This window comes from Pseudarthrobacter enclensis (assembly GCF_030811655.1).
GTDB classification, from domain to species: domain Bacteria; phylum Actinomycetota; class Actinomycetes; order Actinomycetales; family Micrococcaceae; genus Arthrobacter; species Arthrobacter enclensis_A.
Genome location: NZ_JAUSRE010000001.1, coordinates 1 through 56,098, shown reverse-complemented (window position 1 = coordinate 56,098; position 56,098 = coordinate 1). Strand labels below are relative to the sequence as shown.

57 protein-coding genes and 1 tRNA gene (1 of these 58 cut by a window edge) are annotated in these 56,098 nt (G+C 65.8%); 12 read left to right on the top strand and 46 right to left on the bottom strand.

Going from position 1 to position 56,098, the window contains the following annotated elements; genetic code table 11:
• Nucleotides 1–177: the start of an NUDIX hydrolase gene (locus J2X98_RS00290; RefSeq protein WP_141940586.1), read on the bottom strand. It extends 294 nt beyond the left edge of the window; 177 of the gene's 471 nt are visible here — the first part of the coding sequence; its start codon is at nt 175–177; its stop codon lies beyond the left edge, outside the window.
• 52 nt (nt 178–229) lie between these two features.
• Nucleotides 230–775 (bottom strand): prepilin peptidase, encoded by a 546-nt coding sequence (locus J2X98_RS00285; protein ID WP_141940585.1) that lies wholly within the window; start codon nt 773–775, stop codon nt 230–232.
• Between the two features lie 60 nt (nt 776–835).
• Here J2X98_RS00285 and J2X98_RS00280 point away from each other — a divergent pair, with 60 nt between their 5' ends.
• Nucleotides 836–1,627 (top strand): hypothetical protein, encoded by a 792-nt coding sequence (locus tag J2X98_RS00280; protein WP_307303319.1) that lies wholly within the window; start codon nt 836–838, stop codon nt 1,625–1,627.
• 41 nt (nt 1,628–1,668) lie between these two features.
• Complete coding sequence (locus J2X98_RS00275) at nt 1,669–2,316, top strand: GNAT family N-acetyltransferase (RefSeq protein WP_307303317.1); 648 nt, start codon at nt 1,669–1,671, stop codon at nt 2,314–2,316.
• 229 nt (nt 2,317–2,545) lie between these two features.
• Here J2X98_RS00275 and J2X98_RS00270 read toward each other — a convergent pair whose 3' ends face one another.
• Nucleotides 2,546–3,964: a PhoH family protein gene (locus J2X98_RS00270; protein ID WP_307303315.1), complete on the bottom strand. Its 1,419-nt coding sequence runs from the start codon at nt 3,962–3,964 to the stop codon at nt 2,546–2,548.
• 239 nt (nt 3,965–4,203) lie between these two features.
• Nucleotides 4,204–4,965, bottom strand: coding sequence for an isoprenyl transferase (locus J2X98_RS00265; protein WP_307303694.1), 762 nt, complete (start codon nt 4,963–4,965; stop codon nt 4,204–4,206).
• Nucleotides 4,966–5,111: 146 nt separating this feature from the next.
• Between J2X98_RS00265 and trhA the strand changes: the two genes are divergently transcribed.
• Nucleotides 5,112–5,855, top strand: a complete 744-nt coding sequence (gene trhA / locus J2X98_RS00260) for a PAQR family membrane homeostasis protein TrhA (protein WP_373460808.1) — start codon at nt 5,112–5,114, stop codon at nt 5,853–5,855.
• 38 nt (nt 5,856–5,893) lie between these two features.
• On the opposite strand, the gene J2X98_RS00255 is transcribed toward trhA, so the two are convergent.
• Together J2X98_RS00255 and mca are read right to left on the bottom strand one after the other, a co-directional pair.
• Entirely contained in the window at nt 5,894–6,244 is a 351-nt protein-coding gene (locus J2X98_RS00255; protein ID WP_307303313.1) for a hypothetical protein, read from the bottom strand.
• Nucleotides 6,245–6,337: 93 nt separating this feature from the next.
• Nucleotides 6,338–7,243 carry a mycothiol conjugate amidase Mca gene (gene mca, locus J2X98_RS00250; protein ID WP_307303312.1) on the bottom strand — a complete coding sequence of 302 codons (906 nt, stop codon included), beginning with the start codon at nt 7,241–7,243 and terminating at the stop codon, nt 6,338–6,340.
• Between the two features lie 127 nt (nt 7,244–7,370).
• Between mca and J2X98_RS00245 the strand changes: the two genes are divergently transcribed.
• Nucleotides 7,371–7,829: a DUF4307 domain-containing protein gene (locus J2X98_RS00245; RefSeq protein WP_141940579.1), complete on the top strand. Its 459-nt coding sequence runs from the start codon at nt 7,371–7,373 to the stop codon at nt 7,827–7,829.
• Nucleotides 7,830–7,980: 151 nt separating this feature from the next.
• Complete coding sequence (gene greA / locus J2X98_RS00240; protein WP_141940578.1) at nt 7,981–8,475, top strand: transcription elongation factor GreA; 495 nt, start codon at nt 7,981–7,983, stop codon at nt 8,473–8,475.
• Nucleotides 8,476–8,581: 106 nt separating this feature from the next.
• On the opposite strand, the gene J2X98_RS00235 is transcribed toward greA, so the two are convergent.
• The 4 genes from J2X98_RS00235 to J2X98_RS00220 are packed head-to-tail and all read right to left on the bottom strand — an operon-like array spanning nt 8,582 to nt 12,803.
• A complete protein-coding gene (locus J2X98_RS00235; protein WP_307303311.1) occupies nt 8,582–9,211 on the bottom strand; it encodes a rhomboid family intramembrane serine protease in 630 nt (209 codons plus the stop codon).
• Between the two features lie 8 nt (nt 9,212–9,219).
• Nucleotides 9,220–10,458: a threonine ammonia-lyase gene (gene ilvA, locus J2X98_RS00230; RefSeq protein WP_141940576.1), complete on the bottom strand. Its 1,239-nt coding sequence runs from the start codon at nt 10,456–10,458 to the stop codon at nt 9,220–9,222.
• A 3-nt stretch (nt 10,459–10,461) separates the two neighbouring features.
• Nucleotides 10,462–11,805, bottom strand: coding sequence for an AI-2E family transporter (locus tag J2X98_RS00225; protein ID WP_307303310.1), 1,344 nt, complete (start codon nt 11,803–11,805; stop codon nt 10,462–10,464).
• Nucleotides 11,806–11,840: 35 nt separating this feature from the next.
• Nucleotides 11,841–12,803, bottom strand: coding sequence for an aldose 1-epimerase family protein (locus J2X98_RS00220; RefSeq protein WP_307303309.1), 963 nt, complete (start codon nt 12,801–12,803; stop codon nt 11,841–11,843).
• A gap of 100 nt (nt 12,804–12,903) precedes the next feature.
• Between J2X98_RS00220 and galT the strand changes: the two genes are divergently transcribed.
• Both galT and galK read left to right on the top strand, forming a co-directional pair.
• Entirely contained in the window at nt 12,904–14,061 is a 1,158-nt protein-coding gene (gene galT / locus J2X98_RS00215; RefSeq protein WP_307303308.1) for a galactose-1-phosphate uridylyltransferase, read from the top strand.
• Complete coding sequence (gene galK, locus J2X98_RS00210; RefSeq protein WP_307303307.1) at nt 14,058–15,245, top strand: galactokinase; 1,188 nt, start codon at nt 14,058–14,060, stop codon at nt 15,243–15,245. Before galT ends, galK begins: the two co-directional genes overlap by 4 nt.
• Before the next feature lie 105 nt (nt 15,246–15,350).
• Here the strand turns inward: galK and J2X98_RS00205 are convergent, their stop codons facing one another.
• The 28 genes from J2X98_RS00205 to J2X98_RS00070 all read right to left on the bottom strand — a co-directional run bounded on the left by J2X98_RS00205 (nt 15,351) and on the right by J2X98_RS00070 (nt 44,595).
• The gene (locus J2X98_RS00205; RefSeq protein WP_307303305.1) at nt 15,351–16,295 is read right to left on the bottom strand and encodes a Bax inhibitor-1/YccA family protein; all 945 of its coding nucleotides are present in this window, start codon (nt 16,293–16,295) and stop codon (nt 15,351–15,353) included.
• A gap of 151 nt (nt 16,296–16,446) precedes the next feature.
• Nucleotides 16,447–17,160 (bottom strand): ABC transporter ATP-binding protein, encoded by a 714-nt coding sequence (locus J2X98_RS00200; protein ID WP_141940571.1) that lies wholly within the window; start codon nt 17,158–17,160, stop codon nt 16,447–16,449.
• Nucleotides 17,147–18,112: an ABC transporter ATP-binding protein gene (locus J2X98_RS00195; RefSeq protein ID WP_307303302.1), complete on the bottom strand. Its 966-nt coding sequence runs from the start codon at nt 18,110–18,112 to the stop codon at nt 17,147–17,149. Before J2X98_RS00195 ends, J2X98_RS00200 begins: the two co-directional genes overlap by 14 nt.
• Nucleotides 18,109–19,356, bottom strand: a complete 1,248-nt coding sequence (locus J2X98_RS00190; protein ID WP_141940569.1) for a branched-chain amino acid ABC transporter permease — start codon at nt 19,354–19,356, stop codon at nt 18,109–18,111. The genes J2X98_RS00195 and J2X98_RS00190 overlap by 4 nt, the downstream gene beginning before the upstream one ends.
• On the bottom strand, nt 19,353–20,360 hold the full coding sequence (locus J2X98_RS00185; RefSeq protein ID WP_141940568.1) for a branched-chain amino acid ABC transporter permease: 1,008 nt from the start codon (nt 20,358–20,360) through the stop codon (nt 19,353–19,355). The genes J2X98_RS00190 and J2X98_RS00185 overlap by 4 nt, the downstream gene beginning before the upstream one ends.
• A 169-nt stretch (nt 20,361–20,529) precedes the next feature.
• Nucleotides 20,530–21,762, bottom strand: a complete 1,233-nt coding sequence (locus J2X98_RS00180) for a branched-chain amino acid ABC transporter substrate-binding protein (RefSeq protein WP_141940567.1) — start codon at nt 21,760–21,762, stop codon at nt 20,530–20,532.
• Nucleotides 21,763–22,005: 243 nt separating this feature from the next.
• Nucleotides 22,006–22,079 (bottom strand) — tRNA-Leu (locus tag J2X98_RS00175).
• 111 nt (nt 22,080–22,190) lie between these two features.
• A complete protein-coding gene (locus tag J2X98_RS00170; protein ID WP_307303300.1) occupies nt 22,191–23,657 on the bottom strand; it encodes an NAD(P)/FAD-dependent oxidoreductase in 1,467 nt (488 codons plus the stop codon).
• A gap of 34 nt (nt 23,658–23,691) precedes the next feature.
• Nucleotides 23,692–25,095 carry a S8 family serine peptidase gene (locus tag J2X98_RS00165; protein ID WP_141940565.1) on the bottom strand — a complete coding sequence of 468 codons (1,404 nt, stop codon included), beginning with the start codon at nt 25,093–25,095 and terminating at the stop codon, nt 23,692–23,694.
• Nucleotides 25,096–25,099: 4 nt separating this feature from the next.
• Entirely contained in the window at nt 25,100–26,047 is a 948-nt protein-coding gene (locus J2X98_RS00160; protein WP_141940564.1) for a Ppx/GppA phosphatase family protein, read from the bottom strand.
• Nucleotides 26,044–26,715, bottom strand: a complete 672-nt coding sequence (locus J2X98_RS00155; protein ID WP_141940563.1) for a DUF501 domain-containing protein — start codon at nt 26,713–26,715, stop codon at nt 26,044–26,046. The genes J2X98_RS00160 and J2X98_RS00155 overlap by 4 nt, the downstream gene beginning before the upstream one ends.
• Before the next feature lie 27 nt (nt 26,716–26,742).
• Nucleotides 26,743–27,441, bottom strand: a complete 699-nt coding sequence (locus J2X98_RS00150; protein WP_141940562.1) for an FtsB family cell division protein — start codon at nt 27,439–27,441, stop codon at nt 26,743–26,745.
• Between the two features lie 102 nt (nt 27,442–27,543).
• Nucleotides 27,544–28,824 carry a phosphopyruvate hydratase gene (eno, locus tag J2X98_RS00145; protein WP_307303297.1) on the bottom strand — a complete coding sequence of 427 codons (1,281 nt, stop codon included), beginning with the start codon at nt 28,822–28,824 and terminating at the stop codon, nt 27,544–27,546.
• A gap of 118 nt (nt 28,825–28,942) precedes the next feature.
• A complete protein-coding gene (locus J2X98_RS00140; protein WP_307303691.1) occupies nt 28,943–29,533 on the bottom strand; it encodes a MazG nucleotide pyrophosphohydrolase domain-containing protein in 591 nt (196 codons plus the stop codon).
• 79 nt (nt 29,534–29,612) lie between these two features.
• Nucleotides 29,613–30,749 carry an adenosine deaminase gene (locus J2X98_RS00135; RefSeq protein ID WP_307303295.1) on the bottom strand — a complete coding sequence of 379 codons (1,137 nt, stop codon included), beginning with the start codon at nt 30,747–30,749 and terminating at the stop codon, nt 29,613–29,615.
• A gap of 53 nt (nt 30,750–30,802) precedes the next feature.
• Entirely contained in the window at nt 30,803–31,534 is a 732-nt protein-coding gene (locus tag J2X98_RS00130; RefSeq protein WP_141940559.1) for a DedA family protein, read from the bottom strand.
• Nucleotides 31,535–31,668: 134 nt separating this feature from the next.
• Nucleotides 31,669–32,298 (bottom strand): DedA family protein, encoded by a 630-nt coding sequence (locus J2X98_RS00125; RefSeq protein ID WP_141940558.1) that lies wholly within the window; start codon nt 32,296–32,298, stop codon nt 31,669–31,671.
• Between the two features lie 6 nt (nt 32,299–32,304).
• Nucleotides 32,305–33,621 (bottom strand): thymidine phosphorylase, encoded by a 1,317-nt coding sequence (locus J2X98_RS00120; RefSeq protein WP_307303294.1) that lies wholly within the window; start codon nt 33,619–33,621, stop codon nt 32,305–32,307.
• Nucleotides 33,618–34,025 (bottom strand): cytidine deaminase, encoded by a 408-nt coding sequence (locus J2X98_RS00115; RefSeq protein WP_141946176.1) that lies wholly within the window; start codon nt 34,023–34,025, stop codon nt 33,618–33,620. Before J2X98_RS00115 ends, J2X98_RS00120 begins: the two co-directional genes overlap by 4 nt.
• 5 nt (nt 34,026–34,030) lie before the next feature.
• On the bottom strand, nt 34,031–35,551 hold the full coding sequence (locus J2X98_RS00110) for an ABC transporter permease (RefSeq protein ID WP_307303292.1): 1,521 nt from the start codon (nt 35,549–35,551) through the stop codon (nt 34,031–34,033).
• Nucleotides 35,548–36,945: an ABC transporter permease gene (locus J2X98_RS00105; RefSeq protein ID WP_307303290.1), complete on the bottom strand. Its 1,398-nt coding sequence runs from the start codon at nt 36,943–36,945 to the stop codon at nt 35,548–35,550. The genes J2X98_RS00110 and J2X98_RS00105 overlap by 4 nt, the downstream gene beginning before the upstream one ends.
• The gene (locus tag J2X98_RS00100; RefSeq protein ID WP_141940554.1) at nt 36,938–38,533 is read right to left on the bottom strand and encodes an ABC transporter ATP-binding protein; all 1,596 of its coding nucleotides are present in this window, start codon (nt 38,531–38,533) and stop codon (nt 36,938–36,940) included. Before J2X98_RS00100 ends, J2X98_RS00105 begins: the two co-directional genes overlap by 8 nt.
• A 226-nt stretch (nt 38,534–38,759) precedes the next feature.
• A complete protein-coding gene (locus J2X98_RS00095) occupies nt 38,760–39,872 on the bottom strand; it encodes a BMP family lipoprotein (protein WP_141940553.1) in 1,113 nt (370 codons plus the stop codon).
• A gap of 255 nt (nt 39,873–40,127) precedes the next feature.
• Nucleotides 40,128–41,144, bottom strand: a complete 1,017-nt coding sequence (locus tag J2X98_RS00090) for an NADP-dependent oxidoreductase (protein ID WP_307303287.1) — start codon at nt 41,142–41,144, stop codon at nt 40,128–40,130.
• On the bottom strand, nt 41,141–41,572 hold the full coding sequence (locus J2X98_RS00085) for an organic hydroperoxide resistance protein (protein ID WP_307303285.1): 432 nt from the start codon (nt 41,570–41,572) through the stop codon (nt 41,141–41,143). Before J2X98_RS00085 ends, J2X98_RS00090 begins: the two co-directional genes overlap by 4 nt.
• 28 nt (nt 41,573–41,600) lie before the next feature.
• Complete coding sequence (locus tag J2X98_RS00080) at nt 41,601–42,035, bottom strand: MarR family winged helix-turn-helix transcriptional regulator (RefSeq protein ID WP_307303284.1); 435 nt, start codon at nt 42,033–42,035, stop codon at nt 41,601–41,603.
• A gap of 109 nt (nt 42,036–42,144) precedes the next feature.
• Nucleotides 42,145–43,362, bottom strand: a complete 1,218-nt coding sequence (locus J2X98_RS00075; protein WP_307303282.1) for an amidohydrolase — start codon at nt 43,360–43,362, stop codon at nt 42,145–42,147.
• Nucleotides 43,363–43,461: 99 nt separating this feature from the next.
• Nucleotides 43,462–44,595, bottom strand: coding sequence for a mannose-1-phosphate guanylyltransferase (locus J2X98_RS00070; RefSeq protein WP_141940548.1), 1,134 nt, complete (start codon nt 44,593–44,595; stop codon nt 43,462–43,464).
• 291 nt (nt 44,596–44,886) lie between these two features.
• Between J2X98_RS00070 and sdhC the strand changes: the two genes are divergently transcribed.
• The 5 genes from sdhC (at nt 44,887) to J2X98_RS00045 (ending at nt 49,293) form a co-directional block, all read left to right on the top strand.
• Nucleotides 44,887–45,267 carry a succinate dehydrogenase, cytochrome b556 subunit gene (sdhC, locus tag J2X98_RS00065; RefSeq protein WP_081620212.1) on the top strand — a complete coding sequence of 127 codons (381 nt, stop codon included), beginning with the start codon at nt 44,887–44,889 and terminating at the stop codon, nt 45,265–45,267.
• Nucleotides 45,268–45,270: 3 nt separating this feature from the next.
• Nucleotides 45,271–45,732: a succinate dehydrogenase hydrophobic membrane anchor subunit gene (locus tag J2X98_RS00060; RefSeq protein ID WP_307303280.1), complete on the top strand. Its 462-nt coding sequence runs from the start codon at nt 45,271–45,273 to the stop codon at nt 45,730–45,732.
• 108 nt (nt 45,733–45,840) lie between these two features.
• The gene (gene sdhA / locus J2X98_RS00055) at nt 45,841–47,640 is read left to right on the top strand and encodes a succinate dehydrogenase flavoprotein subunit (protein ID WP_141940546.1); all 1,800 of its coding nucleotides are present in this window, start codon (nt 45,841–45,843) and stop codon (nt 47,638–47,640) included.
• Between the two features lies 1 nt (nt 47,641).
• Entirely contained in the window at nt 47,642–48,424 is a 783-nt protein-coding gene (locus J2X98_RS00050; RefSeq protein ID WP_141940545.1) for a succinate dehydrogenase iron-sulfur subunit, read from the top strand.
• A 92-nt stretch (nt 48,425–48,516) separates the two neighbouring features.
• Nucleotides 48,517–49,293 carry an alpha/beta hydrolase family protein gene (locus tag J2X98_RS00045; RefSeq protein ID WP_141940544.1) on the top strand — a complete coding sequence of 259 codons (777 nt, stop codon included), beginning with the start codon at nt 48,517–48,519 and terminating at the stop codon, nt 49,291–49,293.
• Between the two features lie 27 nt (nt 49,294–49,320).
• Here J2X98_RS00045 and J2X98_RS00040 read toward each other — a convergent pair whose 3' ends face one another.
• From J2X98_RS00040 to J2X98_RS00005, 8 genes are all read right to left on the bottom strand, one after another.
• Complete coding sequence (locus J2X98_RS00040) at nt 49,321–50,292, bottom strand: YihY/virulence factor BrkB family protein (protein ID WP_307303690.1); 972 nt, start codon at nt 50,290–50,292, stop codon at nt 49,321–49,323.
• 58 nt (nt 50,293–50,350) lie between these two features.
• Nucleotides 50,351–51,055 carry a 2'-5' RNA ligase family protein gene (locus J2X98_RS00035; RefSeq protein ID WP_141940542.1) on the bottom strand — a complete coding sequence of 235 codons (705 nt, stop codon included), beginning with the start codon at nt 51,053–51,055 and terminating at the stop codon, nt 50,351–50,353.
• Between the two features lie 4 nt (nt 51,056–51,059).
• Entirely contained in the window at nt 51,060–52,103 is a 1,044-nt protein-coding gene (gene trpS, locus J2X98_RS00030; RefSeq protein ID WP_141940541.1) for a tryptophan--tRNA ligase, read from the bottom strand.
• A 16-nt stretch (nt 52,104–52,119) separates the two neighbouring features.
• Complete coding sequence (locus J2X98_RS00025; protein ID WP_307303273.1) at nt 52,120–52,953, bottom strand: exodeoxyribonuclease III; 834 nt, start codon at nt 52,951–52,953, stop codon at nt 52,120–52,122.
• A 10-nt stretch (nt 52,954–52,963) separates the two neighbouring features.
• The gene (locus J2X98_RS00020) at nt 52,964–53,527 is read right to left on the bottom strand and encodes a hypothetical protein (protein ID WP_141940539.1); all 564 of its coding nucleotides are present in this window, start codon (nt 53,525–53,527) and stop codon (nt 52,964–52,966) included.
• A 74-nt stretch (nt 53,528–53,601) separates the two neighbouring features.
• On the bottom strand, nt 53,602–53,919 hold the full coding sequence (locus J2X98_RS00015; protein ID WP_307303270.1) for an SHOCT domain-containing protein: 318 nt from the start codon (nt 53,917–53,919) through the stop codon (nt 53,602–53,604).
• Nucleotides 53,920–54,069: 150 nt separating this feature from the next.
• Nucleotides 54,070–54,735, bottom strand: a complete 666-nt coding sequence (locus J2X98_RS00010; protein WP_141940537.1) for a response regulator — start codon at nt 54,733–54,735, stop codon at nt 54,070–54,072.
• Nucleotides 54,732–55,868: a sensor histidine kinase gene (locus J2X98_RS00005; RefSeq protein ID WP_307303267.1), complete on the bottom strand. Its 1,137-nt coding sequence runs from the start codon at nt 55,866–55,868 to the stop codon at nt 54,732–54,734. The genes J2X98_RS00010 and J2X98_RS00005 overlap by 4 nt, the downstream gene beginning before the upstream one ends.
• Between the last annotated feature and the right edge of the window lie 230 nt (nt 55,869–56,098).

Genomic DNA, 56,098 nt, shown 5'->3' with positions numbered 1-56,098 from the left:
GGGCTGCTCCCCCGGATCCAGCATGCCGCTGATGAGCGCCCACTGCCGGTTGTCCGCGCGCTGGGCCAGGAGGATCCGGCCGGCGTCGTCGACCACCACGCCCCGTACCCCCGGGACCCAGAGGGGATCGTTGCCGATCTTCTTGCGCAGCTTCAGGACGTATTCGGGTGCAGGCATACTGCCAGCCTACCGAAGAGCCGCTGACTTCCGCGGGCGCCCCGGGAGTGGTTCACGCAGGCAGCAGCATGGCGGCAGCGGCGCCGGCGAGCATGAACGGACCGAACGGTATGGCGGACTTCAGGGTCCCCCGCCGTGTCACCAGGATTGCCAGGGACCACAGCCCGCCCAGCAGGAAAGCCAGGAAGGTACCGGCGAACAGGTGCCCCCAGCTGAGGTAGCCAAGGTACATACCCAGCACGCCGGCGAGCTTGACGTCCCCGAATCCCATGCCCGGCGGGTAAACGAAGCGCAAAATGAAGTAGAAAAGCCAGAGGATGGCAGCGCCGGCAATCACGCGGACCAAAGGCGTGGCCAGAACCGCGCTGAGCGTCCCCCGGGCCGGATCGGGGCCGGTCCAGGCCACAGCGGCCGCCAGCAGGAGAAGCGCACCGGCCACGGCATAGGACGGGAAAACGATCCTGTTGGGCAGGAGGTGGTGCCGGACATCGATAATGGTGAGCCTGACGGCCATCACGGCAAAGTAGAGGCACGCCGCGAGTACCAGCCAAAAGGCAAGCGGTGTGTGCTGCCAGAGTTCGCCGAGTCGTCCGATCACCCCTCGGATGCTACTGGATCCACCCATTCCGGCCGTAGCACCGCCGCGTAAAATGTGGATATGTCCACCTGGGACTCCCGGCGTCGCCCGGCTCCGGATACTCCTGCCCCTGCGGACCTGGCTGCCATGTTCCGGAACCTGTGCCGCTCTTCGCCATGGAAATGGCAGTCCCTGCGGTTTGAGTACTGGGACCAGCCGTTTGCCTCTGCGCCTGCCCCCGGAGCTCCCTTCGTCCGCGCCTGGCTTCGCCGTCCGGGGGCCCTGCGGCTGGAAAGTCCGGAGGGACTGGTCCTGCACAGCACCACCGGAATCAACGATTCCAGGGACGTCTTCTACGTGAGCGCCACCCGCAAGTCCTGGCTCCTCCCTCCGCACCTGGTCACCCCCGTCTACGACGACGCAGGCCTGGTGCGCCGCAGGCCCGAGGCCGCCTACGGCGAGCCGGGCTTCGGCAACGGCCGTTTCTCCGCCGCGCTTGACCCGGTGGAGCTCGCGGGCAACGCACCGGTACCCATCGAGTTTCCCGGCAGCAACGCCCTGGACATCCAGGATCTCCGGTACGCGGCCCATGAAGGCCGCCCTGTCCTCGAGGCGGAGGTGGTACCGAACGCTGCCTACCGGCCCGCCGATCCGTCAGCACCGCTCTGCCTTCCCGGCAGGTCCCGACTCCGCGTGGACGTGGGTACAGGAATCTGCGTGTCCAGCCGGTCCCTGCAGCCCGACAAGGACGAATATGGACATTGGATCCGCATTATCGCCGTGGACGAGTACATGCTCGATGACCTCTTCCTGGCCGAGTCCATGAACCTGACCGACGTCCGCCGGCACATCAGCTGGGACGTGCCCGCCTGAGGGTGGCAGATCCCGGGCGTGCCATCGGCTAGGCTTCGCGGATGACGACGATGAGCTCCATCTGGCCCCTGTTCGACCTCAAGCTGAGGACGCCGCGCCTGGAGCTCCGCCCCATCACCGACCAGGACATCCCGGCAGCCGTCGATGCCGCCCGCAGCGGCATCCATGAACCGGGCAGGAATCCCTTCAGCACGCCCTGGTCCGAGCTGCCGGACGATGAACTCGGTCCCAACATGGCCCGCTGGTACTGGCGGTGCAGGGCTGAGTGCACACCGGAGAACTGGACTCTGCTCCTGGGCATCTGGCACGAGGGCCAGTTCGTCGGATGCCAGGACGTCGGCGCCAAGGAGTTGGCGGCGCTCAAGACCGTCAGCACCGGATCGTGGCTCAAGCAGTCCGTGCAGGGCGTTGGCCTCGGCAAGGAGATGCGCGCCGCCGTCGTCCTCTGGGCCTTTGACTGGCTAGGCGCCGAAGTTGCCGAATCCGAGGCCGCCCAGTGGAACACCGCTTCCCTCGGCGTCTCCCGCTCCCTCGGCTACGAACCCAACGGCATTACCCGCAAGGCCTGGGGCAGCAAGGTCCAAACAGTCCAGCACGTCCGCGTCACCCCGGACACGTTCAAACGCCCCGAGTGGTCCCTGCAGGTCCAAGGGCACGAGGCAGCGGCCAAGTTCCTCAGCGTGCGTTGATTGCCTGTCCGTGGCTGGGTACGCCGGGCCACGGTCCTTCTCCGTCGCTTAGACACTGCGCATAGGGCCACCTTCGGTCGCTGGGCGACCTACGGCGGCCGATGCGCCGCGATGCGCTCCTACGAGGAGGCCCGTAACCCGGCTTGGGCGTGGGGCAGCCTTCCGGCAGCGTGCGTCAAAGGCGAGGAACGAGCCAGCACGCAGAGGAAGGGTGCCCCACGCACCCCCGTCAGCCTTCCAGGAGCTCTGTCACCAGGGCGGCGATGGGAGAGCGTTCGGAGCGGGTGAGGGTGACGTGGCCGAAGAGCGGGTGTCCTTTCAGGGTTTCGACGACGGCTGCGATACCGTCGTGGCGGCCGACGCGGAGGTTGTCCCGCTGGGCGACGTCGTGGGTGAGCACGATCTTGGAGTTCTGGCCCATGCGGCTCATGACGGTGAGGAGGACGTTCTTTTCGAGCGACTGGGCCTCATCGACGATAACGAAGGCATCGTGAAGGGAACGTCCGCGGATGTGGGTGAGGGGCATGACCTCGAGCATGCCCCTGTCCATGACTTCCTCGACGACTTCCTGGCTCACCAACGCGCCGAGGGTGTCGAAGACTGCCTGCGCCCAAGGGTTCATCTTCTCGGACTCGGATCCGGGCAGGTAGCCAAGTTCCTGGCCGCCCACGGCATAGAGCGGCCGGAAGACGATGACCTTGCGGTGTTCGCGGCGTTCCAGCACGGCCTCCAACCCGGCACAGAGGGCCAGCGCCGACTTGCCGGTGCCGGCGCGGCCTCCAATGGACACGATTCCGACGGCGGGGTCCATCAGCATGTCGATGGCCAGCCGCTGCTCGGCCGAGCGGCCGTGGAGGCCGAACACGTCACGGTCGCCCTTGACCAGGCGCACCTGCTTATCTGCACCCACCCGGCCGAGGGCGGAACCGCGGTTGGAGAGCAGGACAAGCCCGGTGTTGACGGGAAGTTCGGCTGCGGCGGGGATGAAGACGGGCTCGTGGCCGTACAGTGTTGCGATCTCCTGCTCGTCGGCCTCGATTTCGGCAACGCCCGTCCAGCCGGAGTCCTTGACCAGTTCGTTGCGGTACTCGTCTGCGGTGAGCCCCATGGCAGATGCCTTGACCCGCATGGGCAGGTCCTTGGAGACCACGGTGACGTCGCGTCCCTCGTTGGCCAGGTTCTTGGCCACCGCGAGGATTCGGCTGTCGTTGTCCCCGCTGCGGAAACCCAGCGGCAGTACTTCCGCGGAGATGTGGTTCAGTTCCACCATGAGGGTGCCACCCTCCTCGCCAATGGGAAGGGGCTGGTTCAGGCCGCCATGCTTGATCCGAAGGTCGTCAAGGAGCCTGAGCGCCTTCCGGGCGAAGTAGCCGAGTTCGGGATCGTGCCGCTTGGATTCCAGTTCGGTAATGACCACGACGGGAACCACCACCTCGTGTTCGGCAAACCGCAGGAGTGCATGGGGATCGGAGAGCAGGACAGAGGTGTCGATGACGAACGTGTGGATGTCGGCTTCCCTTCCGGAGACAGCAAAACCGGCCGCAGCATCAGTTGCCGCACCGGTTTCAAAGGTGGCTCGCTCGGCGCGAGAGGTAGCTTTCCCGCCCTGTCCAACCAGGACCTCGGGCAGTTGTTCAGAAGTAGCCACATCGACTCCAGCCCCGGGCGCAAGCCCGGAATTGTTATTGGTGAAGCGGCTCGGCCACGAGGCCGGGTCCGGCCTCCCATACAACCGGTGCGATGTTTCGCTCCATGTACTGGCCTCCCCGATCAGCCGGCGGTTTTGCCTGCTGATGGATATAACGTAAATCCACCACAGGTGATTTCCGCAACCATTTGGCCGCGATTTCTCTGGCGGATGTATGAACTCGTTATGAACCGGGGGTTTCAGGCGCCAAAGCGGCGCTGGCGGCCCGCGTAGTCCCGCAGGGCACGGAGGAAGTCCACCTTCCGGAAGGCGGGCCAGAGGGCCTCGCAGAAGTAGAACTCGCTGTAGGCGCTTTGCCACATCAGGAAACCGGAGAGACGCTGCTCCCCCGACGTCCTGATAACCAGGTCCGGGTCCGGCTGGCCGCGCGTGTAGAGATAGCGGGAGATGTCATCCACGCACAGGTCATCGGCGAGCTTGGAGATGTCCATGCCCTTGGCCACGGCGTCGTGCAGCAGTTCGCGCACGGCATCCACGATCTCCCTGCGGCCGCCGTACCCTACAGCCACATTCACGTGGATCTTCTCCCTCACAGGGGTCCTGGTCGTGAGCTTGTTGAGCCGTTCGGCCAGGTAGTCGGGCAGCAGTTCCGGGGCGCCCATGGCGTGCACGGAGATGTTCGCGTCTTCGTCCAGCCGGTCCAGCGTGTTGGCGATGATGCCCATCAGGAGGTCCAGCTCCTCGCTGGAGCGGTTCATGTTGTCCGTGGACAGCATGTACAGCGTGACCACTTTGACGCCCAGCTCCTGGCACCAGCCCAGGAATTCGTGGATCTTGTCGGCGCCCGCCTGGTGGCCCTGACTGGTGGGGGCGTTGAACTGCTTGGCCCAGCGCCGGTTGCCATCGACCATGACGCCGATGTGCCGCGGAATGCGGTCGCGCGGGAGATCCCTGAGAAGCCGGCGCTCGTAATAGCCATAGAGGAACCCGGGCAACTCCACGCGTCCACTCACCTGACTTTCCTGCCGAACGTACATCCACATCCTAGGCTACCGCTCGCGGGAGCCTGGACCGGCAGTACAGAAACGCGGCACGAAAGCTATGTTACTCACCGGTAACTTACCGGACCGTAGGTTATTCTGGTGTCATGAACAGCCACTCCCCCGAGGCCTCGGCGGCACCCCCGCCGGAGGACCGGACTCCCGGCCTGCAACCGGACGCCAGTGCCGTGGACGATGCCGCGGTCCGCCTGGCTGAGCTGCTGATGATCAAGCCGAAGTGGCGCGGATGGATCCACACGGTAACGGCTCCTCTCGCCCTGGTCGCCGGCGTCATCCTCGTCGCCCTTGCCCCCACGCCGGACCGCAAAGTCACGTCCGCCGTCTACGCCGCCACCGGCGTCCTGCTGTTCGGGGTGAGCGCGGTCTACCACCGCGGCAACTGGTCACCGCGCGTCAAGCTCGTCCTGAAGCGGCTGGACCACACCAACATCATGCTGGTGATCGCGGGCACCTACACCCCGCTGGCCTGGACGCTCCTGGAACGGGGACAGGCCATGGTGCTCCTGTGGGTAATCTGGGCCGGAGCCATCCTCGGCGTCGGTTTCCGGCTGTTGTGGACTGACGCGCCCCGCTGGCTCTACGTGCCCATCTACATCGCGCTGGGCTGCGGTGCGCTGTTCTACCTGCCGCAGTTCTTCCAGGCCAGCGTCACGGCGGCCGTGCTGGTTTGCGTGGGTGGCGTCCTGTACATCGCCGGCGCCGTCTTCTACGCGCTGAAGAAGCCCAATTTCAGCTACTACCACTTTGGTTTCCACGAACTCTTCCACGCTTTCACCGTGTTTGCATTCGCTGCCCATTTTGGGGCAATCGCCCTGGCGGTCCTTTCCTAGCGGCAGGCTCCCCAGGAAACGGCCGTTTCGGGGCCGGCCTACTCGCGGGGACGGGAAAGCCCGTTAGACGACCCGTCTTCCCTGGACTGACTGGACTGACTGGACGGCCGGTGCGCACCGTCGTCGAGCCCGTCCTGGTCCTCCGCAGCTTCCACGTCCGCCGCAGCGGCGGCCGCCATGCGCTCTTCCTCCACCTGGGCCCGGTACCGGACGCGGCGGATCCGCCGCACCATGTCGACAATGAGCAGGGCGGTCGCCACGACGAAGAAGGCCGTCATGATGAATCCCAGCAGGCCCGGGGTCACCTGATCCTCGGAGATGCCGTCCCTGAGTGTCGGAGTGGGCAGCGGGGTGGGCGTGGTGGCCAGGCGGAGGAGCAGATAATGCACGGTTGAAACCTTCTGGTGGAACGGATGCAGCAGGAAGCGGACGGAGTGTCGCCGCGGCTATCTTCTACGCAAGATAGAAATTGTCTGCCCTGTCTATCTTAGCCCTGCAAACAGGTCCTTTTCGGGGAGCTCCGAGTGCACCCGTGAATGAATCAGCGAATAGTCCTCCCAGGGCCAGACCCGGCGCTGCATCTCCGGCGAAACGGCGAAGAAGAATCCAAGGGGGTCCACCTGTGTCCGGTGGGCGCGCAGCGCGTCGTCGCGCACCTCGAAGAAGTCTCCGCAATCCACCTGCGTGGTGGTGGCATGGGCGGCCGGTGGCGGCGTGTGTCCCTCGGCGTCGGACTCCAGCCAGGCGGCCAGCCGCTCGGCATACGGGGACTGCAGCCCGGCCTCTTCCAGGGCGAAATGAAGCGCCCGGAAACGCTCGGGGCTGAACGCCCGGTCGTAGTAGAGCTTGCTCGGCTCCCACGGCTCCCCCGCCCCAGGGTAGCGTTCGGCATCGCCCGCCGCTTCAAAGGCTTCCACAGCCACCCGGTGGGCCATGATGTGGTCCGGATGCGGGTAGCCGCCGTTCTCGTCGTAGCTGAGGATGACGTGGGGCCTGAAAGACCGGACCAGCCGCACCAGGGGCGCTGCGGCCTGGTGCAGCGGCAAAGTGGCGAAGGAACCCGACGGGAGGGGCGGAAGCGGGTCTCCTTCCGGAAGGCCCGAGTCGACAAACCCCAGCCAGCGCTGGCGGATGCCGAGGATGGTGGCGGCGCGCTGCATTTCCAGCCTGCGTGCGCCGGCCATGTCCCGCTTGGGATGCGGCTCGCCCTCCACTGCGGGATTCTGGATGTCTCCCCGCGATCCGTCCGTGCAGGTTGCCACGAGGACATCCACGCCGGCAGCCGCGTACATGGCCATGGTGGCAGCGCCCTTGCTGGATTCGTCATCCGGGTGGGCGTGGACCGCGAGCAGCCGGAGCGGCACCTGGGGGTTGCTGGACGCTGTCATGGAAGAGACGGCTCCTTATTCTTCTTTCGCGGCATGATGGCAGCTGTCGGATGATGTGGGGGCGCCCCGCCCTGCGGCGGCCACGGCCAACGCAGGGAGTATGGGGAAAGGGCACTAAACTGGTCTGGTGACTTCCCCGGACCAGCCGGCCCAACCCGCGCCCGCAGACACTAGCCTAGCCAATCGGTATGGTGCTAAAAAGCGCCGGCTCTCCCCCAAGGCTGCCCGGGTTGTGATCGGAGTGGCGTTGGCTGGGGGAATCGCTTTCCTGGGGTGGGCCACCACGTCCAGCTCGCTGTCCGGGGTGACCTTCAAGGACGTTGGCTACAGCACCACCGATTCAACGCTCGCCGAAGTGGACTTCCAGGTCACCAGGGAACCGGCCAAACCCGTCAAGTGCGCCGTGAAGGCCCTCGATTCAAAGTTTGCGGTAGTGGGTTGGAAAGTGGTGGACGTTCCGCCATCGGCGGCAGATGGAACGCCCGACGGCGGCAGGACAGTGGCCCAGCGCGTCACCTTGCGCACCGAGTCGGCGTCGGTCTCCGGCGTGGTGGACAGCTGCTGGATACCGGGCGGAGAGTCATAGGTCGTGTGACGTGCAACGCTTCAGTGTTGGGTTATCTCCAGTGGATTGACTACAATGGAGAGATACCTTTACCCCGCTGAGCTGGTTACTGTTCCACAAGTGGCCACCGTGGCGGGGTCTTTTGCATGTAGGACCACTAGAGGAGAAGTCCGTGTCTACCACCAACAGCGCATCTGCAGCCTGGCTCACCCAGGAAGCTTTTGACCGCCTGAAGGCAGAGCTGGACCACCTTTCCGGCGCAGGCCGGGCGGAGATCGTCCAGAAGATTGAAGCAGCGCGGCAAGAGGGGGACCTCAAGGAAAACGGGGGCTACCACGCGGCCAAGGAGGAACAGGGCAAGATCGAAGCCCGTATCCGCCAGCTGACGGTGCTGCTCCGTGACGCCCATGTGGGTGAAGCGCCTGCCGATGACGGCATCGTTGAACCCGGCATGATTGTGGTCGCCAGGATCGCGGGTGACGAGGAGACCTTCCTGCTGGGTTCGCGCGAGATCGCTGGCGACTCCGACCTGGATGTCTTCAGTGAAAAGTCGCCCCTTGGTGCAGCCATCCTGGGCCATAAGGAAGGCGAAACCCTCAGCTACGTTGCGCCCAACGGCAAGGACATCAAGGTGGAGATCCTCTCTGCCAAGCCGTACGCCGCGTAGCGTAACCATCCGGCGCAGACAACCGGCGGCCGCCCTCCACGGGGGACGGCCGCCGGTTCGCTTTAACGCTCCCGGGCCGGTCCAGCTGCGTTGGCACGAACCCGGATCAGTCCTGCCGCGTGACGGCGGGCAGGCGCGGACGCAGCAGCAGGGCGGCCACCACCCCACCGGCGGCGCCGCCCAGGTGCGCCTGCCAGCTGACGTACCCGGCCACGAACGGCAAAGCGCCCAGCAGGATGCTTCCGTAGCCCATGAAGAGGACCGCTGCGAGCAGGATCTGCCGCCAGCTGCGGTTGAAGAATCCCCGCACCAGGAGGAACGCAAAGAGCCCGAAGACCAACCCCGAGGCCCCCACGGTGACGCCGTCGCCAATAAGCCAGACCGTGAGGCCGCTGCCGAGCCAGCTGAAAGCCAGCGCGGTGAGGAACACCCGCAGCCCTGAAAGGAACACCAGGAAACCGAAGATGACCAGGGGAAGGCTGTTGGACAGCAGGTGGTTCAGGTTGGCGTGCAGGAGCGGAAAGGTCAGGATGTCCAGCAGCCCGTCGGGGCTTCTCGGCCGCAGGCCAAAGGTCCGGTTAAGTGCTCCCATCATCAGCGTGTTGAGCACTTCGATGGCGAACAGCAGCGCTACGAACCCGCCAAGGACCGCCAGTCCGGCCCTTGCGCGGGAGGCAATGGTGTGGCGCTCTGGATCCCGCCCGTCGCCCGTGGGTCCGCTGACCGGTCCCGCCATCGCCGTTCCTAATGCACCACGATTGGCTGGAAGCCCTCGGCGCGGAGGGCGCTGAGTACTTGTTCCCCGTGCTGGTGGCCTTTGGTTTCCAGGTTTACGGTGATGGAGACGTCGCCCATGCTGATGGAGCCACCCACCCGGGTGTGGTCCAGGCCGGTGACATTGGCGTCGTTTTCGGCGATGATGCGGGCGATCGTTGCCAGCGAACCCGGGCGGTCATCCAGCATCATCCGCACCGTCATGTAACGGCCTGCAGCGGAAAGGCCGCGCTGGATCACCTTAAGCATCAGCATGGGGTCGATGTTGCCGCCCGACAGGACGGCCACGGTGGTTCCGGGGTTCTCGATCTTGCCGTCCATGAGGGCAGCCACGCCCACGGCGCCTGCTGGTTCCACCACCATCTTGGCCCGTTCCAGCAGGAAGATCAGGGCGCGGGCCAGCGAGTCTTCACTGACGGTGACCACATCATCAACCAGTTCCCGGATGATGCTGAAGGGCAACTGCCCCGGGCGGCCCACCGCGATGCCGTCGGCCATGGTGGACACCTTTTTGAGTGGCACCAGGGCGTCGGCGGCAAGCGAGGGCGGGTACGCTGCGGCGTTTTCCGCCTGGACACCAATGATCCGGATCTCCCGGCCGAGTTCCCGGGCGCGCGCCTTGATGGCGACCGCGACCCCTGCCAGCAGTCCCCCGCCGCCTACGCCCATGAGGACGGTATCGACGTTGGGGACCTGCTCCAGGATTTCCAGGCCCACAGTCCCCTGGCCTGCCACCACGTCCACGTTGTCGAAGGGGTGGACGAAGACCATGCCCGTTTCATTGCTGTAGCGCTGGGCCTCGGCGAGTGCCTCGTCCACGTTGTGTCCATGCAGCACCACTTCGGCGCCGTGGCTGCGGGTGGCGGCAAGCTTGGGCAGTGCTACGCCGAGGGGCATGTAGATGCGGGCCTTGATGCCAAGGCTCTTGGCGGCGACGGCGACTCCCTGTGCGTGGTTGCCGGCGGACGCTGCCACCACCCCCCGCTTTTTCTCGTCCGGGGAAAGCCGGGCCATCCGAACGTAAGCGCCGCGCACCTTGAACGAGCCGGCACGCTGGAGGTTCTCGCACTTGAAGTACACCTCGCCGTTCACCATGCCGCCAAGGGCCCGCGACGATTCCACAGGGGTGCGCGCAATAATCCCGTCAAGCAGCTTCTGCGCCTCAAGGACATCGTCCAGTGTGACGGGAAGGGTTTCAAGGATCTTCACGGACTACTCTCCTCTGGGTTCCGCCCGGCTGCCTTCCGGCGAGGAGGCACGGGCATCACGGTGTTCGGCTGGAGTGCCTGCCGCGGTGTCCCCCACGTCTTCGGATGCAGTCCGGGGTTCAACATCCTGGATGGTGTTGTCCCCGCCCGCTCCGGCGGTGATGGGCTTCCCGGCAATTACCGGCACCTGTTCATGTTCCCACGTTCTGGCGGCGATGTAGCGAACGGCCGAGTTTGCTACGGCCAGGATGGGTACGGAGAACAAGGCTCCGGGGATGCCCGCGAGGTAGGAACCGGCCGCAACGCTAAGGATCACGGCTACAGGGTGCAGCGATACCGCCTTGCCCATGACCAGGGGTTGCAGGATATGGCCTTCCAATTGCTGGACCAACAGGACGATGGCCAGCATGACCAGGGCGTTTACGGGGCCGTTGGCCACAAGGGCCAGAAGGACGGCGACGGCGCCCGTCACCAGGGCGCCGACCACCGGAATGAAGGATCCAAGGAAGACCAGCACACCCAGGGGAAGCGCCAGCGGGACGCCAATAATCGCCGCGCCCACGCCGATGCCGAGCGCATCGACGGCCGCCACGAACATCTGGATGCGTGCGTAGCTGACCATGGACGCCCAACCCCTATGGCCGGCCCCGAAGGTGGCGGCACGGGCTTTGCGGGGAAGCATCCTGACCAGGAACGCCCAGATCCGGTCACCTTCCAGGAGGAAGAAGATGAGGATGAAGAGCGAGAGAAGCATCCCGGCGGCGAAGTGTCCGGCGGTGCTGCCAAAGGACAGGGCGCCGCTGACGATGCTGCTGCTGTTGTTCTGGAGCGCGTCCGTGGCTTCCTTGACATACTGGTCGATCTGGGTGGCGGTGAGGTGCAGGGGGCCCGCGGAAAGCCAGTCCTGGACCTGCCGGACGCCCTCAAGCGCCTGCGAGTAGAGCTCGCCGAACCCGACCGCCAGCTGCCTGCCCACCAGTGCCAACGCACCGGCGATGACGCCGATGAAGCCAAGGACAGTCACGGCGACGGCCAGCCCCGCCGGCAGTCCCCGCCGCTTCAGCCAAGCCGTGACGGGGCTGAGCAGTCCGGCGAGGAGGGCCGCCACCATGATCGGAATAATCAGGAGGGTGATGTGGCTGAGGAGCCAAACCAGAGTCCCCACCATCAGGAGTATCAGGCCGAGGCGCCACGACCAGGAAGCGGCGATGCGGATGCCGTACGGTATGTCCTTGTCCAGTTCGCGGTCAGTGAGCACCCGAAGGGGCGCAGCGGCGGCCGGCGCCGCTGGAGCCGAATGGGCGGGAGCTGGGTGGGCCAGGGTAACGTCGTCCTCTTTTGGCGTCATATCCCCATACTTCCGCAGCCCCAGCCCAAAGCAAACTAGCGGGCCGCTGCGCCGGGTCGGTAGTCGATGCCCCACTCCATGCTGAAGGATTCTCCGGGGTCAAGCCAACGGAGTCCCTCCCCTGAGTTGAACGCGTTCGCGGGCCCGGTCATCGGCTCTATGGCCACAGCCCGTTCCCGCCCCGGATACACCGTGCTCACGTAAACGTGGACGTAACGGCAGGCTTCGTCCTGCCAGAGGGAGACCTCACTGCCGTCAGCCGCAGCCAGGATGTGGCGGGCCCGGCCGTCCCGGTAATGGAGGTCCGTCAGGGCAACATCCACTGCCAGGTCCGCCACACGCTGCCCGGAACGGAAGTCCACATCGCCGTCAACAGGGGCCGAACTGCGGGGAATCAGGCGCTCGTCGGTCACCAGCCGGGTGTCGGCGGAAACCGTCAGCCGCAGTTCCTCAACCGGTGTGTCACCAACCCGCAGATAGGGATGCGCCCCCAGCACGAAGGGCGCCCCGGCCGAGGCGTCATTGGTGAGGGTTTGCCGGACGTGGAGCCCAAGGTCTTCGGAAAGTCGGTATTCCACGCGGTGGCGCACCAGGAACGGGTAGCCGTGCTGCGGGAAGACCGTCGCCTCCAGTGCCACGCCAAACCGGGACTCCTCCACCAGTGCGTAGCCGGTATTCCGCAGCAACCCGTGGCTGGCGTTATTGCGGGAAACCTCGGTGATATCCAGCTGCTGCTTACGGCCATCGAGGAACCATTGCCCGTCCTCCACCCTGTTGGCCCAGGGCGCCAGGGTAATGCCGGAACCGCCGGGGGAAATCTCGTCATCACCGTACGTTTCGGTCAGCAGGACGCCGCCCCGGGTGAATGAGCGCAGCCCGGCGGCGAGTTCGGTCACCGCGGCCACGGCGTCACCCCGGCGAAGTTCATATTGGCGTCCCGTGGCGCAGGACCGGATGGACGTCGGTTCCGTGTTTCCTTGTTCTGAAGAGGCTGTCATGGGCATTACCGTACAACGGGCGGGCGCAGACCCCATATCCGTTCCTGTTACTTTTTGTTGGAAACTATTCATTCTTGATCGTTTGTGCGAAAATTCTTTCATGACCGGGATTACCAGCACCAGACTCTCCGACGGGCGGGAGCTGATCTACTTCGACGACGCGGGCACCAGCGACTCACGGGCCGCGCACCTCACTGCCGATCACCGGGGGCTGCCGCCCCGTGGCGAACCGGGCGAGGTCCGCTTCGATGCCCTGACGGGTGAATGGGTGGCCATCGCTGCCCACCGCCAGGCCCGCACCCACCTGCCGCCGGCAGACCAGTGCCCCATCTGCCCCACCACTCCCGGCAACGCGTCGGAAATTCCGGCGGCGGACTATGACGTGGTGGTCTTCGAAAACCGGTTCCCTTCCCTTGGACCGGCACTGGGCCCCGTCCCGCAGAACGCCGTCTGGGGAACGAAAGGCCCCGCCTACGGCCGGTGCGAGGTGGTCTCCTTTACTCCCGAGCACACAGGATCCTTCAGCGGCCTGAGCCCGGAGCGGTCCCGCACGGTGATCGAAGCCTGGTCGCAGCGCACCGCCGCACTCAGCGCCCTGGCCGGCATCAAGCAGGTTTTCCCGTTCGAGAACCGCGGTGCGGACATCGGGGTTACGCTGCACCACCCGCACGGACAGATCTACGCTTACCCTTACGTCACGCCCCGCGCCGGCGTGCTGGGCAGTGCCGCCCGGAAGTACTTCGACGCACACGACGGGCGGGACACCCTGACCGGATCCCTGCTGCGTGCCGAGCGGGAAGACGGCAGCAGGATGGTCCTGGAGGGGACCCATTTCAGCGCCTATGTGCCCTTCGCAGCCCGATGGCCGCTGGAGATCCACCTGGTCCCCCACCGCCACGTCCCGGACCTGGCCGGCTTAAACGGGGCGGAAAAGGACGAGCTGGCACAGGTCTACCTGGACCTGCTCAAGCGGGTGGACGCCCTGTATCCCACCCCCACCCCCTACATCTCCGCCTGGCACCAGGCCCCGCTGGATGACCTCTTCAGGCCGGCCGGTTACCTCCACCTCCAGCTGACCTCTCCGCGCCGCGCCGCCGACAAACTGAAGTTCCTGGCCGGGTCGGAGGCGGCCATGGGCGCGTTCATCAACGACACCACACCCGAGAAGGTGGCCGAACGGCTGCGCACCGTCGCCGTACCGCCGCCATCCACGACCGTCACCGCCGTGGCGACCACCCCGGAAGGAGCATCGGCGTGAGCAGCCGGAACCAGGAGCACGGCCGGACGGCCCTTGCCTCATCCCAGGACCTCAGCGCCCGCTTCGAGCAGGAGTTCGGCGGCGCACCCGACGGCATATGGCAGGCGCCCGGCCGCGTGAACCTCATCGGTGAGCACACCGACTACAACGAGGGCTTCGTCCTGCCCTTCGCCATCGACCGGACGGCCCGCGTGGCCGTTGCCGCCCGGCGCGATGCCACTGTCCGGCTGTTGTCCACATACGGCGACCAGGGCGTCGTCACCACTACGCTGGACGCGCTCCAGCCCGGAACAGCGAAAGGCTGGACGAAGTATCCGCTGGGCGTGCTGTGGGCGCTCAGGGAGCGCGGCATCGCCGTTCCGGGGGTGGACCTGCTCCTGGACTCCAACGTGCCGCTGGGTGCCGGCCTGTCGTCGTCGCACGCCATCGAATGCGCCGTCATCACGGCCCTCAATGACATTACGGGCGCCGGGCTGGAGGCGCAGGAGATGGTACTGGCCACACAGCGGGCGGAAAACGCCTTTGTCGGGGCCCCCACGGGCATCATGGACCAGTCCGCCTCGCTGCGCGGATCGAAGGGACACGCCGTCTTCCTGGACTGCCGGGACCAGACGGCAAGCCTGGTTCCCTTCGAGACCGAACCCGCCGGCCTGGTGCTCCTGGTCATCGACACCAAAGTCTCACACTCGCATGCCGACGGCGGCTACGCATCCCGTCGGGCTTCCTGTGAGCTGGGGGCCGAGGTGCTGGGAGTCAGGGCACTGCGCGACGTCGAGGTGGCAGACCTTGCCGAAGCAGGCGCGCTTCTGGACGAGGTCACCTTCCGGCGGGTGCGGCACGTCGTCACCGAGAATGACAGGGTGCTCCAGACGGTGGAACTTCTGGGCGGCCCCGGCCCGGCCGCCATCGGCCCCCTGCTGGACGCCAGCCACGCCTCCATGCGCGACGACTTCGAGATCTCGTGCCCCGAACTGGACCTGGCCGTTGATGCCTCCCGGGCCAACGGCGCCATCGGTGCCAGGATGACCGGGGGTGGGTTCGGCGGGGCGGCGATTGCACTGACCCCGGCGGACTCCGAGCAAAAGGTGCGTGACGCCGTCGCCAAGGCATTCGCCGAAGCAGGATTCAAGGCGCCGGAAATCTTCACCGTCTCCCCCGCTGCCGGAGCCATGCGGATCGCCTAGCCGGTCGCGGCTGCACAGGCGCAGCGCTTTAACGGCCGCGGGCCCCGCCAGATTGGCGGGGCCCACGGTTGTTGCGGCTTACGACGGCGGCAGCTGCCTGGGCACCTAATCGTCACCACGGAGGATGGCCAGGAGACGGATGATCTCCACGTACAGCCACACGAGCGTGACAGTCAGGCCGAAGGCGGCAGTCCAGGAGAAGCGCTGCGGGGCACCGCTGCGGACGCCGGCTTCGATGCTGGTGAAGTCCATGATCAGCGAGAAGGCGGCCAGGCCGATGGCCAGCAGGCCGATGAAGACGCCCAGCGGGATGCCGAAGATCACGACGCTGGTGCGCAGGCCGAACGGTTCCTGCACGGCGCCGGTCCAGACCAGCACCAAGTTGATCAGCGAGAACACTGCGTAGCCGATGATGGCGATCATGAAGAACCGCATGGCACGGGGTGTGGCCCGGACCTTGCCGCTCTTGAAGAGGACCAGGGTGACGGCGAAGACCGAAAGCGTGCCGATCACGGCCTGCAGGCCGACGCCCGGGAACTGCGTGTCCAGGATCCTGGTGAGGCCGCCCAGGAAGAGTCCTTCCAGAGCTGCGTAAGCAAGGATCAGTGCCGGTGAGGGCTGCTTCTTGAAGGTGTTGACCATGGCCAGCACGAAGCCGCCCAGTGCGCCGACGATCATCAGCATGGAAGCGAGCGGCAGTCCCACGGTGAGGGTGATGGCTGCGCCCACCAGCACAGCGCCCAGGCACGCGGCGGTCTTCATGATGACATCGTCGAACGTCATGCGGCCGGTGTCCGCCGGGCCGGCCGACGGCTGGGCGTACATCTGGCGCAGCTGCTCGTCAGTCATGCTCTGCGGCTGCCCGTAAGGGGCCTGGCCGTAGGGCTCCTGGCCGTAGGGCTGCTGACCGTATGCGGGCTGCCCATACTGCTGCTGGCCGTACGCGCTCTGGCCGTACTGGGCGCCGTAGGGAGCCTGCGGGACAGGCGGTGCCTGGGTGGCTCCACGGAAATTCTTTCCGTTGAAGATCGGGTTGCCGCCAAGTGCCATTGCGGGGTTCCTCCATGTGGGTTTGGGTGATGAGCTTTTTGTCACGCTACCAATTCCCACGTGGAGGCAGTGGGGAAAGTTCCCCCGGGGCCCGGTTGCAACCGAACCGTGACCGTTGCGGCCCGTTCGGGCACCGGACCCCGTCCCTCGCCTATCCGACGCCCAGGTACGCCTCCTTGACGGAAGGATCTTCCAACAGCTCCTTGCCGGTGCCGCTGCGGGTGATCGCCCCCGTCTCCAGCACAAAGGCGCGGTGCGCCCCGGCCAGCGCCTGGTTGGCGTTCTGCTCCACCATCAGCACCGTGGTGCCCTGGTTGTTGATTTCCTTGATGATCTTGAAGATCTGTCGGATGAACTGCGGTGCCAGACCCATGGATGGCTCGTCCAGCAGCAGCAGCTTCGGGTTGGACATGAGGGCGCGGCCGATGGCGAGCATCTGCTGCTCGCCGCCGGACATCGTGCCGCCAAACTGCTTTTCCCGCTCTTTCAGGCGCGGAAAAAGGTCAAAGACGCGGTCCAGGTCCTTGGAAACGCCGCTTCTGTCCTTGCGCCCAAAAGTTCCCATGTCCAGGTTTTCCATCACCGTCATGCCCGGGAAGATCCCGCGGCCCTCGGGGGCCTGGGAAATCCCGTGGACCACCCGGATATGGGCCTTCATCCTGGTGATGTCCTGACCGGCAAAGGTGATCTTGCCTTCGGTGCAGTTCAAGAGGCCGGAGATGGTCCGCATTGTGGTGGTCTTGCCGGCGCCGTTGGCCCCAATCAGTGCCACCACTTCCCCTTCCTCGACCGTGAAGGAAATGTCGCGCAGGGCCTGGATCCGTCCGTAGTGGACGGATACGCCCTCAAGCTCAAGCAACGTCATCTTCAGGCTCTCCTAGGTAGGCGGCAATGACACGCGGGTCCTCGCGGATTTCGCGCGGCAGTCCGTCCGCAATCTTTTTCCCAAACTCCAGCACGACGATCCGGTCCGTCACGCCCATCACAAGCTTCATGTCGTGCTCGATCAGGAGCACGGTGTAGCCCTCATCCCTGATGGTGCGGATGAGCGCCATCAGTTCCTCTTTCTCCGCGGGGTTGAAGCCGGCGGCGGGTTCGTCAAGGCAGAGCACCTTTGGGTCGGTGGCAAGTGCGCGTGCGATCTCCAGCCGGCGCTGGTAGCCGTACGGCAGCTGCCGGGACAGCACATGTGCATGGCTGCCGATGCCAACGAAGTCCAGCAGCGCCATGCCGCGCTCGATGGCCGACTTTTCCTCCCTGGTGTGGGTGGGCAGGCGCAGCAACGCCCCGCCAACGCTGGTGCGGTGACGCGCATCCAGGCCTACCACCACGTTCTCAAGGGCAGTCATTTCGCCGAACAGTCGGATGTTCTGGAAGGTGCGCGACAGCCCCAGGCGGGTGATCTTGTGCTGCTTGATGCCGTTCAGGACCACGCCTTCCATCACCACCTTCCCGCTGGTGGGCTTGTAGACGCCGGTCATGGCGTTGAAGCAGGTGGTCTTGCCGGCACCGTTGGGGCCAATGAGCCCCAGGATCTCGCCCCGCTTGATGTTGAAGCTGATGTTGTCCAGGGCCACAAGGCCACCGAACTTGATGGTCAGGTTCTGCACCTCGACGATGTTGTCACCCACCTTGACCGCGATGTCCCGGTCGGGCGCCACTTTCTCCGCCAGCTCCTGGTCGACCCCTGCCTCGGCCAGGGCTTCCATGTCCGGTTCCGGCGCAACAGGGGCAGCAGACGTTTCCTGGGCGGTGTCATCCCGTGCCGGTTGCTCCTCCACGCTGCTGGAGCCGCTGTGCCTCTCCTCGGAGCTCATGCCTCCGCTCCTCTCTGGCCGGCCGCTCGGGCGTCCGGTCCGGCCGGTGGTTTGTCCATGTCTTTGGTTTCAGTGGCGTCACGGCTGGTGACCTTGTTCAGGGCAGTGCGCCCGTAGGCAAGCAGTCGCTGCCGGGCCGGAAGCAGTCCCTGGGAACGGAAGATCATGATCAGTACCAGGGCGATGCCGAAGATCAGGTATTTGTACTCGGCAATAGCGGTGAACCGGAGCGGTATGTAGCTGACCAACGCCCCGCCAAGGATGGCACCCACCTTGTTGCCCGCACCGCCCAGGACGACGGCGGCGAGGAACAGGATGGACGTGGTGACATCGAACTTCTGGTTGTTGACAAACCCTACCTGGCCGGCAAACAGGGCACCGGAAAGGCCGCCGACCGCAGCACCGATAGCGAAGGCCCACACCTTGTATTTGAAGGTGGGGACGCCCATGATCTCTGCGGCATCCTCATCCTCGCGGATGGCGATCCACGCCCGGCCCACCCGGCTTCGTTCCAGGTTGCCCACCAGCAGGGTGACGATGATGATGATCGTCAGTGTCAGCCAGTACCAGGGCACGCCGTTTGAGTTGGAGAAGATCGGCGTTCCGTCGGCCCCGTCACCGGGCGGGTGGCCGACGTTCTGGAAGCCCACTTGGCCTTTCATGGCCGGGATGATCGTGGCCAGGATGCGGATGATTTCCCCGAAGCCGAGCGTCACGATGGCGAGATAGTCGCCCCTGAGCCGGAGGGTGGGCACGCCCAGCATGACGCCAAAGAACATGGTGACCGCCATGGCCACAGGAAGTGTCCACAGATAGGGGATGTGCAGGTAGGGCGAGTCCGGGCTTGTCAGCATGGCGGCAACGTACGAACCCACCGCGAAGAAGGCGACGTATCCCAGGTCCAGCAGGCCGGCGTACCCCACCACGATATTGAGTCCGACCGCGATCAGCGCAAAGCGTGCCATGTCGAAGCAGGCCAGGGCGAAGTTGTTGCCGGGTTCGGTGGTGATGATCGGCGGATTGATCAGCGGCAGCATATAGGCCAGGACCACCACGACCACCAGGAATGCCCACTGCTGCTGGCGGGACAGGGCGTGCCACCGGTCGGAGAAGTAGCCGGACTTGCGTTTGCCCTGCGGCCGGAGGGAGCTTCTGCCCGGTGCTTTCGACGACGCTTCGCGGTCCTCTGCAGCCTGTTCCGCGGCAGCAGTCTGCAGCGGCGTGGGGCCATCCGTCATACTCATGCTTTGCTCCTTCCAAGGGAGGTGCCCAGGATGCCTTCGGGCCGCAGCAGCAGCACGAGCACCAGCACCACGAACGCCACGACGTCGGTCCACTGCGAGTTGCCCAACAGGATCTGGCCGTAGTTGCCGATCAGGCCGAGCAGCAGGCCGCCCAGCAGGGCACCGCGGACGTTTCCGATGCCGCCCAGCACCGCGGCCGCGAACGCCTTGATGCCAAGGACAAACCCACCGCTGTACTGGACACCGGACGGGATCTTCATGACGTAAAACAAAGCGGCGGCTCCTGCGAGCAGGCCTCCGATGACGAAGGTGGTAATAATAATGCGCTCTTTGTTGACGCCCATCAATGTGGCGGTGTCGGGGTCCTGGGCGACTGCCCGGATGCCGCGGCCGGTGCGCGACTTGCTGATGAACCTGTCAATACCCACCATCATGATGACGGCAGCGATGATGATCACCAGTTGCTGGGAGTCGACGATGGTACCGAAGACGTCGAAAATGGGCGTGGGCCGGAACATCGTCAGTGCAAGCTCAGGGCTGGGACCGCGCCACAGGTAGATCAGGTACTGGATGGTGAAGGAAGCACCGATGGCCGTGATCAGGAAGACCAGGCGTGGTGCATTCCGTTGCCGCAGGGGTTTATAGGCGATCCGTTCCAGCAGGAAGGCTGTGACCGCCGAGGCGACCATCGCGAGGACCAGTGCCAGCAGCAGGTTCAGGATAATGGCCCAGATGTCGAGGCGGGGAGCGGAGGGGCCGAAGCCAAGGCTGCTGAGGGTGAAGAAAACTGCGTAGCACCCAACAATGAACACTTCCGAGTGGGCGAAGTTGATCAGGTTCAGAACGCCGTAAACGAGCGTATAGCCGAGCGCAACGAGCGCGTAGATGGCACCGAACGTCAGGCCATCGAATGTGGCACTCCAGAAATTCTGGATCAGGGACGGTATGTCGAACGTGATCCAGTCATTTTCGGTGGGGAGCAGTGGGACGAGAGAGGGAAGCATGGGAACATCCTGATCCAGTTGCACGCGGCCTTGTGGGCCCGGCCGTGGGACTTGTGTCTATTGACGTTGCTTGTCGATTGACGTTGCTTGGTCCTGGGCTGCTGCCAAGCGAAGAAAAGGCTGTGGGGGCCCATAGTGCTGGCCCCCACAGCCTTTTCCCGCCGGGCTGCTACTCCCCGATTGGGCCGATCGGTACGATCTTGCCGTTGTCAACCTTGTAGCCGTAAACAGTCGGAGCCTGGAGCTCGCCCTTGGCATCCCACTTGTAGTGCTTGCTCAGGCCGTCCTTGTCATAGGCCTTGACCCAGGCCAGCAGGTCCGCGCGGCTCTGCTTGCCCGCGTCAATACCGGACAGGAGCACAGTAGCGGCGTCGTAGCCTTCGATCGAGTACGTACCGGGTTCGGCGCCCTTGGAGACGTCCTTGTACGCGGAAGCGAAATCGGTAATCAGTTCACCCGGGATGCAGGGGCAGGTGAAGTACGCGTTGTTCGAAGCGTCGCCTGCCTGCTTGATGAACTGGTCATCCTTCACACCGTCAGGGCCCACGAACGTTCCGTTGAAGCCCTTGGAGACCAGCTGCTGGTCGAACGGTGCACCCTCGGCGTAGTAGCCGGCGTAGAAGACCGCGTCCGCCTTGGCGTTCATGATCTTCGAAATCACGGCCGAGAAGTCCTTCTGGCCGGTGGTCACCTTCTCCGTGCCGGCCAGGGCACTGCCGAGCCCGGCCGAGGTGGAGGTTCCGAGGCCGATGCCATAGTCCGAGTCATCCTGGACCAGGTAGACCTTCTTGGCACCGATCTTTCCGGTGAGGAACTTGGCCGCAGCGGGGCCCTGGACGGCGTCATTGCCGAGGCCACGGAAGAACGTGGTCCAGCCGTTCTCCGTCAGGGTGGGGTTGGTGGCAGACGGCGTGATGTGGACCAGGCCCTTCTGTTCGAAGATGTTGCCCGTGGCCTTGGACTCGCCCGAGAACGGGAGTCCCACGACCCCCACGATGTCCGGCTCGCTGACCATCTGGGTGACGGGACCGGTGGCCTTGTTCGGGTCACCTTCAGTGTCGAATTTCTTGAACTGCACCTGGCAGCCCGGGTTGGCCTTGTTGTGCTGGTCGATGGCCAGCTGGATGCCATTGAAGATGTTGACGCCCAGCTGGGCGTTGGGGCCGGTCTCCGCGCCCGCGTAGGCCAGGGTGGTGGTGGAGGGGCAGTTCGCCTTGCCGTCACCGGCCGGCTTGACCGCACCGGCGGGAACATCGACTTTCGAAATGGCGGGGATGTTCACCTTGCTGGACGAGCCGGAACTTTCGGTGGTGCCGGGGCCCGCCTGGTTGGCGCAGGCCGACAGCAGCACGCTGAATGTGGCTGCCGCTGCCAACGAGGTGAGGACTTTCTTTCGGTACATTTGTCTGCCTTCCGAAACAGGGCCATGCGATGCGCGTACGGATCAAGGGCGCTTCGGCGCCCGGAATGGGACCAGGTATTCCTGATTTAGCTTCAAGCTAATGCATAGACAGCAGCGAAACTCAGTGACTGAGGTCACAGCCTTATAACAGTCGTTGCCTATGCGGAATTAAACGCCGGAAGCCGCCTGCATCGCAGGCGGCTTCCGGTGCCCGCTGGACCATGCCATGGACGGGACAGTGTGTACCCCAGGTGGGACTCGAACCCACAACACGCGGATTTTAAGTCCGCTGCCTCTGCCAATTGGGCTACTGGGGCGCCGGGACAATGGTACCTGTCCAACCCGGGTTGGCCGGAAACGCCGACGGCGGCCGGCCCGCAAAGGGACCAGCCGCCGTCGGACGCTGCCAGCGTACCGGGACAGGCGCGTTATTTGGCGTTTGCCGCTACCGTTTCCTTGGGAGCGGCGGCAGCGGTTGAACCGGAACCGGCGGCCGGAGCGGCAGCCGGTGCAGCGGCAGGCTTGGGGGCCGGGGTGGCTGCCGCCACGAAGGCACCGCGCGGGTTGTCCAGATCCATCAGCTGGGTGGTGTCGCGGCCGGCGAAGAAGCCGATGATCCAGTTCAGGATGACGCGGAACTTGCGTTCAACCGTGGGCATGGCCATGCCGTGGTAGCCGCGGTGGGCCAGCCACGCCAGTCCCCCCTTGAGGCCAATGCGGCCCAGGAGGTTGATGTTGGCAACGCCCTTCCATTCACCGAAGCCGGCAACCGCACCCAGGTTCTTGTGCTTGTAGTCCGTCAGCGGCTTGTCCCAGCGGGAAGCCCACAGGTTCTTGGCAAGGCGCTTGGCTTGGCGCAACGCGTGCTGGGCGTTGGGGACGCAGGTGCCGTCGGGGAGGCCCTTCCCGGTGAGGTCGGGGACTGCGGCGATGTCGCCGGCGGCCCAGGCGTTCTCCACGATGCCTTCATCGCCGGAGATGCGCAGGTCCGGCAGGACGCGGACGCGGCCACGCGGCTCGAGCGGGAAGTCGGTGGAGCGCACCATCGGGTTGGCCTGCACGCCGGCCGTCCAGACCAGGGTGTCGGCCTCGAATTCCTGCGCCGGGGTCTTGTCCGGGAGGTTGATGAGCTTCAGGGTGCCTTCGGCACTGTCCAGCGAGGTGTTCAGCAGGACCTCGATGCCACGGCTGCGCAGATGCTCGACCACCCAGTCAGCCTGCTTGGCGGTAACCTCGGGCATGATGCGGCCCATGGCTTCGACCAGGACGAAGCGGACTTCCTCCTGCTTGATGCGCGGGTTGTTGCGCACGGCGGCGCGGGCGAGGTCTTCCATTTCAGTGATGCACTCGATGCCGGCAAATCCGCCCCCGACCACCACGAAGGTGAGGGCCTTGGCGCGGGCTGCGGGGTCGGTCATCGTGGAGGCAACCTCAATGCGCTCCAGCAGCTTGTTGCGCAGGGCAACCGCTTCCTCAATGGTCTTCAGGCCGATGCCCTTGTCCGCAAGGCCCTTGATGGGGAAGGTGCGCGTAATGGCGCCTGCAGCCAGCACAACGTCGAAGTAGGGAACCTCAAAGTTCTCGCCGCCGTCGGCGGGAGCCACCACGGCGGTGCGGTTGACGTGGTCGATCGAGGTAACGCAGCCCTGGATCAGTTCCGTCTGCTTCAGGTGCTGGCGGTGGGACACCACCGCGTGGCGGGCTTCGATGTTGCCGCCGGCCACCTCGGGAAGGAAGGGCTGGTAAGTCATGTAGGGCAGCGGATCGACGACGGTAACGATGCCACCGGCGTTCGCGATCTTCTTCTGCAGTTTCAGTGCTACGTACAGGCCGACGTACCCGCCGCCGACGACGAGTACCCTGGGACGGTCCTGGAGCTGTGGGGTGGTTGCCATAGTTTAAGGATAGCCCAGTTTGTGAAAATCTTCACTAACCGGTGCGGCCGTCCGTAACGTGCGGTTTCCGGTGTGGATTGACCCGCTCCGTGGCTCCCGTCTCCGGTTCTTCCCCGGGGGCCAGGGGGTCCCCGGCAGCCCTGCGGAGCTGGACGGCGGCCGCCGCGATGATCGCCAGGAACAGTGCGGCAAATCCAATGACGACGGCGGCGCCAATGGCACTGTCCCGCTGTGAGGGCGCCTTGGCTGCGGGAACGGTGGCTTCAGGAAGCGTGGGTGCGGCACTCGCCACCGGAGTCGCGGAAGGCACCGGAGTTGCGGGCACGGCGTTGCCCCGCCGGTGCACGCGGATCCATTCAGCGATAGTGCCCAGCGGGTTGACGGAGACCTCCGGGACATCGGCCTTGAGGGCAGCCTCGGCGTTGAGGATGCCGTAGCCGTACAGGGGGTCTTTCCCCGGAGCGCCTGCGTCCCTGGCGGTGGTGATGATCCTGTTGATCACCTGTTCGGCGCTCATGTCCGGCCACTTGGACCGGATCAGGGCTGCGACACCGGCCACGATGGGTGTGGAGCCGGAGGTGCCGGCCCATTCCGCGTAGCCGCCTCCGGGGAGGCCGCCCACAAGGTTCTCCGCAGGGGCAGCCACGCCGATGCTGATCCCCTGCGATGAGGCGTCCACGCTGGCCACGTTCTTGCGGTCCACGCCGGCCACGGTGAGGACGCCCGGAATGGTGGCGGGGGCGCCTACCTGGGTATTTCCGCCGATGCGGTTTCCGGCCGCGGCAACAATGACCACGTCCTTTTGCTCTGCGTAAAGGAAGGCGGCATCCCAGCTTTGCGGCCACTGCGGCGTGGTACTGCCCAGCGATATGTTGATCACCCTGGCGCCGTTGTCCACGGCCCAGCGGACCGCTTCCGGAATCTGGTCCTGGTCGCTCTTGCCGGACGGGTTGGGGGAACCCAGCCAGGTGGACACGGAGAGGAGCTGCGCTTCCGGTGCCACACCAATGATGCCGTCGGGCGGGGTTGCGGCCGGCCCGGCGCTGGGGCTGGCGCCTGCGGGCTGGTGTCCGCGGCCGGCAAGCATGGTGGCCACCAGCGTGCCGTGTTCGGGCTTGGAGCCCACGCTCTTTTGCCCGTTGGGATCGCCGGAACCGGAGGCGTCGTAGCCGCCCGTGACGGCACCTTTGAGGTCCGGATGCTGGGCGTCGATTCCGCTGTCGATGACCGCTACCTTGACGCCTGCACCCTTGGAGACTTCCCAGGCTTTGGTGATGCCGGAGTCGGCCAGCCAGTACTCTTTGTCGCGCCAGTCGTCTGCGCTGGCTGCGGGGGCGGTAAAGAGGCCGGCGCAGAGGCAGCAGGCAGCCAGGAGGACAGCCATGAGGGCCGCCGACGCCCGGGGAAAGTGCGGGGTGGAAGCTGTGGTGGACTGCATGGGCCTATCCGATGCTCAGCGCGATGCCGTCGAGGATGTCGTGCTCGCTTGCGGTGGCCGCGGTAATCCTCCCGCGGGTCAACTCCCCCATCCGTTCCAGGATGCGGCGCCACACCAGTCCCCCGGCGCCGATCACGTCCACGCGGCCCGGGTGCATGTAGGGCAGTGCGGCACGCTGGTCCCGGGTCATGCTGAGCAGGTCGGTGGCAGCGGCGCGCACGTCCCTGATGGGCAGAACGGCGCCGTGGATGGCTTCCGGCGAGTATTCCGGCAGGCGAAGCGCATGCGCTGTGATGGTGGTGACGGAGCCGGCAACACCGACGACGGCGGTGGCGCGCTCAAGCGGCACGTCCCGTCCGGCGCGGCCCAGTGCAGCGTCCACGTCGGCTTCCGCTGCGGCGATTTGTTCGGGTGTGGGCGGATCGTTGCGCAGGTGCCGTTCGGTAAGTCGGACGCAGCCGATGTCGACGGACTTGGCTGCGGTCACCCCCGCGGCGGTGCCCAGGACGAACTCGGTGCTCCCGCCGCCGAGGTCCACCACCAGCACCTCGTGGCCGTCGAGGATGGGCAGCACGCTGCTGGCGCCGGCAAAGGACAGCGCCGCTTCCTCATCTCCGGAGATCACTTCCGGCTCCACGCCCAGAAGGTCCTTGACCCCGTCCACGAAGACGTCCCGGTTGCGTGCGTCCCGGCTTGCCGAGGTGGCCACGAAACGCACCCGCTCCGCGCCGTGCTCCCGGATCATGCGGGCATAGTCGGAGGTTGCGGCAAATGTCCGTTCCAGTGCTTCCGGAGCGAGTTCGCCCGTGGCATCCACGCCCTGGCCCAGTCGGACCACGCGCATCTCCCGCACGACATCGTTGAGGACTGTCCTGCCGTCATTGCGGTCAATGTCCGCAATGAGAAGCCGGATGGAGTTGGTGCCGCAGTCGATGGCGGCCACGCGGGTCATTCGGCGGCGCCTGTGCTGCCGGCGGACTTCCGCATCGGGGCGGGACGGCCAACGAGGTCCGGCAGGCCCTGGGGTCCGTGGCGGCTGAGGTCCCTGGACGGTGCCTCGCCGCTGGTGTCCCAGGCGCCGTCGCAGTAGCACTTGTCCGCCGTCCACCATTCGCTGATCATCTCCAGCGCCCTGTCGCCCAGGGGGTTGGCACCCTTGCCGGCCGCCAGGGAGTGGCCCACCAGGACATGAAGGCATTTGACGCGGGCAGGCATGCCGCCGGCCGAGACACCGTCGATTTCGGGCACAGGGCCGATGCCGGAGCGCCGGCCGATTGCCTCCCGGGCGGCCAGGTAGTCCTCGTGGGCAGCCCGATAGCCGGCTGCGAGCCCAGCGTCGGAGGTCAGCTCGTCATTCATCGTGTTCATGACCCCGGCCGCTTCGAGCCTGGAAACCGCGGCGGTGATCACCGGGTGCGTCAGGTAGAAGGTGGTAGGGAACGGGGTCCCGTTGCTGAGGCGGGGTGCGGTGGCCGCCACCAGGGGGTTGCCGCACACGCAGCGGGCAGGAATCTCCACGACGTCGCGGACGGGTCGTCCCAACTGCCTGCTCAGTACTTCAAGGTCGTGGGCGGTGGGTTGGCGGGATTCGTCCCGGGCGGCTGCCGTGTTGTGTTCCATTGTCGCGGGCCGTCCTTCCTGTGCGGTTCAGTCTGTGGCCGCGCGCCTGATGGACTCCCACAGGGAATCCACCCACGGCAGATCGGCGGGGTCTTGTGCTGTTGCTGCGTCGGCGGGGCTACTGCTTTCTCCGGCCGGCTCATCGCTGCCAAAAACCCAGTAGCCGGTTTCGCCCGGCATAACCATGTTAATGCGGTCGCGGGCCTGCTGCTTGACGTAGTTGGGGTCCTGCCAGCGCGACACCTGCTGCCGAAGGGCGTCGCCTTCGGCCTGACGTGCGGCGATATCGGCGTTCAGCGCGTCAATTTCGGCCTTCTTGTCGAAGAAGATTTTCACCGTGGGGGCAAGCATGATGGTGATGGCGACCATCACCACGGCCAAGGCAAGCATGCGGCCGGAGAACGCCTTGGCGGGGACCGGGTGCTGGTCTTCTTCGCCGGCTCGGCCGGCGTCCACAGGGCTGCTGCCCTTGCGTCCGGCAACCGGTTTGGGCTTGCTCCCCTCCCCCGCTTTCCCGGCCTTGGCCCGCTCCGCAGTGCCACGCCCGTGGTTCTGCCCGGACGCCGCAGCGTCCGGGGACGCTGCGCTGCCCTTCGACACCGCAGCCTTGGCCGGCCGGAAATCGGCCCGGATGATCTCGGCACCGTCGGCGGACCCGGCGTCGTCCGTTGCCTTGGCTTGACGGGTGGGGGCAACCTTGGGAACTTTGGGGCGGCGGGTAGCCATGACACTCCTGAAACGCAGCCTGCTGGACCAAATGCTGCTGGAAACAACAGCGGTGGCTATGGTCTTTCAACCATAGCCACCGCTGATGGGTTTAGGCGGTTACTAGCCCTTGAAACGCGGGAACGCGCTGCGTCCGGCGTAGCGTGCGGCGTCGTCGAGTTCCTCTTCGATGCGCAGCAGCTGGTTGTACTTGGCTACGCGCTCGGAGCGGGCCGGTGCACCGGTCTTGATCTGGCCGGCGTTGGTGGCCACGGCGATGTCGGCGATGGTGGTGTCCTCGGTTTCACCGGAGCGGTGCGAGGTGATGGTGGTGTAGCCGGCCCGCTGGGCCAGGCTGACGGCGTCCAGGGTCTCGGTCAGCGAACCGATCTGGTTGACCTTGACCAGCAGGGAGTTGGCGGTCCTGGTGTCGATGCCGCGCTGCAGGATGGACGGGTTGGTCACGAAGAGGTCGTCGCCCACCAGCTGGACCTTGTCGCCGATGGCGTCGGTGAGGGTCTTCCAGCCTTCCCAGTCATTCTCGTCCAGCGGGTCCTCGATGGAGACCAGCGGGTAGTCGGCCACGAGTTCGCCGTAGTAGGCGCTCATCTCGCTGGCGGACAGTGCCTTGCCTTCGAACTGGTAGGCGCCGTCCTTGTAGAACTCCGAAGATGCGACGTCCAGGGCCAGGGCGATGTCCTTGCCCGGGGCGTAGCCGGCGTTCTTGATGGCCTCGGTGATGAGGTCCAGGGCTGCGCGGTTGGACGGCAGGTTGGGGGCGAAGCCGCCCTCGTCGCCGAGCCCGGTGGACAGGCCCTTCTGCTGCAGCACGGACTTGAGGTTGTGGTAAACCTCAACGCCCCAGCGCAGGCCCTCGGAGAAGGTTTCGGCGCCGATGGGGGCGATCATGAATTCCTGGATGTCAACGTCGGAGTCGGCGTGCGATCCACCGTTGAGGATGTTCATCAGCGGCACGGGCAGGACGTGCGCGTTCGGGCCACCCAGGTACTTGTACAGCGGCAGGTCGGCGGAGGCGGCTGCGGCGTTCGCAACGGCCAGCGAGACGCCGAGGATCGCGTTGGCGCCGAGCTTGCCCTTGTTGGGCGTGCCGTCCAGGTCCAGCATGGCCTGGTCGATGCTGCGCTGGTCCGTGGCGTCGAAGCCGGTCAGTGCGGGAGCGATCTGGTCGATCACGGCGTCGACGGCCTTCTGCACGCCCTTGCCGAGGTAGCGGCCCTTGTCGCCGTCGCGCAGTTCGACGGCCTCGTGCTCACCGGTGGAGGCACCGGAGGGAACCGCCGCGCGGCCGATCTGGCCGTCCGACAGCAGGACTTCAACTTCAACGGTGGGGTTGCCGCGGGAATCAAGGATCTCGCGGGCGTGGATGGCATCGATAAGCGCCATGAATTTGCTCCTTATGGGCGATTAACGGGGGGAATCAGGCTGAAAACTCGACGTACGCGTCACGGACCAGCCTAGTCGAGAGTGCTCCGGGTTACTCAAACGGGTCAAGGCCGGGACGTCATGATGGCGCGTGGTCACTTGGCCCACTTTGGCCACGCTGATACCGGCTGACGGCGGCGCGGAGCGCGCGCTCGGCGTCCATGCCGTTGTCCCGGGCGGAACGCACGACGGCGAGCAGCAGGTTTCCGAGCTCATCCTCGCTTTCGGGAACCGGGACTCCGCCCGGCAGCTCCAGGCCCGCCCGGGCTGCCCGGTCCAGCGATTTTTGCGCCCTGGCCAGGGCCGGGAGGGCTGCCGGGATGCCGTCGAAGGCGTTGCGGTGCCCCGGCCGTTCAGCCCGTTTGACCGCATCCCACTTCTGCTCGATCTCCTCCACGGTGGCGGGAAAGCTGTCCTGCAGCGAACCGTCGGGCCGGAAGACATGCGGGTTCCGGCGCACCATTTTGGCACTCAGGCCGCGCGCCACGTCGTCGAACGTGAAGGCACCGCGCTCCTCAGCGAGCCGGGCGTGCAGCACCACCTGGAGCAGGACGTCGCCCAGCTCGCCCTGGAGTTCGGCGTCGGGGTGGCCCTCCTCGATGGTTTCGGCCACCTCGTATGCCTCCTCCAGGAGGTACTCCACCAGCGATGCGTGCGTAAGGGCGCGCATCCACGGGCAGTGCTCGCGCAGCTGCGCCATCTTGTCCAGCAGTTCCGCCGTGGCGGAACTGCCGGACAAGGAATGCTGGTCAGCCAAGGTTGGCGTAGGCGTCGTTGATGTATTCCACCAGCGCCTCCTTCTCCTCCAGGGGCAGGAAGGACGCCTCTGCGGCGTTCAGGGTCAGCTCCAGCAGGTCGTCGAGGTCGTAGTCGAAGGTTTCCACCAGCAGGTTGAACTCATCCGTCAGGGTGACCCCGCTCATCAGGCGGTTGTCAGTGTTGATGGTGACGTTGAAGCCCAGCTGGTAGAGCATGTCCAGGGGGTGGCTCTCGATTCCCTCGCCGAACGAGGCAATGGCGCCGGTCTGCAGGTTGGAGGAGGGGCAGATTTCCAGCGCGATCCCACGGTCGCGGACCCAGCTGGAGAGATCGCCGAGGGTTACCAGGCCAACCGTGTCCCCCGCTTCATCGTCGTCGTCGAATTCCACCATGATGTCCTCCGCAATGCGGACACCGTGTCCCAGCCGCAGGGCGCGGCCGTCCACCAGGGCGGACTGGATGCTCTCCAGGCCGGCCGCCTCACCGGCGTGCACGGTGGCGGGGAAATTGTGCTGGGCCAGGTAGGTGAAGGCGTCCTTGAACCGGCTGGGCAGGAAGCCGTCCTCGGCACCGGCGATGTCAAAGCCGACTGCGCCCTTGTTGCGGTGGCGGACGGCGAGTTCAGCAATCTCCTGGCCGCGGTCGGCATGGCGCATGGCGGTGATCAGCTGGCCCACCTGGATTTCGCGTCCGGTCTCGGACACGGCCTCGACGCCGGCCTCCAGGCCCTCCTGCACCGCTTCCACGACCTCGTCCAGGCTGAGGCCCTTCTGGAGGTGCTGTTCGGGTGCCCAGCGCACTTCGCCGTAGACCACGCCGTCGTCGGCAAGGTCCTCCACGAACTCCTTGGCCACCCGGAACAGTCCGTCGTAGGTCTGCATGACGGCTACGGTGTGGTCGAACGTCTCCAGATAGCGCACCAGGGATCCGGAGTCGGCTGATTCACGGAACCACTGGCCCAGGGCCACCGGGTCCGTTGAGGGGAGCTGGTGGCCAACGGCCTCGGCCAGTTCGATGATGGTGGCAGGACGGAGTCCCCCGTCCAGGTGGTCGTGAAGGGAAACCTTGGGCAGGCTCTTCAGGTCAAAATCGATGGCAGGGGCAGCGTCAACAATGGGCTCAGTCACGTTCCCACCTTAGGGTGGGCCGGTGTTCAAAGCCAGCCGTTCAAAGCCGGCGGCTACTTGGCCGCGGGACCGGCCTCTGCCGACGGCACCACGAGGGCATGGGTGCCGGGACGTCCGTCCTTGCCGGAGCCGGAGCCGGAGGTTCCCTCGCTCCAGCTGTCCGTATCCGGCCCGTCGTTCCGGCCGAGCCGCTTGTGCCACCAGCGCAGCAGGTGGTCGATGAGGACTCCCAGGACGATCGCGAACACCACCGCGATGCCCGCGCTCAGCAACGGATTGTGGTGCAGCCACGGGAACGAGCTGGCAAGCAGGCCGATGCCAAGCGAGTAACCCACCCACGTGAGGCAGGCGACGGCGTCGAATGCGAAGAACCTGCGGTGGGAGAAGCCTGTGCTGCCGGCTACGTAGTTGACGGCAACGCGCCCCCACGGAATGTACCTGGCGGTGAAGATCAGCACCGCGCCGCGCTTCTCCAGCTCGTAACGGGCCCAGGCAAACACTTTCCGTACTTTGGGGCGCCGCATCCATCCCCACCGCTCCAGGCCGATCTTGCGTCCGAGCATGTAGGCCATGTTGTCACCGGCAATGGCACCCACCAGGGCGGTGATACCCAGGATCCAGAGGTTGGGTTCGCCGCTGTGCCGCGAGAAAGCCGCGAGCGCCACGATAAGGGTCTCGCTGGGGACCACCATGGCGAAGCCGTCCACGAAGAAGAACACCAGCAGCGCCGGGTAAATCCACCACTGGCCCGCTGCATGGAGCACGGCCTCATTAATAAACTCCACGCGGTGTTGCTCCTGTATGAAAATGACACAGCTAAAGTGCCGCAGCCAAAGCGGAAATCGTTCCTAAGTGTCCCACGGCGGGGGCGCTGTCCGCTACGCCCTGATGCAGGGAATCGCCCTGTTAAACGAGCCTGTCAGGTGCCGGGTTCCCGGATGCGTTCCACCACGTTGGGTTTGCCCCGGAATTTGTTGATTACCAGGTCCACCACAATCCCAAGCGTCACCGCGCAGATGATGGCGATGGCCGCCCCCAGTACATGGTTGTCCTCAAACCACTGGCCGAAGAAGAGCCCTATGGCCACGGAGTATCCGCCCCAAAGGCCGGCCGAAAGGATGGTCAGCCCCGCGAAGCGGAGATGGGAATAATGGGTCACTCCAGCGGTCAGGTTGACTGCCACCCTGCCGATTGGAATGAAGCGGGCCACAAGGATCAGCGACGCGGGCCGTTTCCGCAATTCCCTGCCCGCCCAGCGGAACGCGCTTTGCATGCGGGGCCCGCGCATCCATGCCCAGCGCCTGGTGCCTACGCGCCGGCCAAGAAGATAGGCAATATTGTCCCCGGTGAAGGCGCCGGCTGCGGCCACCAGGGCAAGGAGCAGCGGGCTGGGAACGTCGGCAGTGGCGGCTACGGCCGCGAGGCCCACCACCACCGATTCGCTGGGGACCGGCGGAAAGAAGCCGTCAATGACACAGCAGGCCAGCACCAGGACCAGCACCCACGGCTGTCCGGCTGCGGCGAGGATGAAGTCGTTGATGGCCTGCATTGATACCTATGCTATGCGGTCGATGATCAGCTGCTGGGCGGGCCGCGAGCCTTCCGGCGCGATGACCACGGCGTGTTCCAGGGCTTCCCGTGCCCGTGCGAACCGGTCAGGGGTGTCGGTCAACAGCGTCATCAGGGGTTCACCGGCCCGGACGGTGGCACCGGGCTTGGCGTGCATGCGCACACCCGCCCCGGCCTGGACGCTGTCCTCCTTGCGCGCACGGCCGGCGCCGAGGCGCCAGGCCGCCACGCCAACGGCGAGCGCGTCGAGTTCCACCAGCACGCCGTCGGCAGGGGCGTAGACGACGTCGGATTCCCTGGCCTCCGGAAGGGCGGCATTGGGGTCTCCGCCTTGGGCGGAGATCATCCTGTTCCAGACGTCCATGGCACGGCCGTCCTTCAAGGCAGCAGCGGGGTCGGCGTCCCGCACGCCTGCGCAGGAGAGCATCTCTTCGGCGAGCCGGACGGTCAACTCCACCACGTCTTCCGGGCCGCCGCCGGCCAGGACCTCGACGGACTCCTCCACCTCGATCGCGTTGCCGGCAGTCAGGCCCAGTGGCGTGTTCATATTGGTCAGCAGCGCCACCGTGTTGACGCCGGCGTCCTTGCCCAGGGCCACCATGGTCTCGGCCAGTTCCCGGGCCCGGGCCTCATCCTTCATGAACGCTCCGCTGCCCACCTTGACGTCCAGGACCAGCGAGCCCGTCCCCTCGGCGATCTTCTTACTCATGATTGAGGACGCGATCAGGGGAATCGCTTCCACTGTGCCCGTGACATCCCGCAGCGCGTAGAGCTTCTTATCAGCGGGCGCCAGGCCGGCGCCTGCGGCGCAGATCACTGCACCAACGTCCTGGAGCTGGGCCATGATCTCGTCATTGCTGAGGTTGGCCCGCCACCCCGGAATGGATTCCAGCTTGTCCAGGGTGCCGCCGGTGTGTCCCAGTCCGCGCCCGGACAGCTGCGGTACTGCGACGCCGAAAACCGCCACCAGCGGAGCCAGCGGCAGGGTGATCTTGTCACCCACGCCCCCGGTGGAGTGCTTGTCAGTGGTGTACTTCAGGCCGCCGTCCGGACGCCGCAGGCTGGAGAAGTCCATCCGTTCACCCGAAGCGATCATGGCGGCGGTCCACCGTGCGATCTCGGTTCGGTCCATCCCGTTGAGCAGGATGGCCATGTTCAGGGCTGCCATCTGCTCGTCGGCGATGGCTCCCCGCGTGTACGCGTCGATGGTCCAGTCGATCTGCTCCGGGCTCAGCGTCCCTTTGTCCCGCTTGGTGCGGATGATGTCGACGGCGTCGAACGCTCCGGCTTTGCTCTCAGTCACCGGGTCTCCTCCAGGTGTTGGGGACCAAAGGCGTCAGGCAGCACCTGGTCCATGGTTTTGATGCCTTGGGTGGTCATGAGCTGCATGTCCGGGGCACGGAATTCGTACAGCAGCTGCCGGCAGCGTCCGCAGGGCATCAGGATGTTTCCCGCCCCGTCCACGCAGTAGAAGGCCCGCAGCCGGCCCCCGCCGGTCATCTGGAGGTTGCCCACCAGGGCGCACTCGGCGCACAGGGTCAGTCCGTAGCTGGCGTTCTCCACGTTGCAGCCGCTGACGATCCGGCCGTCCCGGGTCAGCGCCGCAGCGCCCACCGGAAATTTGGAGTATGGGGCGTAGGCGTTCTTCATGGCAGCGACGGCAGCCGCCTCAAGGGCTGCCCAGTCCACGGTTCCCGTGTCCTCCACGGCCGTCACCCCTTGACGTACGGTATGCCGTCGGCGGCGGGCGGCCGGGAGCGGCCCACCAGTCCGGCCACCGCGATGACGGTCAGGGCGTAGGGCAGCATTGCCATGAACTGGCTGGGCACCGGTGAGCCGATGATGGTGATGATGCTTTGAAGGTTGTCGGCGAATCCGAACAGCAACGCGGCCAGGAACGCCCCGATGGGGTTCCAGCGCCCAAAAATCATGGCGGCCAGCGCGATGTAGCCCCTCCCGCCGGACATGTCCTTGCTGAACGCGTCCACCGACACCAGGGTGAAGAAGGAACCGCCGATTCCAGCGATCGCACCGCCCATGAGGACGTTGATGAACCGGGTCCGGTTGACGTTGATGCCCACCGTGTCCGCTGCCTGGGGATGTTCACCGACGGCACGCACCCGCAGGCCCCACTTGGTGTGGAACAGGCCGACGTAAACAACGATCACAGCCACGTACATGAGGTAGCCGACAAGGGACTGGCGGAACAGGATAGGTCCGATGATCGGGATGTCGGCAAGGAACGGGATGTCCACGGCCTGCAGCCGTCCGGGTTTGTTCAGGTGCTCGGGGTCCGCTGTCAGCAATGTTGAGAACAGGAAGCTGGTGAGCCCGCTGATCAGGACGTTGAGCACCACGCCGACGATGATCTGGTTGACGAGGTACTTGATGCTCACCACGGCCAGGACCAGGGACACGAGCGCCCCTGCGACAGCAGCGGAGAACAGGCCCGCGTACACGTTGCCGGTGACAGTGGCCACGACGGCGGCGGAGAAGGCACCCAGCAGCAACTGGCCCTCGATGGCGATGTTGACCACGCCGGCCCGTTCACAGAGCACCCCGGAGAGCGAACCGAACACCAGCGGCACAGCCAGGGTGACGGCGCCGGCCATCAGCCCTGCGAGGGAGATGGACGGCTCGGGGTCCCGTCCGCCCGCCACGATCCAGATCATGAACCCGGCGAGGAAGACGACGGCGAAGCTTCCGCCCACCCAGGCGGGGACCTTCCTTCGCTGTACGGTCAGGAAGCAGGCGTAGGCGGCGAGGGCAAGCAGCAGGACCGAGCAGATCCAGCCGAACACCATCGAGGGAACGGTGATCTTCTCGACCCGGGCGACGCCCAGGGCGGCCAGGCCCAGGACGACGATGGCAGCGATAGTGGTGGCGGGAATCCAGCGGTCCACTCCCCCGCCCTCGCGCCGCTGGCTGATCCAGCGGAAGCCGACGTAGGCGGCGGCCGCCAGCGCCACAGCCAGGGTGATCCACGCTGCGGTGGAGGAGGCATTCGGATCACGGGCTTCGGCGATCCGGAAGCCGGCAGATTTTGTGTTGGCCAGGAACCCGAACAGCACGGTGCCCAGGATGGCGAGCAGGCCCAGGCCGACGCCGGCCTTCCAGCTCACCAGTTCCGTTGTGCCTCCCCGGCTGCCGGCACGGTTTGCTCCGGTTGTCTTGCCGGTTCCCTTTCCGGTGCCTGGCTGTTTGCCGGCGGGAGATTGTGTGGTGGCGCTCATGCTGCCGCTCCGCTCTTGACGCCGCCGGTACGCGAACCTGCGGTCCCACTTGTGGTGGTCTTCTTCTTACGGGGGTTGAGTCCGAATATCGCACGGACCAGCGGGGGTGCTGCGATGAACAGCACGATCAGGGACTGGATGACGAGCACGATGTCGATCGGTGTCTGTGTCTGGGCCTGCATTGCCACGCCGCCGGCGCGGAAGGCGCCGAACAGCAGGCCCGCGAAGAAGGTTCCCCACGGCGTCGAGCGTCCCAGCAGTGCGACCGTGATGGCATCAAACCCGATGGAGGCGGCGACACCGCCGGAAAGGTACTTTTCCGTGCCGGACACCTGGGCCACGCCGGCCAGGCCGGCCAGGGCACCGGCGATCGCCATGACCAGGATGGTGCTGCGGGCGACGTTGATGCCGGCGGTGCGGGCGGCGCTGGGGTTTGCGCCGACTGCCCGGAACTCAAAGCCGATCGTGGAGCGGTTGAGCAGCCACCAGACCAGGACTGTGGCCGCTACGGCAACCAGGAAGCCCGCATGCAGGCGGAATTGCGGTCCGAGCAGTTCGGGGAACAGCGCAGTGGAGTCCAGAAACGGTGAGATCGGGTTGGTGGAACCCTTGCGCTGGAAAGCCGGGGTGGTGAGCAGGAACAGCAGCAGGAAGTTGGCGATGTAGTTGAGCATGATGGTCACGATCACCTCGTGCGCACCGGTCCGGGCCTTCAGCAGGCCCACAACGCCGCCCCAGACCGCGCCGCCGACCAGACCGGCCAGGATGACGAGAAGCAGGTGCAGGCCGATGGGCAGGTGCCAGGCGAAGCCGATGTAGGCGCCGAAGAGCGCCCCGAAGATGATCTGCCCTTGGGCACCGATGTTGAACAGGCCGGCGCGGAATCCCAGCGCGACGCCGAGCCCGGCGCAGATCAACGGGGTTGCGACGGTGAGGGTCTCGGTGATCGGATACAGCTGGGCGGCCAGGTCAGCGCCGGCCCAATTGAAGATGGACCCCTGCACGAGGGCAGTGTAGGGACGGATGACCTCGGTCAGGAGGTCCCCGGGCTGGGCGAAGAAGTAGCCGGCCGCGAGGGCGACCTTGGGGTTGGTCACTGCCATCAGGATGCCGCCAAGCACGATGGCAAGCAGCACGGAGAGGAAGGAGACCATGGCGTTGCCAGTGAAGATCTGGTGCAGGACGGATCCGCCGCCGTCCCGGTCATGGTCGCGGCCGCGTCGCTGGGTGGCTGCCGGAACGGCGGACGGCGGCATCTGGCCGCCTGCGGTGTCCAGCACGACGTCGGAGGCGACAGCCTCGGCGGTGGTGCCGCCCGGCACCTGGGTGTCGGCGGCCACATGGGCGCTGTCGTCGCCTAGCGCCTGCGGTTCCGGGGTTGTCTTCTCAGACATGGGATTCTCCTTCGTGGCCGGCAGGCTCCGAAACCGCCGCTGTGGTCGTGGCGCCGGAGGCATGGGCGGAGGCGCTGGCTTCGGCTTCTGCGGCCGGGACACCGGCCATCATCAGGCCCAGCACGTCGCGGGACGTGGTGGCGGGTACGATCCCGACCAGCCGGCCGCGGTAGAGCACCGCGATGCGGTCTGCCAGCTGCAGTACTTCGTCAAGTTCCGTGGACACGATCATGACCGGCGTTCCGTGGTCACGTTCTGCGATGACGCGCTTGTGGACGAACTCAATCGAGCCGACGTCGAGCCCGCGGGTGGGCTGCGAAGCGATGAACAGGCGCAGCGGACGCGAGAGTTCGCGGGCCAGCACGACCTTCTGCTGGTTGCCGCCCGAGAGGGTCCCCACCGCGGCCGAAACGGACGGGGTGCGGACGTCGAATTCCTCGACCTTCCTGGCGGCGTTGTCCGCAATCACGCCCGGCTTCATCCCCACGCCGCGCGCGAAGGGTGCCTTGTCGTAGAGGTCCAGGATCATGTTTTCGGAGATGGTAAACGTGCCCACCAGGCCGTCAAGGGTCCGGTCCTCGGGGACGAAGCCCACCCCAGCCCCGAGGACGTGCTTGACGCTCTTTCCCAGCAGTTCCTCCCCGTCGAGCGTGATGGACCCGGCCACGTGCGGCTGCACGCCAAGAATCGCCTCGGTCAGTTCCGTCTGGCCGTTGCCTTGTACTCCGGCGATGGCGAGCACTTCGCCCTTGGCGATGTCGAACGACAGGTCATCGACCACGTGCTGGCCGTTGTGGTCCGTCACGGTCAAGTTGCGGACCTTGAACGTCACCTCACCGGTCTTGGCCGGTGCCTTGTCGAGTGTCAGGCTCACGGTGCGGCCCACCATTGCGGACGCCAGTTCGGTGGGGGAAGCCGTCGGGTCGGCCTGCCCGACCACCTTGCCACGGCGGATGACCGTGATGGTGTCCGAGATGGCTTTGACTTCACGCAGTTTGTGGGAGATGAAGACGATCGACTTACCATCGCGCTTCAGCTGCCGGATGATGTCCAGGAGTTCATCGGTCTCCTGCGGAGTCAACACGGCAGTGGGTTCGTCGAGGATGAGCACCTCGGCATCACGAACCAGCGCCTTGATGATTTCGACCCGCTGCTGGACGCCGACCGGCAGGTCCTCCACCATGGCGTCGGGGTCGACGTCGAACCCGTATTGGTCCGAGATGCGGCGGATTTTCTCGCGCGTGGCTTCCAGATTGAGCAGGCCGGCGGCTTTGGTAGTCTCATTTCCCAGCGCCACATTCTCGGCCACTGTGAAGACAGGGATGAGCATGAAGTGCTGGTGGACCATCCCGATGCCGGCCGCCATGGCCTCGCCGGGGTCTTTGAAGACGACAGGCTTGCCATCGACCAGGATTTCACCCTCGGTCGGATCGTACAGTCCGTAGAGCACGTTCATCAGGGTGGATTTGCCTGCGCCGTTCTCTCCCAGGAGGCAGTGCACCTGCCCCGGTTCGACGACCAAATCGATGTGGTCATTGGCTACCAGGGACCCGAATCGCTTCGTGATCCCTTTCAGTTCGAGTTTCAAAACCCCAACCAATCTGTGTGTGTATGGATCTGCTCCGGCGCGCTGTGGGCGGCAAGGCAGCGGGTAGTCCCAGCCTAGTGTCACGTGTGGTTCCTGGGCAGGGCAGGCAGGCGGCAAAAAGGACCGCCGGCATGGTGCTGGCAACCGTACGTTGCCGGCAAAACAGAACGCGCTGCCCTCCGGCCGGGGTAACGGCGGAAGGGCAGCGCGCCCCGCGGTTCGGTGCTTACTTGGTGGGGCTGGACTTCGACTCGACCTTGACGGTGCCGGAGATGATGTCCTTCTTGAGTTGGTCCAGTTCGCTCTTCAGGTCTGCCGGCACGGCGGAATCGAGATCGTGGAACGGAGCCAGGGCCACGCCGCCGTTTGCGAGGGTTCCGATGTACGGGGAGGCGTCGAACTTGCCGTCCTTGTCGTCCTTGATGACCGATTCCACAGCGGTGGCCATGGTCTTCTGGACGGAGGACAGGATCACGGACTTGTAATCCGGGGCAGTCAGGTAGCCATCCGAGTCAACCCAGATGAGCTTGGCGTCCTTACCTTTGGACTTCGCATCCAGGATCGCGCTGCCTGCACCGCCGCCCACGGGACCCGCCACGGGGAGGACGATGTCGGCGCCCTGGTCAAGGAAGCCCTGGGTCAGGACCTTGCCCTTGTCGACCTGCTTGAAGTCACCGACGAAGGTGCCGTCCTGCTTGTCCTTGTCCCAGCCGATGAGCTGGACGTTCTTGCCCTTCTTCTCGTTGTAGTACTTCACGCCGTCGGCGAAGCCGTCCATGAAGATGGTCACGGTGGGGATGTTGATGCCGCCGAACGTTGCCACCTTGCCGGTCTTGGAGGTGCCGGCTGCCAGGTAGCCGGCCAGGAAAGCAGCCTGGGCGGTGTCATAGACGATCGGCTTGACGTTCTTGGGGAACGTGGGGTCGTTGTAGTCGATGATGGCGAAGTGGCTGTTCGGGTTGGCCGTGGCAATGGACTTGGTGGCGTCGCCGAGCAGGAAGCCGACGGTCACGGTGAGCTTGCAGCCCTGCTGCACCATGGAGCGCAGGTTGGGGTCGTAATCGGTGTCAGCCTTGGACTGGACATGCTTCTCCTGGATGCCAAGGTCCTTGACCGCACTTTGCAGGCCCTCGTAGCCGGACTGGTTGAACGACTTGTCGTCGAAGCCCCCGGAGTCAGAGACCATGCATGCGGTGTAATCGGACTTGGGCGCAGCGCTTGAGCCCCCCGACGAGGACGGCGGTGCTCCACACCCGGCCAGCAGGAAGGCCGCGGCACCTGCGGTGGCCACGCCGGCCATTGAACCGCGCTTGAAGCCGGCACGCAGTGATTTCTTCAATTTTCCTCCAGGGATGATGCGAGTGGCGCTACGGGCTGGAATTCAATGAGTGTCCGTTTCGGCGCTGAAATTCTGTTTTCACTGAAGGCACGCAGCACTGCGCCGGAGCGCACTGACGGCACTTACTTTAGTGGCCTGCGCCACGTCGCCATAGCACGTCGGGAGCCCATCCGGGAGATTGTTTACAAGTTGTTACCATGCAGTAAGGGCACCGCTAAGCGCGGTGCCCTTACTGGCTGCCAATGGTTGGGCTGGCTACAGCCGGACCAGCATTTTGCCGGTGTTCGCGCCGTCCAAAAGGTCCATGAACGCCTGCGGCGCGTTCTCCAGGCCGTCCACGATGGTCTCGTCGTAGCGCACCGTCCCGTCCGCCAGCCAGGCGGCCATCTTCTCCGCAAACTCTGCCGCGTGCTGCCGCTGTCCACCGACCAGGAAACCTCGAAGCGTGAGCTGCTTGCCGATCGCCTGCATCAGGTTGTGGGGCGCCGGCGTGGGTTCGGTGGAGTTGTATTGCGCGATGGCACCGCACATTGCCACCCGGCCGCCGACGTTGAGGACTGACAGGGCGGCTTCGAGGTGTTCGCCGCCGACGTTGTCGAAGTAGACGTCGATGCCGGCGGGGCCGGCGGCCTTCTGCAGCTGTTCCACCACGGGACCATCGTGGTAGTCGAAGGCGGCATCGAAGCCAAGTTCGAGGAGCCGCGCCACCTTGGCGGGCGAACCGGCGGAGCCGATCACGCGGGACGCGCCCATGGCCTTGGCGATCTGGCCTACCAGGGAGCCCACGGCACCGGCGGCACCGGAGACGAACACGGCGTCGCCCGGCTTGAACTCCGCAACCTTAAGCAGCCCTGAGTATGCCGTCAGGCCGGTCATGCCCAGGGCCCCCAGGAACGCCGAAGCCGGGGCCAGGTCCGTGCGGGCCAGGGTGGCGGCAGCGCCGTCAACCACGGCGTACTCCCGCCAACCGAGGGAATGCACGACGACGTCACCCTCCTTGTGTGCGGACGAACGGGACGCGATCACCTCGCCCACCGCACCGCCGTCGAGCGCCTTGCCCACGGCGAAGGGGGCGGCGTAGGACTTCACGTCATTCATCCGGCCACGCATGTAGGGATCCACGGACATGAAGAGGTTCCGCACCAGGATTTGGCCGTCCTCGAGCGCGGGAAGCGGGGACTCTGCCAGCTCGAAGTTGTCGGCGCCCGGGCGTCCCACCGGACGGGAGGCCAGCCGGATTTCACGGGTTGTGGTTGCCAGTGCTGTGCTCATGCTGCGTACTCCAGAATCTTGAGGTCGACATTGATGTTGCCGCGGGTGGCGTTTGAATAAGGGCAGACCTGGTGCGCTTTGGCCACCAGGTCCTCCGCGGTTGCCAGGTCCAGGGCCGGAAGGGCGATTTCCAGCTCTGCGGCCAGCCCAAAGCCGGCCCCGCCGTCCAGCTGCCCCAGATGGATCTTCGCCGCCACCGCCGAGTCAGTGAGGTCGGCGCCGGCCTTGCGGGCCACCAGCCGCAGCGCGGAGTGGAAGCACGCTGCGTATCCGGCGGCGAAGAGCTGTTCAGGGTTGGTGCCCTGGCCGTTGCCGCCAAGTTCGACGGGGCTTGCCAGCTCAACTGCCAGCCGGCCGTCGTTGCTGCGCGCAGTGCCGTCGCGCCCTTCGCCGGAGGCAAGCGCCTCGGCCGTATAAAGAGTCTTCATTGGGGATGTCCGTCCTGTTGGTGGATGGTTACAGCGATTCATGCAGTGCGGCCGTGAGCTTGCCCAGGGTGGTCCGCAGTTGCTCGAGTTCGTCGAGGGAAAGGCCGGCAGCGTCTGCCAGCCGCTGGGGAATGGCACTTGCCGGCCCGCTGAGGCTGCGCCCAGCAGGCGTCAGATGGATGGCCACTCGGCGTTCGTCCTCGCCGGACCGCCGGCGCTCCACCAGCCCAAGTGCCTCCAGCCGCTTGAGCAGCGGCGACAGTGTGCCAGAGTCCAGCCCCAGCTCCCCGCCGAGTTCCTTCACGCCGCGTGGTTCGTTTTCCCACAGCACCAGCATCACCAGGTACTGCGGGTAGGTGAGTCCGAGCTCTTCAAGGATGGGCCGGTAGACAGCGGTGGCGGCGCGGGACGCCGAGTACAGCGCAAAACATACTTGCCGGTCCAGGCGGGGCGCTTCGGTCATAACAATAACGTATCGCACAACTAAATTGTGCACAACTTAACTGGCGCAGCGATGGCCCGGGCCACCCGCCGTCGTACCTCTGACGCGGCTGGCGAGGACAGTGTCCCGGCTAGGGAACCGGCGCCTGCTCGAGGTCCCGGACGGTGCGCAGGGCTGCTGCGGCGAGGACGCGGATGCCCATGCCCAGCGACCGCTCGTCCAGGATGTAGTCGCCGCGGTGGAGGTCGTAGTCCTCGCCGCCCGGGGTTTTGGTGCCCAGTCGCATCATCGCTCCGGGAAGTTCGGCCAGGAACCACGCAAAGTCCTCGCCGCCCATGGATTGCGGGGTCAGCACCACGGCGTTCTCGCCGATTTCAGCGCGGGCGGCAGCCTCGATAATGGCGGTCTCATGCTCGGAGTTCACTACAGGGGGCACTCCCCTGGTGTGCTCCAGGTGCACGTCCACGCCGTAGGGCGCCGCCACCTGGTGGACCACCTCGTCCAGGAGTTCACCGGCAGCGTGCCAGGCGTCCCGGTCCAGGCACCGCATGGTGCCTGCCATGTAGCCGGTGCCGGGGATGGCGTTGGGTGCGGAGCCGGCCGTGATCTGGCCCCACACCACGGACACGCCGCTGCGGACATCCACCCGGCGGGACAGCACCGCAGGGACGTTGACCGCGATCTGGGCCAAAGCGAACACCAGGTCCTCGGTGAGGTGCGGACGTGAGGTGTGCCCGCCCCGGCCGGAGAGTTCGATCCGGATGGTGTCCGAGGCCGAGGTGATGGCACCGATGCGCGTTCCCACCTTGCCCACTTCAATCCGAGGGTCGCAGTGGAGCGCCAGAATGCGGGGAACCCCCTCCAGGACGCCCTGCTCGATGCAGGAGTGCGCTCCGCCGGGCATCGTTTCCTCGGCCGGCTGGAAGATGATCCGGACGGTGGCGCCAAGCGGCGTTTCCTGGTGCATCCGCTGCAGGACCAGGGCAATGCCCAGCATGGTGGTGGTGTGCACGTCGTGCCCGCAGGCGTGGGTCACGCCGTGGTTCCTGGACGCGAACGGCAGGCCGGTTTCCTCGATGATGGGCAGGGCGTCGATGTCACCGCGGAGGGCGGTGGCAATGGGGCCTTCGCCCACATCCACCGTCAGGCCGGTGCCCTCCAGGCGGCGTGGGGACAGGCCGGCCGCTTCGAGCCGCTCGGCCAGCTTTTCAGTGGTGCGGAATTCCTTGAAGGACAGTTCCGGGTGCGCATGGAGGTCCCTCCGGAATTCGATCAGTTCCGGCAGGAGCGGTTCGAGCCACGGAGCCACCAAAGCGGTGGGCTCGGCTGCAGTAGTGTAATTGCGCACTGCTTCACTCTAGCGAGGGTGCCCGCTTTAGCACCCATTCACTGACGCAGCATTACATCGGAACCTGCCGGCACGCGCGGCGCCGGCAGGTTGTGCCGGCTAAAGAACGTCCGTGTCCCCGCTTGCCTTCAGAGCGTCCACGGCGGCCTTTACCCGCTGGGAATTGGCCATGGTGGTCACCAGCAGGGCATCCGGGGTATCGACGATGACGACGTCCTGGATGCCGATCAGCGCGATCACGCGCTTGGTGTCCGTGACCACCACGCCGCTGGAGTTCTCGGTGAAGACGCGGGCGCCTTCACCGAGGACGGTGACGTCGTCCACTTCCTTGGCGCTGTTCAGCCGGCCGACCGAGGCGAAGTCGCCAACGTCGTCCCAGCGGAAGGACCCGGGCACGACGGCGACGTCCCCGGCTTCGGCGGCGGGCTCGGCCACTGCGTAGTCGATGGCGATCTTGGGCAGGGTGGGCCAGATGCGGGCGGTGACCTCGTCACGCTGCGGGGTGTCCCAGGCGCGTGCGATTTCCTGCAGGCCCTGGAACAGTTCGGGCTGGTTGGCCTCGAGGTGCTTGAGCATCAGCGAGACGGGCGCCACGAACATGCCGGCGTTCCACACGTAGTCGCCGCTGTCCACGTACTGCTGGGCCACCACCTCGTCGGGCTTCTCGACGAACTCCACCACGTCATGGGCGCTCGGCGCTCCCTCGACATTCAATGCCTTGCCGGAACGGATGTAGCCGAAACCGGTGGAGGGGTGGGTGGGCTTGATGCCGATGGTGACGATCTTGCCCGCGGCGGCCGTGTGGATCGCCTCGCGGACAGCCTGCTGGAACAGCGCATCCGGGCTGATCACCTGGTCAGCGGCGAAGGAACCCATAATGGTGTCGGGATCGCGCTCATGCAGGATCGCCGCGGCAAGGCCGATGGCTGCGGCCGAGTCCTTGGGCTCCGACTCAAGGACCAGGTCGGCGTCGTGGACCTCGGGAAGCTGGCGGCACACCGCTTCACGGTGCGCCTTGCCGGTCACCACCAGCATCCGGTCGCCAGCCAGCGGGTGCAGGCGGTCATATGTGGCGCGCAGCAAAGTGCTGCCGGATCCCGTGAGATCGTGAAGGAACTTGGGAGCTGCTGCTCGTGACAGAGGCCAGAGGCGGGTCCCCACTCCGCCTGCCGGAATCACCGCAATGAAGCGGTCAAGGGGTGAAGCCGGGCTTGTCACTTTGTCTGTACTCATCACGGCTACTTTAGCCGAAGGGGGGCAAGTGGCTCCTGTGATGACACCGGCCGTGATGTCACCGGCGCACCGTGATTCGCCCCGCCGCCGGGTCCAAATGCGGCCAATGGTGTGGTGTTGGTCTCATTTAGGGCGAAAATCCGCACCAGCACTGGGCACCAACGAACGTCTAAATTGAATAAGCTGTAAGCGGAGCCTAGATTTAGGCCTGAGCTACGAGTGCTCTCGCAGCAGGCGTTCCCCCCGCATGGATCTCATGCCAGCGCCGCTGTGTTGCAGGGAGGTTTATCAGTGCCGACAAAACCAGCTGGCACCTTGTACCGCGGCCGTGAAGGCATGTGGTCCTGGGTAGGACACCGCATTACCGGTGTAGTGATCTTTTTCTTCTTGTTGGTCCACGTGCTGGACACCTCCTTGGTGCGTGTGTCACCGGAGGCCTACACCGCTGTCATCGGCGCCTACAAGAACCCGCTGATGGCATTGGGCGAGACCGGCCTCGTCGCCGCCATCGTTTTCCACGCCTTCAACGGCCTGCGGATCATTGCGGTCGACTTCTGGAAGAAGGGTGCCAAGTACCAGCGCCAGATGCTGTGGGCAGTGCTGGCCCTCTGGGTTGTGACCATGGTCGCCTTCTCCATCCGCCACCTGTCCCTCGCCCTCGGAGGTCACTAAGCCATGACTGCAACGATCGAGAGCCCCCGCAGCGGGCGGATCGCCCCCCGGTACCGCCGGAGCGGCGGCGCCAAGGGCAACTTCGAGATGATCGCCTGGCTGTTCATGCGCCTCTCCGGCGTGGTGCTGGTGGTCCTCATCTTCGGCCACCTGTTCGTGAACCTCATGGTGGGCGAGGGCATCCACGCCATCGACTTCGGGTTCGTGGCCGGCAAGTGGGCTGACCCGTTCTGGCAGTTCTGGGACCTTGCCATGCTGTGGCTGGCCATGCTGCACGGCACCAACGGTGTCCGCACCATCATCAACGACTACGCGGAGAAGACGTCCACCCGCCGCTGGCTGAAGACGGTTCTCTATGCGGCCGCAGTGGTCATCATCCTCCTTGGCACGCTGGTGATCTTTACCTTCAACCCGTGCCCCGTGGTGAACGGCGTCGCCCTTCCGGGCGGATTCTGCCCTGCCTAGCACTGGCACCACCCCGGGCCCGCGGGCATTGCCGCGGGCCCTGTTTTGCGGAGCAGGCAAAGCCGCCCCGTTGTTTCATAGCGAATTTTGAGAGAAAGAGCGTCTGGTATGCAGGTCCATAAGTACGACGTCGTCATCGTCGGTGCCGGTGGCGCTGGCATGCGCGCCGCGATCGAATCCGGTCAGCGCGCGCGCACAGCAGTACTGACCAAGCTCTACCCCACCCGCTCGCACACCGGTGCGGCACAGGGTGGCATGTGCGCAGCCCTTGCCAACGTCGAGGAAGACAACTGGGAATGGCACACGTTCGACACCGTCAAGGGCGGCGACTACCTGGTTGACCAGGACGCCGCGGAGGTCATGGCCAAGGAAGCCATCGACGCGGTGCTGGACCTGGAAAAGATGGGCCTGCCGTTCAACCGGACGCCCGAAGGCCGGATCGACCAGCGCCGGTTCGGTGGCCACACCCGCGACCACGGCAAGGCTCCGGTCCGCCGGGCATGCTACGCCGCGGACCGCACCGGCCACATGATCCTGCAGACCCTGTACCAAAACTGCGTCAAGCACAACGTCGAGTTCTACAACGAGTACTACGTCCTGGACCTGCTGACGGTCGAAGAGGATGCTGTCCGCCCCGACGGCACGCCCTACAAGCAGAAGCGCGTGGCCGGCGTCGTGTCCTACGACCTCGCCTCCGGTGAACTGCACGTGTTCCAGGCCAAGTCCGTGGTCTTCGCATCCGGCGGCGCCGGCAAGGTCTTCAAGACCACGTCCAACGCCCACACCCTGACCGGTGACGGTATGGGCATCGCATTCCGCCGCGGCATCCCGCTGGAGGACATGGAGTTCTTCCAGTTCCACCCCACCGGCCTTGCCGGACTGGGCATCCTGCTGTCCGAGGCCGCCCGCGGTGAAGGTGCCATCCTCCGCAACTCCGAGGGTGAGCGCTTCATGGAGCGCTACGCCCCCACCATCAAGGACCTGGCACCGCGTGACATCGTGGCCCGCTCCATGGCCAACGAGGTCCGCGAAGGCCGCGGCTGCGGCCCGAACAAGGACTACGTCCTCCTGGACCTGACCCACCTGGAGCCGGCACACATCGACGCCAAGCTTCCGGACATCACCGAGTTCGCCCGCACCTACCTGGGCGTGGAACCGTACACCGAGCCGGTGCCGGTATTCCCCACGGCGCACTACGCCATGGGCGGCATCCCCACGAACATCGAGACCGAGGTCCTGCAGGACAACGACACCGTGATCCCCGGCCTCTTCGCCGCCGGTGAAGTGGCCTGCGTATCCGTCCACGGCTCCAACCGGCTGGGCACCAACTCGCTCCTGGACATCAACGTGTTCGGCAAGCGCGCCGGCATCGCCGCTGCGGAGTACTCCAAGACCGCCCCGTTCGTGGAGCTGCCGGAGAACCCGCTGGCCTACACCACCGAACTGCTGGACATTGCCCGCAACGGCACCGGCGACGAGAAGGTGGCGCAGATCCGCAAGGAACTGCAGGACACGATGGACGCCAACATGCAGGTGTTCCGCACGGCGGACACCCTGAACCAGGTGCTGCGCGACATTGCCTCCTTCGAGGAGCGGTACAAGCGCATCAACGTCCAGGACAAGGGCAAGCGCTTCAACCTGGACCTGCTCGAGGCCGTTGAGCTCGGCTTCCTGCTGGAACTGGCCAAGGTCATGACCGTGGCCGCACTGCACCGCGAGGAATCCCGCGGCGGACACTTCCGCGAGGACTTCCCCGAGCGTGACGACGAGAAATTCATGAAGCACTCCATGGCGTACAAGGATGACCATGCGCCGGCCGACGGATCGGCGGAATCAATCGCCGGCATCCGCCTCGCCACCAAGCCGGTTGTCTTTACCCGCTACGAGCCGATGGTGAGGAAGTACTAAGATGACCGCTGAAATCGCTGAGCCAGCCTCAAAGGTTGAACTTCCTGCCGGCGTCGGCGGAGGCGGGGAAATCCCCACGTTCGACGTCCACATGCGGGTCCGCCGCTACAACCCGGAGGTTTCCGGGGAAGCCACCTGGGACGACTTCCACCTGACCATGTACGGCACGGACCGCGTGCTTGATGCCCTGCACAAGGTCAAGTGGGAAATGGACGGCACCCTGTCGTTCCGCCGCTCCTGCGCCCACGGTGTGTGCGGCTCGGACGCCATGCGCATCAACGGCCGAAACCGCCTTGCCTGCAAGACGCTGCTGAAGGACCTGGACACGTCCAAGCCCATCACAGTGGAGCCCATCAAGGGCCTGCCGGTGGAGAAGGACCTGATCGTGGACATGGAACCGTTCTTCCAGTCGTACCGCGAAGTCATGCCGTTCCTCATCAACAAGGGCCACGAGCCTACCCGCGAACGCCTGCAGTCCGCAGAGGACCGGGAACGCTTCGACGACACCACCAAGTGCATCCTGTGCGCCGCGTGCACGTCCTCCTGCCCCGTGTTCTGGACGGACGGGCAGTACTTCGGTCCCGCAGCGATCGTCAACGCACACCGCTTCATCTTCGATTCCCGTGACGATGCCGGTGACATGCGCCTGGAAATCCTCAACGACAAGGAAGGCGTGTGGCGCTGCCGCACCACCTTCAACTGCACCGAGGCATGCCCGCGCGGCATCCAGGTCACGCAGGCCATCGCGGAGGTCAAGCAGGCCATCCTGGCCCGCCGGATCTAGTCGCGTCCAACAACAGGTACAACGGCCGACGGCGTCGCCCACCACACGTGGTGGCGGCGCCGTCGTTCGTTTTGGCACAGAAAGGGGACGGCATGTCCCGCTCCGAAAAAGTCTCCTTTGCCGGTTCCACGGGCGAAATGCTGTCCGGCATCATCGACGTCCCGGAAGGTCCGGTTAAGGGGTGGGGCGTCTTCTCGCACGGCTTCACGCTGGGCAAGGACAGCCCCTCCGCAGCCCGCATGTGCAAGGCGCTGGCGGACAGCGGCATTGGCATGCTGCGCTTCGACAACGTGGGACTGGGCGGCTCTGCCGGTGAATGGTCCGCGGGGTCCTTCAGCCACAAAGTGGCTGACACGGTAAAGGCTGCGGAGTTCATGCGCAGCGAAGGGAAGGAGATTTCGCTCCTGGTGGGGCACTCCTTTGGCGGCGCCGCCGTGCTTGCGGCCGCGCGGGAGATCCCGGAGCTCGATGCCGTTGCCACGGTGGGCGCACCCTTCTCCCCCAAGCACGTGGCGCACGTCTTCGATGCAGCGCTGGACAGGATCCTCAGCGAGGGCAGTGCCGAGGTGGACCTTGGCGGCAAGCGGGTGGAAATCCGCCGTCATTTCGTCGAGGACCTGGAGAACGCAGACCTGACGGACTGCATCCGGCAGCTGCACAAGCCCCTGATGGTGCTGCACTCCCCCACCGACAACACGGTGGGGATCGAGAACGCCAGCACCATCTTCCAGACCGCCAGGCACCCGCGGAACTTCGTATCGCTGGAGGGAAGCGACCACCTGCTGACGGGCAAGGGCCAGGCTGCCCGGGCCGCCCGGATCATCGCCGCCTGGGCAGACCAGTACCTGGACGCCGGGAACGGCTCCTAGAACGGCACCGGAGGCCATCCCCTGTGGTCAGGTCTGGGGCGTCGCTCGGCGCGCCCCGAGGATGGCTTTCCGGGGAGAGCTGCCGGAGTCCAGGTCGGCCTCCCGCACGGCTGCCCAGCCTGCGGAGACAAGGTAGACCTGGCTGACCAGGTTGAACCAGATCAAGAGCCCGATGATGACGGCGAACGAGGCCAGGAGGGGGTTGCGGCTGGCCCCGCCCAGGAGCTCGGTGCTGAAGATCTGCAGCACAGTAGTGCCCAGGGCGGCGAGGATGGTGCCCTCAAGCAGGGCCTGGCGTGAGAGCTTCAGGCCCGCTGCCAGCCGGTACATGATCAGCGCGGTAACCCAATTCAGCACCAGCGGGACGAAGATTTTGACGGACGTGGTGAGTGGACCGGCCAGGGCTTCGGTAAGGTGCAGGAAGTTCGAAACCCAGCCGGCCGCCGTGCCGAATACCAGTGACGCACCCGCGCTGAGTACCAGGGCCACCCCCAGCAGCAGGAGGGTTCCGGCGTCGCGGAGTTTCAGCAGGATGGGGTTGACCATCAGTGGCGGCAGTTGCAGCATGCCACGGAGGCCGTCCCGCAGGCCGTTGATCCAGCCGAGGGACGTGACAACCGTGACCACGGCACTGATGATGGCGGTCCAGCCAAGGCTGCCGGGATTGAGCAGGTCCTTGGGATCCACCAGGCCCTGGCCGCCATTGATCTTCAGCAGGCCGGGGGCGCTGGTGGCCACGCTCTTGATGATCGTGTCCAGCAGCGCCGGTTGACTGCTCAGCACCAGGCCAGCCACGGAAAAGCCGGTGGCCAGCAGGCCGGTGATGGAGAAGAACATGGTGAAGCCGATGCCGGCGCTCATCAAGGGCCCGTAGTGGAGGCTGTAATGCCGGAACGCGCGCATGGGCCGCAGGACGTTCACGCGGGCAGTGAGCCACTGCACAAGGGCCATCAGGGCGGCGAACCTGGCTCCGGTCCTGCGCACCCTGTTCCACTCCATCCGCTTCTGGATGACCTCCAGCTTCAGCTGGGCGTGCTCAGTGGGCAGCGGCTGCTGGTTACCCTGCGTCCGTTGGGGTGTCCGCGGCATCGCCCCTGAAGCGGGTGTCGCCGTGGTTGTCAGTTTCGGTCCCAAAGTCCAGCTCTTCCCGTAGCTGCCAGATGCCGTCGGCATCATGCTCATAGAGTCCCATGCTAACCACGGGGAAGGTTGCCCTGTAGTTCTTCAGCACCGTTTCGGCCTCATCGAGGCTTTCGGGGGCAACATCGTGCGCGATGGTTACGTGGGGATGGTAGGCAAAGGGCAGTTCGCGGTGGAGCGGGCCCTGCTGGAGCTTGCGGTGCAGGTCCACGCAGTGATCAAACCCGTCCTCCACGTTGATGAAGACCACGGGAGAAACCGGCCGGAAGGTTCCGGTCCCGGCGATGGTGACCATAAAGGGGCTCTGGCACCTGGCCACTTCGCGCACGTGCCGGCGGGTGGCCTCCCAGTCCTGGGTGGGGGTGGTGGTCACCAGGGTGATATGTGCCGGTACCACGCCCGCCATGGGGTCGCCGAAAGACGCCCGCCATCGCTGGAGTTCTTCGGCGATCTCCGGCGGAAAACCCAGGATGACGCCCACGCTGATTTCGTCGCTGGGCGTCACGCTTTGTTCGGCGCCGGGGCTCTTGCCTGACTGGTCTCCGATTCGGTCGGCCAGGGTCCGCTCGGCCTGGGCGGCAGAGCGGGCACCTCCCCTGGCGGTGACGTTTCCCGAAGACATGGCGCTAGCGGACTCCTGCGAGGCTGAGGGACGGCAGGAAGCCCATGCGCTGGTACACCTGGCCCAGGGTGACCGAGGCAATCTCGCGGGCCCGTTCCGCGCCGAGGGCCAGCAGCCTGTCGAGTTCCGCGGGATCGGCCATGAGTTCGTTGGTCCGGTTGCGCAGGGGGGTGATGAAGTCCACCACCACCTCGGCGAGGTCCACTTTGAGGTGGCCGTACATTTTGCCCTGGTATTCGGCTTCCAGGTCCGCCACGGACTTGCCCGTAAGGGAGGAGAAGATGGTCAGCAGGTTGGAGACCCCCGGTTTCTCCTCCGGGTCGAAGCGGATGTCCGTGCCGGCGTCTGTCACTGCGGACTTGATGCGCTTGGCGGCGATCTTGGGATCTTCCAGGAGCTGGATGGCGCCGTTGGGGGACTCCCCCGTCTTCGACATTTTGGCGCTGGGATTCTGGAGGTCGTAGATCTTGGCGCTTTCCTTGACGATGGTCGCCTCGGGAACGGTGAACGTGTGGCCAAACCGGGTGTTGAACCGTTGGGCCAGGTTCCGGGTGAGTTCAAGGTGCTGCCGCTGGTCCTCACCCACGGGCACGAGATCACTCTGGTAAAGGAGGATGTCCGCGGCCATCAGGGTGGGGTAGGCAAAGAGGCCCAGCGTGGCGGCGTCGGCGCCGGACTTCTGGGTTTTGTCTTTGAACTGCGTCATCCGCGACGCCTCGCCGAATCCCGTGATGCAGTTCAAGGCCCATGCAAGCTGGGCATGCTCGGGAACATGGGACTGGACAAAGAAGATGCTCTTGTCGGGGTCGATCCCGGCGGCAATGTACTGGGCAGCCACGATCCGGGTGCGCTTTGCCAGTTCCGAGGGGTCGAAATCCACGGTGATGGCATGCAGGTCCGGGATGAAGAAGACGGCGTCATACTCCGCCTGCATGTCCACCCAGTTGCGCACGGCTCCGATGTAGTTGCCCAGGTGCAGGGAATCGGCGGTGGGCTTGGCGCCGGACAGGATGCGCTTTTTGGCGGTGGGGGAAGTCTGGGTGGTCATGGAAAAACTTTCGGGCTTAGAGCTGGTAGTCCACTACCAGCGGGGCGTGGTCGGAGAAGCGGGTGTCCCAGGAGGCTGCACGGTCAACGACCGCCGAAATGGCGGACGCCGCCAGCCCGGGAGTGGCCAGGTGGTAGTCGATGCGCCAGCCGGTGTCGTTGTCGAACGCCTTGCCGCGCCAGGACCACCACGTGTAGGGCCCGTCGACGTCGCCGGCCAGGTTCCTGTGGACATCGTGCCAACCGATCTCCTCGCCCAGGAAACGGTCGAAGTAGGCGCGTTCCTCCGGGAGGTGCCCGGCCTTCTTGACGTTGCCTTTGGAGTTCCTGATGTCCCTGGGCGTGTGGGCGACGTTCAGGTCCCCCACCACCAGGGCGTGGTCGCTGTGCTTGGTCAGCTCCGGAAGCCGGGTGCTCATAACGTCCAGGAAGCGGAACTTGTCGTCCTGTTTGGGGGTCCCCACTTCGCCCGAATGCACATAAGCGCTGGCAACGGTGAGCTGGACAGGGTTCCCTGCGGCATCCGGGACGCGGAAGTCGGCCTCAACCCAGCGGCCGGCAGTGGCGAAGTAGTCGTCGCCGATGCCGTTCCTGGTGTCGAGCGGTTCCTGGCGGGACGCTATGGCGACGCCGGCACGGCCTTTGGCTTCCGCTTCGGCGTGCAGGATGTGCCAGCCATCCCCCAGCAGCTCCCGGACGATCACGTCAGGGGCGCGCACTTCCTGCAGGCAGAGAATGTCCACTTCGCGCGGCTCCAGCCACGCCGCCATGCCGTTTTTGTAGGCAGCCCGGAGGCCGTTGACGTTCACGGATGCGATGCGGATGTGGTCCTTGTTCAATGCCGAGCTCACCCGCTCCACTCTAGTCGATGATGGTCCCGGTCACCGGCTCGCCGCTGCCGCCGGAAGACTTGATCATGTCCCTGGCGTTGGTGGCCGTGATCTCGATCGTCTCCAGGGCGCGGTTGATGGTGTCCTGGTTGGCGGCAGCGCCCTTGGCGCGTTCCTCCTCCACCACGCGGACCTGCACCTGGACGATCTTGAAGGAGTGGTCCAGCTTCAGGTCCCGCACTTCGTCAGCTTCGCGGCGCTCGTAGATGACGCGTGTGCCGCCCTGGTCCGCAGCTGTATGGGCCGGCGCGCGTCCGGTGGCCGTGTGGAAGGCGCTCTGCGCCTCTGAGAGCTTCGCCCCTGCCTTCTTGGCGGCCCGCTGGATGCTGAAGACCACAAACGCTGCCAGCGCCAGCCAGAAAGCGGCAATGACGGCGACAACCCAGCCCACGACGTCGTTCTGGTTGGCGGCGAAGATGACCGCCACAATGAAGGCAGTCACCAGCACCATCAGGCCCGGCCCGCTGATCCGGAACATCGAAAAGCCGCCCCTGGCGGGTTTGGAGGATGACGAAGAGCTGCCCAAAGTTCGCATGGAGCTATTGTCTCAAACGGTGGACCGTGCTCCCGCCGCCTTCCACCTCGGGCGAACAGCGCGGGAGCAATCGGTCACTTCTGGCGTCGGTCTCCGCTGCGCAGGACCTCCAGCCGCTGCCGGAACTCTGTCTCGTCGACCTCGCCGCGGGCATAGCGTTCGCGCAGCACTCCTTCGGCCCCCTGGCCGGCTGCCCAGTGCTGGTTCCGGCGCCAGGTCCTGCGGGCCACGAAGATGAACAGCGCGATCACCAGGATCCAGAAGAGCGGGAACAACAGGAACCAGGGGGAAAAGGCACCGTGCCAGGATCCGTAGGCGACTGTGTCGGCTGGCACCTGCGCAGCCGCGGACAGGGCTGCGGCGGACAGTGCGGTGGTCAGTGAAGGCAACATTTTCGTTCTCCAGACTTTCTCAACAGGCCGGGGATCCGGCCTTGTATCGAGTCTCGTTGCCGGAGCCTGCGGGCGCGTCCGGCGGCGGGAGTCACCTGCACCCGGCCGCGTACTCCCCTGGGAGTCCGGCGGCTGCACCCGATGCCGGGGTCAGCCTGCCCAGCCCGGCCTGACGAGGCCGGATTCGTAGGCCAGGACCACCAGTTGCGCCCTGTCCCTGACCATCAGCTTCGCCATGATCCGCGAGACATGCGTCTTTGCCGTGAGCGGAGTGATGAACAGCCGGTCCGCTATTTCGGCGTTGTTCAACCCCTCCCCCACAAGCTGCAGGACTTCCCGTTCCCTCTCGGTGATGCGGTCCAGCGCCACGGGCGGTTCGGCGGCGCGGGAGTGGCGTGCCAGCTGGGCCATGATCCTCCGGGTGACAGACGGCGACAGCAGCGCATCGCCGTCATGCACGATGCGGACCGCGCGCAGGAGCTCGGCCGGTTCGGTGTCCTTGACCAGGAAACCGGCGGCACCGGCCCGCACGGCCTCGGCGATGTATTCATCCAGCTCGAAGGTGGTGAGGATGACCACCCGGGTACCGGACAGCGAGGGATCGGAGAGGATCTGGCGCGTTGCCTCCAAGCCGTCACCGTCCGGCATGCGGATATCCATCAGCACCACGTCGGGGTGGTATTGGCGGGCGAGCCGCGCCGCTTCGCGACCCGTCCCGCATTCCGCCACCACCTTCATGTCGGCTTCTGCGTCCAGCAGCGCCCGGAAGCCCGCACGGATGAGGTTCTGGTCATCGGCAAGCAAGATGCTGATCATCCTGGTTCCTGCCCTGCACGGGCGGGCAGCGGGAGGACCGCGCGGACCCGCCAGCCCGTACCGGACGGTGCTGGCCCGAGCCCAAGCCTGCCGCCCAAAGCTGCCACCCGCTCCCTCATGCCGGTGATGCCGTTACCTTCGGGCAGTGTGCCGGCCCCGGCACCGTCGTCGTCAATGGTCACCAGCAGCTCCCCTTTCGCAGCGTGGATGGAAACCTGGGCCGTCCGCGCCCCGGAATGCCGGACCACATTGGTCAGCGCCTCCTGGATGATCCGGTACGCCGTTTCCTGCACTGCAGCGGGAACGTGTTCCGTACCCGGGCCGGCCTGAAGCCGGACCTCGAGCCCGGCCCGCCGCGCGTTGTCAACGAGTTCCGGGACCCGGTCCAGGCTCGGCCGGCTGGTGGGGCTCAACGGCGCATCTTCCCGGAGGACGCCCAGCAGCTGCCGGACCTCGGCCAGTGATTCCCTGCTCGCTGCCTTGATGGTCTCCAGGGCGGGCCGGAACTGCGCCGGATCCTTCTCACCCAGGTGCAGCGCCACCGAAGCCCGAACATTGATCAGGGACAGCGAATGGGCCACCACGTCATGGATGTCCCGGGCCAGGGCAAGCCGGTATTCGTCGCGGGCAGCCTGCTCCGCCGCGGCCTCCTGGCGGCGCCGTTCGGCCAGCCGTTCGCCGCGGAACCGCACCCCTTCGCCGATCAGGACCAGGATGGCCAGCCATGAGGAACCGGCAAATGCGCGGACGAACGCCGTTTCGTCGCCGCTGCGTGCGGCGGCAAGAAACAACGCCAGGATTCCTGCCGCCGCCCCCAACCATGCCGCAGCGCGCTTTCCGGCCGCCGCCGTCAGGATCAGGGCCAGCGCGACGGACAGGACCACCGGACCCCAGGCGTAGCCCATGGCAAGGTACGCTGCGGTGGCCCCGGCGGCGACGGGCAGCATCACCAGCGGCGCGCGCCGGCGAAAGGCCAGGGCTGCGGGGCCCAGCAGCAGAAGTGCCAGTGCCAGCGGATCCAGCGGGACGTGGCCGGGCTGCCGTGAGGACGCGAACGCCGACCCTGCCACCTGGATCACGGCGACCACCACCACGATGACGGCGGTGGGCGGTCCCCTGAAACGGTGCTGCATGGTCCGAGCCTATTCCCGCGGACTGTGAAAGTCGTCAGGTGGGCGGCGTAGCGCCCGTACTCCTCCTGGAGTAGGTGCACGGGCCCGCCTCGGCGGGCCTGCCGGCGCTACGGCCGACGGCGGGGGGGGGGGGGGCGTCGCGGGACGCCCGCGCCCCGCGCCCGGCGCGCCGGCGGGGGCGGGCAGCGACCCCCCCACCCCACCGCGGCGCGGGCCCCCAGAACACAAGG

What these genes read in the sequence shown, in the direction of transcription:
- J2X98_RS00280 (WP_307303319.1), top strand. Translation starts at nt 836, where the DNA reads ATGTCCACCTGGGACTCCCGGCGTCGCCCGGCTCCGGATACTCCTGCC.
- J2X98_RS00275 (WP_307303317.1), top strand. Translation starts at nt 1,669, where the DNA reads ATGACGACGATGAGCTCCATCTGGCCCCTGTTCGACCTCAAGCTGAGG.
- trhA (WP_373460808.1), top strand. Translation starts at nt 5,112, where the DNA reads ATGAACAGCCACTCCCCCGAGGCCTCGGCGGCACCCCCGCCGGAGGAC.
- mca (WP_307303312.1), bottom strand. Translation starts at nt 7,243, where the DNA reads ATGACAGCGTCCAGCAACCCCCAGGTGCCGCTCCGGCTGCTCGCGGTC.
- J2X98_RS00235 (WP_307303311.1), bottom strand. Translation starts at nt 9,211, where the DNA reads ATGGCGGGACCGGTCAGCGGACCCACGGGCGACGGGCGGGATCCAGAG.
- J2X98_RS00225 (WP_307303310.1), bottom strand. Translation starts at nt 11,805, where the DNA reads ATGACGCCAAAAGAGGACGACGTTACCCTGGCCCACCCAGCTCCCGCC.
- J2X98_RS00220 (WP_307303309.1), bottom strand. Translation starts at nt 12,803, where the DNA reads ATGACAGCCTCTTCAGAACAAGGAAACACGGAACCGACGTCCATCCGG.
- galT (WP_307303308.1), top strand. Translation starts at nt 12,904, where the DNA reads ATGACCGGGATTACCAGCACCAGACTCTCCGACGGGCGGGAGCTGATC.
- J2X98_RS00205 (WP_307303305.1), bottom strand. Translation starts at nt 16,295, where the DNA reads ATGGCACTTGGCGGCAACCCGATCTTCAACGGAAAGAATTTCCGTGGA.
- J2X98_RS00200 (WP_141940571.1), bottom strand. Translation starts at nt 17,160, where the DNA reads ATGACGTTGCTTGAGCTTGAGGGCGTATCCGTCCACTACGGACGGATC.
- J2X98_RS00195 (WP_307303302.1), bottom strand. Translation starts at nt 18,112, where the DNA reads ATGAGCTCCGAGGAGAGGCACAGCGGCTCCAGCAGCGTGGAGGAGCAA.
- J2X98_RS00190 (WP_141940569.1), bottom strand. Translation starts at nt 19,356, where the DNA reads ATGAGTATGACGGATGGCCCCACGCCGCTGCAGACTGCTGCCGCGGAA.
- J2X98_RS00185 (WP_141940568.1), bottom strand. Translation starts at nt 20,360, where the DNA reads ATGCTTCCCTCTCTCGTCCCACTGCTCCCCACCGAAAATGACTGGATC.
- J2X98_RS00180 (WP_141940567.1), bottom strand. Translation starts at nt 21,762, where the DNA reads ATGTACCGAAAGAAAGTCCTCACCTCGTTGGCAGCGGCAGCCACATTC.
- J2X98_RS00170 (WP_307303300.1), bottom strand. Translation starts at nt 23,657, where the DNA reads ATGGCAACCACCCCACAGCTCCAGGACCGTCCCAGGGTACTCGTCGTC.
- J2X98_RS00165 (WP_141940565.1), bottom strand. Translation starts at nt 25,095, where the DNA reads ATGCAGTCCACCACAGCTTCCACCCCGCACTTTCCCCGGGCGTCGGCG.
- J2X98_RS00160 (WP_141940564.1), bottom strand. Translation starts at nt 26,047, where the DNA reads ATGACCCGCGTGGCCGCCATCGACTGCGGCACCAACTCCATCCGGCTT.
- J2X98_RS00155 (WP_141940563.1), bottom strand. Translation starts at nt 26,715, where the DNA reads ATGGAACACAACACGGCAGCCGCCCGGGACGAATCCCGCCAACCCACC.
- J2X98_RS00150 (WP_141940562.1), bottom strand. Translation starts at nt 27,441, where the DNA reads ATGGCTACCCGCCGCCCCAAAGTTCCCAAGGTTGCCCCCACCCGTCAA.
- eno (WP_307303297.1), bottom strand. Translation starts at nt 28,824, where the DNA reads ATGGCGCTTATCGATGCCATCCACGCCCGCGAGATCCTTGATTCCCGC.
- J2X98_RS00140 (WP_307303691.1), bottom strand. Translation starts at nt 29,533, where the DNA reads ATGCGCGCCCTTACGCACGCATCGCTGGTGGAGTACCTCCTGGAGGAG.
- J2X98_RS00125 (WP_141940558.1), bottom strand. Translation starts at nt 32,298, where the DNA reads ATGCAGGCCATCAACGACTTCATCCTCGCCGCAGCCGGACAGCCGTGG.
- J2X98_RS00110 (WP_307303292.1), bottom strand. Translation starts at nt 35,551, where the DNA reads ATGAGCGCCACCACACAATCTCCCGCCGGCAAACAGCCAGGCACCGGA.
- J2X98_RS00105 (WP_307303290.1), bottom strand. Translation starts at nt 36,945, where the DNA reads ATGTCTGAGAAGACAACCCCGGAACCGCAGGCGCTAGGCGACGACAGC.
- J2X98_RS00090 (WP_307303287.1), bottom strand. Translation starts at nt 41,144, where the DNA reads ATGAGCACAGCACTGGCAACCACAACCCGTGAAATCCGGCTGGCCTCC.
- J2X98_RS00085 (WP_307303285.1), bottom strand. Translation starts at nt 41,572, where the DNA reads ATGAAGACTCTTTATACGGCCGAGGCGCTTGCCTCCGGCGAAGGGCGC.
- J2X98_RS00080 (WP_307303284.1), bottom strand. Translation starts at nt 42,035, where the DNA reads ATGACCGAAGCGCCCCGCCTGGACCGGCAAGTATGTTTTGCGCTGTAC.
- J2X98_RS00070 (WP_141940548.1), bottom strand. Translation starts at nt 44,595, where the DNA reads ATGAGTACAGACAAAGTGACAAGCCCGGCTTCACCCCTTGACCGCTTC.
- J2X98_RS00060 (WP_307303280.1), top strand. Translation starts at nt 45,271, where the DNA reads ATGACTGCAACGATCGAGAGCCCCCGCAGCGGGCGGATCGCCCCCCGG.
- sdhA (WP_141940546.1), top strand. Translation starts at nt 45,841, where the DNA reads ATGCAGGTCCATAAGTACGACGTCGTCATCGTCGGTGCCGGTGGCGCT.
- J2X98_RS00050 (WP_141940545.1), top strand. Translation starts at nt 47,642, where the DNA reads ATGACCGCTGAAATCGCTGAGCCAGCCTCAAAGGTTGAACTTCCTGCC.
- J2X98_RS00045 (WP_141940544.1), top strand. Translation starts at nt 48,517, where the DNA reads ATGTCCCGCTCCGAAAAAGTCTCCTTTGCCGGTTCCACGGGCGAAATG.
- J2X98_RS00040 (WP_307303690.1), bottom strand. Translation starts at nt 50,292, where the DNA reads ATGGAGTGGAACAGGGTGCGCAGGACCGGAGCCAGGTTCGCCGCCCTG.
- J2X98_RS00035 (WP_141940542.1), bottom strand. Translation starts at nt 51,055, where the DNA reads ATGTCTTCGGGAAACGTCACCGCCAGGGGAGGTGCCCGCTCTGCCGCC.
- trpS (WP_141940541.1), bottom strand. Translation starts at nt 52,103, where the DNA reads ATGACCACCCAGACTTCCCCCACCGCCAAAAAGCGCATCCTGTCCGGC.
- J2X98_RS00020 (WP_141940539.1), bottom strand. Translation starts at nt 53,527, where the DNA reads ATGCGAACTTTGGGCAGCTCTTCGTCATCCTCCAAACCCGCCAGGGGC.
- J2X98_RS00015 (WP_307303270.1), bottom strand. Translation starts at nt 53,919, where the DNA reads ATGTTGCCTTCACTGACCACCGCACTGTCCGCCGCAGCCCTGTCCGCG.
- J2X98_RS00010 (WP_141940537.1), bottom strand. Translation starts at nt 54,735, where the DNA reads ATGATCAGCATCTTGCTTGCCGATGACCAGAACCTCATCCGTGCGGGC.
- J2X98_RS00005 (WP_307303267.1), bottom strand. Translation starts at nt 55,868, where the DNA reads ATGCAGCACCGTTTCAGGGGACCGCCCACCGCCGTCATCGTGGTGGTG.